The sequence below is a fragment of the Bradyrhizobium sp. LB14.3 genome (assembly GCF_040547985.1).
Classification (GTDB): domain Bacteria; phylum Pseudomonadota; class Alphaproteobacteria; order Rhizobiales; family Xanthobacteraceae; genus Bradyrhizobium.
Genome location: NZ_JBEPQT010000037.1, coordinates 1 through 47,370, shown reverse-complemented (window position 1 = coordinate 47,370; position 47,370 = coordinate 1). Strand labels below are relative to the sequence as shown.

The window sequence follows — 47,370 nt, the reverse complement described above, 5'->3', positions numbered from 1 at the left end:
ATGATCGAGCAACATCGTCGTCTCCAGGTTGGGTGGTATTGCAACCTCAGTCTGGCCTCAGACTTGGTCGCTATCCACTCCCCATGGAATCTTCGTCGCAAGGGCTCCTCGCAATGACCGAGCGTGATTAAGGGCATCGTTCATTCAGATTCCATTTTCATCGCAAGGCACACCTTCCTGCAGACACACCTTCGCCTCCTCGCGGCGCATTTCGCCCGAGCTTTGCCTGATCGCATCGCCCTCGTCGTGACAAGGGCGCAGGGAAGGCCGGGCGCCGGCTGGCACCCAGGTCCGTGCGCAGGAAGATGCACACGGGGTGGACCACAGGTCAGCCAATCGCCCGGCCTTCCCTGCGCAATGGTTTACGGCTTACTTCGTGCTCTCCTCGGGGAGCGATGCACTATTGCCCCCGTCGCCGAGCGGATCGCTGATGCGCACGCCCGGTCGGGCAGCAACATCACCGCTGGACTTGACGCACAGACCCCGGGCGTCAGGACCACACGACTTGACCGTCCGCGCACATTCTCGCTGGGACTTCGAGAGCTGGCGTGTGCTCACGCCCGAAGCCATGCGAAAACGCTGTCGGCATCGTGTCGTACGCGCGGTGGTGACTGCTCACGGCAAGGCCGCCCTGCAATTCCGATCGCGCCCGACGCCGTCGCGTCCATCGCTACCCTGCCCGCCGTTCGTGACGATCGCGATCCGTCCCTTGTCTCGGCCAGGGTGGTTCGTCTGTACGGTAAATCAGAATTTCGGTAAAGTGGAATATTTTTGGTGCGGAGGATTGACAGGCGAGGTGGGGGAATTGCGCGGAGTGTTTTGCCCGACGGGTGACAAGGCTGCGGCTACTCCGCCGACAGCCGCACCATCTGGCGGCCGCCGTTTATTTCCTTGAGGCTGTTGACGAAGTTTTCCGGCCGCTGCCAGCGGTAGGGGACCTTCAATCCCATGTACTCGGCGATGTCGCCGATGAAGCCGGTGCAATTGGTGGTCTCGGCGTTCCAGACCGGCGAGCTCGCCTGCAATTTCTTGATATAGGCAAACACGCGCTTGGCGTCGGCTTCGTTCAAATAGACGCGGTAGTTCGCGGTCAGATAGTCCGGGTCGAGATCGCCGTAACTCGCGCCGGTCTCCGCCGGCACCCAGGTGAGGTGACCAAGCACATAGGCCCAGGTGTCGCCGGCGGGCGTGAGCCCTGCCACCTCGACGGCGCGCTCGCTGGTCTTGCCGTACCAGACGAAGGCGTGGCCCCAGCTCGCGGCCGTGCGGGCGCGGAAATCGACGTAGTACGGACCTTTCTCCGCGCGCGCGACCGCGCGCCGCGTCGATGGCGGCGCCGGCCGCGATACGGTGTCGGTCGTGGCAAGCGCGTTTGCGTCAGCAACGCGCTTGTTCGCTTCGTGGGCCGAAGCCGAGGGTGTCGTACACGCGATCATGGCCGCGAGCGCAAATCCCGCAAGGATGCAGGGTCCCGATCGATCAGGTTTGTTCGTCACGCTGTGCCCCTCGACTGTCGGCCGCTTACGCCAAGTCTGCGCTTGCTTCTTCTGCGCGTACTTCGCTAACGCGTCAGTAGCGCGCCGCGACCGGGCCGGGCGCCTTGCCGATCGGGGCCTTTCCAACCGGGCTCTTGCCAATCGGCATCTTGCCGATCGGCGCCTGCTCCGAATAGACGGGAACGGGCTGGCGCCGCGGCAGATCCGCAGCATTCGCAACCGTCACCAGAGCAAGCGTAGCACCCACGACAAATACAATCTTCTTCACAGTCATACCCCTAGAAGGTTTGGTCCAAACACGGCACCGCCGTGCCCCCAGACACGCCTCACAGAAGGGCGGCCGAATGCGTCCACAGTGCGGCATCCGCGCGACATGTTGGCGGCATCTGCCGGGCGCGTGGAGATGTGATGTGTCTGAACGTTTCGGAGCACGCGGCTCGCAGGATGAGTTGAACGCAGCGAAACCATCCTACGCAGCTCGGCCTCACCCGATCCGGTTCAGGCTACTCCGAATCGCCGATGTCTTTCCGCAATCCGTCGAGCGCGTTGAAATTGTCGAAGATGCGGGCGAGGCGGTCTTCGACCTCGCGCTTGCTCTTGGTCAGCGCATCGACGCGCGAGGCGAGGGTGACGTCGCCGCTCGTCTCGATCTCGCCGACGGTTTTGGCGAGGTGGTCGCGGGTGGTGCCGACGTCCGTAATCAGAGCCTCGATGCCGAACACCGGGGCCTTCAGCGGGACGAGGTCGGCCTGCGGCTTCGACAGCTCCGTCTTGAAGGCGTTCAGCGTCGCCAGCGTCTCCTGCAACGCGCCGAGGCGCTGGCGCGAAAGGGTCGCGGGGCTTGCCCGGACGTTTCCGGTAGCGCGATCCACGGCTGGTTGCGTCAGCCGATCGGTGGAGGGGCGGTGGAGAGTACCGGATTTTCCCGAATTGGAACGGGCGACGTCAGGTCCCCTTGGCCGTCATTCCGGGGCGGCGCGTAGCCCGAGCCCGGAATCCATCGAACGACAGAGATTGCGCTACAGCCGAAACTCGTTGGTCAACTCGCCGATGCCGTCGATCGCGACGGTCACCGTGTTCACCGGCTCTTTCATCACGCCGACGCCGACGGAGGTGCCGACGGCAATGAGGTCGCCGGGGAGCAGGGTCATGTCGTGGGAGATCTTGCTGACCAGTTCCTGCGCGGTGAAGATCATGTCCGATATCGGATAGTTCTGCCGCTCCGCGCCGTTGAGGATGGTGCGGACCACCAGCTCGGCCGGATCGAGACCGGTGGCGATGACGGGGCCGAACGGGCCGTAATCGTCGATGCCCTTGGCGCGAGCCCATTGCGGGAACGTGGGATCGCTGGTCAGGATGTCGTTGGCGGTGATGTCGTTGACGCAGGTGTAGCCGAAGATGAAGCTGTCTGCTTCCGCCGGCGAGACGCGGGCGCAGGTCTTTCCGATGACGATGCCGAGCTCGCCCTCATATGTTGTCTTGCCGTCGTAATAAGAGGGACGGCGGATCACGGCGCCAGGTGTCGTGATGCTGGTGATGGCCTTCAGCAGATAGAGCGGCTCCGGTGGCTCAGGCTGGTTGAGCTTGGCCGCGAGCGCGTGAAAATTATTCCAGAGCGCGACGATCTTGCTGGGCGCGCAGGGCGCGAGCAGCTCGACCTCCGACAGTGCCAGCGTCTTGCCGGTGGCTGCATGGCGGCCGAACATCTCGCCCTCGTGCACGCTGATGCCTGACGAATTCAGCGTGCCGAAGCCGGTCGCACCGCTGTTGCGGAAGCGGAGCCATTGTTTCATCTCGCCAACCATCATGCCACCGCCAGTGCGCGTGGATCTGATGGCGTCGTGATGCCGTCATAGAGACCGGCGATGCGGGCGCGTTGGGTCACCATCGCCAGCACCGAGTCGAGCGCGGGGGTGGCGACGCCGGTGAGGCGGCCCATCTCCTGCACGACGGTGACGAGCGGGTCGATCTCCATCGGACGGCCGCGCTCGAGATCCTGGAGCATCGAGGTCTTGTGCGCGCCGACCTTGCGCGCGCCCTCGATGCGGCGCTCGACGTCGACGCGGAATTTGACGCCGAATGTCTCGGCGATGCCTTGCGTCTCCATCATGATCGCGCGGGACAGCGCGCGGGTGGCCGGATCGGTGCAGATCACGTCGAGCGTTGCGTGGGTCAACGCGCTGATCGGGTTGAAGCAGACATTGCCCCACAGCTTCAGCCAGATCTCGTCGCGGATGCGGTCGAGCACGGGCGCTTTCAGCCCGGCGGCGACGAAGAGATCGGCGAGGCGTTGCACGTCCGGGGTGATTTCACCGGAGGGCTCGCCGAGCGGGAAATTGTTGCCGTAGACGTGGCGGATCACGCCGGGCGCCTCGATTTCGGTGGCGGGATAGACGATGCAGCCGATGGCGCGCCCGGCGCCGATTTCGCGCCACTGCCGTCCGCCGGGGTCGATGCTCTCCAGCGTCGCGTTCTCGTATTGGCCGCCGTGCTTGTAGAAGTACCAATAGGGGATGCCGTTGACGGCGGTGACGATGCGGGTGTGGGGTCCGAGCAGCGGCTGCATCTTCTCGATCACGCCGGTGATCGAGTGCGCCTTCAGCGTGATGATGATGTAATCCTGCACGCCGAGCTCGGCGGGATCGTCGGTGCAGCGCGGATGCACGGTGTGCTTCTCCTCGCCCGCGAGCAGCGTCAAGCCGCGCTCGCGCATCGCGGCGAGGTGGGCGCCGCGTGCGATGAGACTGACGTCGGCGCCAGCGCGCGCGAGCTGAACCCCGAGATATCCGCCGATCGCGCCGGCGCCGTAGATGCAGATCTTCATGGAATCCTCGCGGGACCAAAATTGGTCGTTCGTTCGATCGTTCACGCCACAGGCTCTCTGCACCTCTCCCGCTTGCGGGAGAGGTCGACGCGCTCGAAGAGCACGGCGGGTGAGGGCTCTATCCTCTTGGGGAGTCTTCCTAGCGGAGAGACCCTCTCCCCAACCCTCTCCCGCAAGCGGGAGAGGGGGCGCCCTTTTTCCGTGGCTGCAGTTTCAGGAAGTGCGGCGACGCCTTCAGGCTGCTGCTTGCGGCGTGCGGTTGATCGCTTCGTCCATGGCAGCGGCGATGTCGCGCATGCTGACGACCGAGACCAGACTGTAATCGTCGATGACAGGCAGGTGGCGGATGTGATTCTGGTTCATCAGATGGCGGATGTGCTCGATCGTGTCGCTCGACGTGCAGGACACGAGCTGCTGCACCGAGACCAGTTGCGAGACCTTGACGTTGACGGCATTGGCGCCGTGCTCGGCGACGGCGCGCACGACGTCGCGCTCGGTGAACATGCCGACCGCGGTGTTACCCTCGGAGCGGACCACGTCCTTCACCACCAGTGCGCTGATATTGTTGGCGCGCATCAGCTTGGCGGCGATACCCACCGTTTCGTTCATTCGCACCGTGACAACGCGCGGTGTCTTCTTGCGCAGAATGTCTCCGACCAGCATTGCAACCTCCCTGGGTGAATGTTGGGGCAAGTGTGGTATACATAATGCCAATGGTCAAGCGTTGGATTTGGCTGATCCGAAAAATCTTGCGGCAGCACTGCTGACGTTTGCCGTTCCCCAAAAGCAAAAAAGAAAGGGGCGCATCGCTGCGCCCCTTTCTCAACCGGGCAAGGTGTGTGGCCGTTACGCCGTCTCGGTCTTGGCGTTAGCCGTCGCGGCGTTGACGCTCTCGGCTTCCTTGCCGAGGATGAAGGAGCGGCGCATCGGCTTGATCACGAACAGCGCCATCAGCGCCGCCGTCGCGTTCAGCGCCACCGCGACCACGAACACGGCTTTCCACCCGTACGTCGCCGAGATCACGCTGGCGAGCGGAACGAGCAGGGATGCCGTGCCCTTCGCGGTGTAGAGCATGCCGTTGTTTGTGGTTGCGAACTTCGAGCCGAAGGTGTCGCCGCAGGTGGCGGGGAACAACGAGTAGATCTCACCGAACACGCCGAAATAGACCGCGGTCGCGAGCACGAAGACGACCGGCACGTGGCCATAGGACGACAGCGTCAGCAACATCAGCGCGGCGGTGCCGAAGGCGATGAACATGGTGTTCTCGCGGCCGATCGTGTCGGAGACGAAGCCGAAGAAGGGGCGTCCGAAACCGTCGAAGATGCGGTCGAGCGAAATCGCGAACGTCAGTGCCGCCATCTGGAAGCCTGCAAGCGTCACCGGCGCGTCGGCGATCTTGAAGTCGTGCGCGATCGGGGCGATCTGCGCCGCGGTCATCAGGCCGCCGGAGGCGACCATGACGAAGACGAGATACATCACCCAGAAAATAGGGGCGCGCAGCACCTGCGGCGGGGTGAAGTCGATCTTGGTCTGCGGCAGATTGAGCTGCCTCTTCTTCGGCGGGATCGAAATCCGCGGCGGCTGGATGAAGAAGGCGAGCACGAAGACGATCACGCCCTGGCCGATGCCGAAGGTGAAGAACGCGTGCTGATAGCCGCTCGTTGCGATCATGGTCGCGATCGGCACGATGGTGAGCGCGGCGCCTGCGCCGAAGCCGGCGGCAGTTGCGCCGGCGGCAAGGCCGCGGCGGTCGGGAAACCACTTCAGCGCGTTGCCGACGCAGGTGCCGTACACCGCGCCCGCACCCATGCCGCCGACAATCGCGGCCGCATAGAGCAAAGTGAGGCTATCGGCGTAGGAGTTGAGAATCCACGACAGCGTGATCATGACGCCGCCGAACATGATGACGAGGCGCGGGCCGTATTTGTCGACGAACCAGGCCTCGATCGGCACCAGCCAGGTTTCGGTGACAACGAAGATGGTGAAAGCGAGCTGGATCGCGGCGCGGCCCCAGTGGTGCGTGTGATCGATCGGATCGACGAACAGCGTCCAGCCGTATTGCAGATTGGCGATCATCGCCATGCAGACGATGCCCATGACGAGCTGGAGCCAACGGAAACCTGTGCGAAGAGGCGCGGCCGTGACGGCGCCGTCGGTGCCGGAAATCATCAAGAACCTCCCAAGCGCCTGTCTGTTCGACACCGGTTGCAAGATGACCTGATGTCGCAATATTGTGGCTTATCGTCGCAAGCGCGGCGGGGACCTTGGTATACCATATTCCAGATTGCAAGCCCTAACTTGGCGCCCTGGTGACAAAAGGCGGGTTCCATTGGGAAAAATTGGGCTCGCGAAAGCTTCGCGCAAAACGAAAACGCCCGGCCTGAGGCCGGGCGTTTTGCGCAAGAAGCGCTTTTGGAGCGTGTGTCAGATAGTCGATTGCGCGACCACGACCTTGCGCCAGGGCTTGAGCACCGCGATCGCCAGCGCCGAGGCCAGGATGTTGGCGCCGGCCGCGATGATGAACACGTGGTCCCAACTGCCCGACGACTGCTGCATGTAGTTGCCGATCGGGACCAGCAGCGAGGCCGTACCCTTCGCCGTGTAGAGCAGGCCCGCATTGGTGGTCGCGAACTTGGCGCCGAACGTGTCGGTGCAGGTCGAGGGGAACAGCGAGTAGATCTCACCCCAGGCGAAGAACACGAAGCCCGAGAGCAGCACGAACCAGAGCGGATCGTGGCCCCAGAGGTAGAGCATCCAGATGCCGATGCCTTCCATACCGAAGGCGATGAACATCGTGTTCTCGCGTCCGATCATGTCGGAGATCCAGCCGAAGAACGGACGCGTCAGGCCGTTGAGCACGCGGTCGATCGTGGCCGCGAAAGTCACCGCGGTCATCGTCACCGCCATCAGCGTGACCGGCACGTTGTCGACCTTCCAGTCGAGCGCGATCGGCTTCAGGTTCGCCGTCACCATCAGGCCGCCGGCGCCGACGATCACGAACATGAAGTACATCAGCCAGAAGATCGGCTGACGCAGGACCTCGGTCGGCTGGTAGTTGCGGCGCGTCTGCACCAGCGCGGCGTTCGCGACCACGCTCGGCACCTGACCTGCTTTCGGCGCGAGCAGGAAGAAGGCGAGGATGCAAATGACGATGCCCTGGCCGAGACCGAAATAGAGGAAGGTGGTCTGGAACCCACTATCCTTGATCATGGCCTGGATCGGCGCGACCGTGAGCGCGGAGCCCGCGCCGAAGCCGGCAGCCGTGATGCCGGCGGCAAGGCCGCGCTTGTCAGGAAACCATTTCAGCGCGTTGCCGACGCAGGTGCCATAGACGCCGCCCGCGCCGATGCCCGCGATGATCATGCCGAGATAGAAGCCGTTGAGCGTGGTGGCCTGGGCATTGATCGCCCAGCCGATGGCGCACAGCACGCCGCAGATGAGTACGACGAGGCGCGGGCCGTATTTGTCGACGAACCAGCCTTCGACCGGCACGAGCCAGGTCTCGAACAGCACGAACAGTGTGAAGGCCCATTGGATCGACGCGCGATCCCAGCCGAATTTCTTCTGGATGTCGGGGACGAAGAACGTCCAGCCGTATTGATAGTTGGCGATCATCACCATCGCCCCGACCCCGACCGCCAGTTGCGTCCAGCGATACGTGTCGCTAACGCGCGCAGCTGTAGGGGCGGTTGCTTGCACCATGTCCGTCATAAAGCCTCCCGTGGCGCCTCTCATTTTTCTGCGAGCGCTGGAACGGCATTCTTGTATGCATTATGCCAAGCTTCAAGCGCTGGTCCGGTGACCGTGCGCAAATGCCGCAGTACCTTGACCGGTTGCGGCTGTGACTCAGGCCAGCACAAGTAGAAATGGCCCCGTCCTGCGGGGCCATTCATCAAAAGTAGTATGCGAACCGGTCTGAAACCGTCGCGCTCCTGGCAGCGCGGGCTTACAGGCCGAAACGGGGGAGGTCGCCGTTGTGATTCGAAATCTCGGCGCTCGCCATCAGGAGGCGGTCGATCGTCGCCATCAGGCGGGCGAACAGCGAGGAGGACGGTGCGAGAGCGACGGCAGCGGTCTTGGACATTGGAAATCCCTTCTTGAGACGGTCAGTATTGCTGTCTCATTTCAAAGGACAATCTATGTATACCAGATGCCACTGTCTACGCATGCCATTGCATGGCAGCATGCGATATCCCGCATTGCAACATAACGCGGGTTAATGGGGCCGTTTCGCGCTTAACGTCCTCCTGGACAGCCGAAACGCGGTGTTTGGCGGTCCGGCAGGGTCTTGGCAGGGCAAGGTCTTGGCAGGGCAAGGTCTTGGCAGGGCAAGGCAAAGCCGTTAGTGGTCTGCCCCCTTCCAATCATCTGTCAGAGTGGTTCATGTCGAGCGCCTCGCCCGCCGTCTCGATCGGCATCGATTTTGGGACCAGCAACACGGTCGTAGCCATTGCAGCGGACGACCGCCGGGTCGAGGCCATCCGTTTCGACCATGGCGGACAGCGCCACAGCGTCTTTGTCTCGGCGCTGTGCTTCTGGGAGGACCGGCCGGGAGCCGGGGCCCAGGCCGAAGGCGGCCCTTGGGCGATCGAGCAGTTCCTCGAAGGGCGCCACGTCTACCGCTTCCTCCAGTCGTTCAAGACCTTCGCGGCGAGCTCGAGCTTCAACACCACCCAGGTGTTCCGGCAGCGCTACAAGTTCGAGGATATTCTGGCGGCGTTCCTGCGGACGCTGGCGCGCCATGGCGGCGACAAATTCGGCTTCGAGACGTCGACCATCACGGTCGGCCGCCCGGTGCGCTTCGCCGGCGGCAATCCCGACGAAGCGCTGGCGATGCAGCGCTACCGGGCCGCGTTCGAGCGCCTTGGCGCCGGTCACGCACGCTATGTCTACGAGCCGGTCGGCGCCGCGTTCTCCTTCGCCCGCCGGCTGGAGCGCGACGCCACCGTGCTGGTCGCGGATTTTGGCGGCGGCACCAGCGATTTCTCCGTGATGCGTTTCTCGCGCAAAGGCGGCAGCTTGCGTGCCGAGCCGCTCGGCCATGCCGGCATCGGCATTGCGGGCGACACCTTCGATTACCGCATCGTCGACCATGTCGTTTCGCCGCGCCTCGGCAAAGGCTCCAGCTTCCGCTCGTTCGACAAGGTGCTGCCGATCCCCACCGGCCACTATACCAATCTCGCGCGCTGGCATCAGCTCGCAATGATGAAGAGCAACGGCGACCTGCGCGAGCTCCGGGAGCTTGCGCGCACGGCGGTGAAGCCGGCTCTGCTCGAGGACTTCATCACCATCGTCGATCTCGACCTCGGCTTTTCGCTGTATCGCGCGGTGTCCGACGCCAAGGTCGCGTTGTCGGCGCAGGATCAGGTCGAATTCCGCTTCAAGGGCGGCGGGGTCGACATTGGCTCGACCATTACACGGAAGAATTTTGAAGCCTGGATTGCCGACGATATCGCGAGGCTCGGGGCCACCGTCGACAAGGTGCTGGGCGAAGCCGGCATCACCGCGCGCGAAATTGAGAAGGTGTTTTTGACCGGCGGCACGTCCTTCGTGCCCGCTGTCCGAAAACTGTTCGCCGAGCGGTTCGGCAACGAACGGCTGATGTCGGGCGACCAGTTCGAGTCGATTGCCTACGGCCTGGCCTTGATCGGACACAGCCCCGACCCGGAGCGCTGGACCGCAAGCGGCGGTCTGGAGTCGAGGGTGGGCGCGTAAGCGCTGTGAGACTGGGCTCGATCGCTTGCTCCGCTTCCGGACAGGACTATCGCATTCAAGGCTGTTCTCTGCCGCCCATCCTTCGAGACGCCCGCCTTTGGCGCGCGCTCGGCTCCGCTTGGGACGCTACTGGTTGATCTCGGGCTCGACGAGCTTCGCCAGATTCCGCAGCGACTCCTGCCAGCCGAGATAACAGGCCTCCGGCGGGATGACGTCGGGAATGCCGGCCTGCGTGATATCCACCTCGGTGCCGACGGATACTTTCTTCAGCAACACCGTCACCTGGATCTCACCCGGCAGATTGGGGTCGTCGAACTTGTCGGTGTAGCGGAGACGTTCGCCGGGGATGAGCTCGAGATATTCGCCGCCGAAGGCGTGGCTGTTGCCCGTCGTGAAGTTACGGAACGACATCTTGAACGTGCCCCCGACCTTCGGCTCGAAATGATGCACGGTGCAGGCAAAGCCATTCGGCGGAAGCCATTTCGCCAGCGCATCCGCCTCCAGAAAAGCGCGATAGACTTTCTCGGGGCTGGTCGAGAGAACGCGGTGCAGGCGGACAGTGCTGGGCATGATCGTTCTTCCTCATGAATCGTTGGGCTCGACCTCAGCGTCTATTGCCCATTCATGTCTAGATGACGAACGAGATACTTCCGATCCGACAGTGCGTCTCGAATTTCTATTGGGGATGCCTGGCGAGAGCTGGCAGACTGCCGCCATCCTGCGGCATCGTGCCTACTCCGATCGTCCTGACGCGGGCGTATCTCGCCGTCGAGTTCCTGAGGCATGGGGTCCGGCCAATCCTTGAATCCGGCCAAGCCTTGAAGGCTGGCCGAGCCATGAAGGCTGGCCAAACGCCTTGGAATCCGCCCAAGCCTTGCAAATGAGGCAGATGTGGTATACGTTAGAGCTGTTCGTTCAGCCGCTGTGCCTTGTTGAATGTGCCCGCGGGCTCCTTTTCCATAGACATCGACGAATTGACTTGGTTCTGCGTGACTATCGCGCGGGGCGCGCGCGTATGCGCTTTGGAGAAGAAAATGACGACAGGTACTGTGAAGTGGTTTAATGGCCAGAAGGGCTTTGGATTCATTCAGCCGAACGACGGCGGTAATGATGTGTTCGTTCACATCAGCGCGGTCGAACGGGCTGGTCTTGCGGGTCTCGCAGAGGGCCAAAAGGTCAACTTCGAGCTCAAGACCGACAAGATGCGGGGCAAGGTCAGCGCAGAGAATCTCTCGCTGGCTTAAAGCCCTGGTGCCGTTTCACGGATGTACTGAAACGGCCACGCCACCCGCTCGATCCCAGGATTGAGCGGGTTTTGTCTGTTGCAGAGCAGGGTGAATAATGAGCGCCAGGAAATCGGCCGAACCATCACCTGAAGCCATCGCGCGCACCAATCGTCAGCGTTTGGCTGCCGAAGAAGGCGTGCGAGCCATGGCGGATGCCGAAAAGCAAGCCGTCGATGTTCGCAAGAACATGGCGCGGCTTCGAGAGCTGCGCCGGGCCAAGGAAGCGGCCGACGCGACCCTTCAAGCGTCGTTGCCGGCGCCTGTCCCCGCGAAGCGCAAGAAGAAGCTGCCGCCATAGCCGGCACTAAAAGCGCCGACGAAAATCTGGAGAGGGCCGGTCACATGCCAAAGAGTGCGGGTCGTGCCTAGAATCAAGTCGGACAGCGGTGGCACAATCACTTTCTTTCTCGCGCTTGGCGCGGGCCGGCAAATGTGTCGACTTGCCACCACGTTCCTGACGCAGAAGCAGGCCTTCAGCTATCTTCAAAAGAACCGAACGGAATTAGAGCGCGTCGCGCGGACTCGGCTGGCCCTAGGCGAGCTTGAAGACGGGATCGTCGTGCTCTCGATGCTTTAGATCGGGGTCGATTTCGATGCCAGGCTTCCAGCGCGTTTGCGATCGGAAGCTGGTTCAGAGCGGCTCCTAATCGGAATCTTTTCCCGGCTTGGCTTCGCGGGCCAATCGCTCGGCTTTCAGCCGCTCCCGGTTCTCGTTGAAGGAGTTCTGGTCCTTCGCATAATCATTCACCGGCTTTTGGGTTGTGGTTGGCTTGAACGCCTTGTTGGCTTCACGCTTGGCGCGATCAGGGGATTGATCTTTCAACATTTCGATCTCACTTTCATCAACGTTCGTGGTTCGACCGGGACGCGACGCCTTCGTCTCGCATCCTGCATGACTAGGCCTCGCCTTCCAGGGAGAAGGCGGCCAGTTCTTCAGCGGTATGCAGGTCTTTTGCGAGGCGTTCAGGCACTCGCTATGGCCGCGGCACGCCCGCATTTGAGAGCACACCGGTCGAGATAACAACGGCCGGCTGCCGCATCGGTTCCCCAAGATTAGTCCTTATTCGCTTTGGCGGGTCAACCCAGGAAACGTGCCGATTGCGCGACATGGTTCATCTCGGCGCCAGCAAAAAGGCCGCCGAAACCGGCGGCCTTCTGTTTTCTCGGGTAGCTCCGCTTACTCCGCGGCCTGCTTCTGCGGCGGATCGAGCGCGCCGGACTTGTGGATGTCGGCGACCTGGTGGTCCGAGAAGCCGAGTACGCTGCGCAGGATCTCGTCGGTGTGCTCGCCGAGCAGCGGGGAGCGCGCCACGTCGCTTGGGGAGTCCGACAGCTTGATCGGGTTGCCGACCGAGATGTACTTGCCGCGGGTAGGGTGGTCGACCTCGACCACGGTGCCGGTCGCGCGCAGCGACTGGTCCTCGGCGATCTCCTTCATCGACAGGATCGGGCCGCAGGGGATGTCGTCCTTGTTGAGGATTTCCATCGCCTCGAACTTCGTCTTGGTCATCGTCCACTGTTCGATGCGGCCGAAGATCTCGTTCAGGCGCGGCAGGCGGACGGCCGGCTTGGCGTAGTTCGGATCAGTCTTCCAGGTCGGCTCGCCGATCACGTCGCAGATCTTCTCCCAGACCGGGGCCTGGGTGATGAAGTAGATGTAGGCGTTGGGATCGGTCTCCCAGCCCTTGCACTTCAGGATGCGGCCGGGCTGGCCACCGCCGGAATCGTTGCCGGCGCGCGGCACGGCATCGCCGAACGGAATGCCTTCGCCGAACTGGCTGTATTCCTTCAGTGGGCCATGGGCGAGGCGCTGCTGGTCGCGCAGCTTGACGCGCGCGAGGTTGAGCACGCCGTCCTGCATCGCGGCAGTGACCTTCTGGCCCTTGCCGGAATGGGTGCGCTGATAGAGTGCGGTGACGATGCCGAGCGCCAGATGCAGACCGGTGCCGCTGTCGCCGATCTGTGCGCCGGTGACCAGCGGAAGACCGTCGCGGAAGCCGGTGGTGGAGGCGGCGCCGCCGGTGCACTGCGCGACGTTCTCGTAGACCTTGCAGTCTTCGTACGGTCCGGGACCAAAGCCCTTGATCGAAGCGACGATCATCTTCGGGTTGATCGCCTGGATCTTCTCCCACGGGAAGCCCATGCGGTCGAGCACGCCGGGGCCGAAGTTCTCGACCAGCACGTCGCACTTCTTGATCAGCTCGGTGAGGACTTCCTTGCCCTTGGGGTTCTTGGTGTCGAGCGTAATCGAGCGCTTGTTGTGGTTGAGCATGGTGAAATACAGGCTGTCCACGTTCGGGATGTCCTGCAGCTGGCCGCGGGTGATGTCACCCACGCCCGGACGTTCCACCTTGATCACGTCGGCGCCGAACCAGGCCAGCAGCTGCGTGCAGGTCGGTCCGGACTGGACGTGGGTGAAGTCGAGAATGCGAACGCCCTCAAGCGCCTTGGTCATCGTGTTGCTCCGTACTCTGTCTGCCCCTGCCAACCGCAGGGAATAAAGGGTTGAAGGGGAGGACTTACTTTTTCTTCTGCAGAACGCTCTGCGGATTGAGGTTGCCGATGCGGCCGCTCTCGGAACCTGCAGCCGGATCGATCACCGCGTTGATGAGCGTCGGCTTGCCCGAGGCCATCGCCTCGTTGACGGCGCGCTTGAGCTCGTCCGGCGAGGTCGCGTTCACGCCGACGCCGCCGAAGGCTTCCATCATCTTGTCGTAGCGCGCACCCTTGACGAACACCGTCGTCGCCGGATCGGCGTTGGCGCCGTTGACGTCGGTGCCGCGATAGATGCCGTCATTGTTGAAGATGACGATGCAGATCGGCAAATTGTAGCGGCAGATGGTCTCGACCTCCATGCCGGAGAAGCCGAACGCGCTGTCGCCTTCCACCGCGAGCACGGGGTGGCCGGTCTCAAGCGTTGCCGCGATCGCCTGGCCCATGCCGATGCCCATCACGCCCCAGGTGCCGACGTCGAGACGCTTGCGCGGCTTGTACATGTCGATGACGCCGCGGGCGAGATCGAGCGTGTTGGCGCCCTCGTTGACGAGGATCGCCTCGGGATGATCCTTGATCACGTTCTTCAGCACGCCGAGCGCGCCGTGATAGTCCATCGGCGATTTGTTGTTCATGAGCTTCGGCGCCATCTTGGCGACGTTCTCTTCACGCTTGGTCGAAATCGCCTTGGTCCATTCGGTCGGCGGGACGGTCCAGCCCGAAGCCATCGCCTGGTTGAAGGCGGAGACGACCGAGCCGATGTCGCCGACGACCGGTGCGACGATCTCGACGTTGGAGTCCATTTCCCTGGGCTCGATGTCGACCTGGATGAACTTCTTGGGCGCTTCGCCCCAGTTCTTGCCCTTGCCGTGCGAGAGCAGCCAGTTCAGCCGGGCGCCAATCAGCAGCACGACGTCGGATTCTTTCAGCACCGTCGAGCGAGCAGCACCTGCGCATAGCGGATGGGTGTCGGAGAGGAGGCCCTTGGCCATGCTCATCGGCAGGAAGGGGACGCCGCTCTTCTCGACGAAGGTTTTGATCTCCTCGTCGGCCTGCGCGTAGGCCGCGCCCTTGCCGAGGATGATGAGCGGACGTTTTGCGTTCTTCAAAACATCAAGCGCGCGCTTGATGGAAGCGGGCGAGGGGATCTGCGCGGGAGCCGCGTCGATCACCTTGACCAGCGACTTCCGGCCGGCATCGGCGTTCATCACCTGGCCGAATAGCTTTGCCGGCAAATCGAGATAGACGCCGCCGGGACGGCCGGAGACGGCGGCACGGATGGCGCGGGCCAGACCGATGCCGATGTCCTGGGCGTGCAGCACGCGATAGGCCGCCTTGCACAGCGGCTTGGCAATCGCGAGCTGGTCCATCTCTTCGTAGTCGCCCTGCTGGAGGTCGACGATCTCGCGCTCGGAGGAGCCCGAGATCAGGATCATCGGATAGCAGTTGGTGGTGGCGTGCGCGAGCGCGGTGAGACCGTTGAGGAAGCCGGGCGCGGAGACGGTGAGGCAGATACCGGGCTTCTTGGTGAGGTAGCCGGCGATACCCGCCGCATAACCGGCGTTCTGCTCGTGGCGGAACGAGATCATGCGAATACCGGCCGCCTGCGCCATGCGGCCCAAATCCGTAATCGGGATGCCCGGCACATTGTAGATCGTGTTGATGCCGTTCAGCTTGAGCGCGTCGATAACGAGATGAAAACCATCCGTCAATTCCTGCTCGGTGCCCGGTGCTTCGGACTTGGTCGCGGTATTCAGCATGGGCGTTGTCTCCCTGGTCTCAAGATGCCGTTTCGGCTTTGGGGGCGAATGCCTCGCCCTTCTGGTGAACGTTGCTAGTTGAATAATTCCTGGCCGTGCGCTTCGACATAAGCAGCAAGGCCGAGGGTGTGGTCGCGGGCGCGCTTCTCGGCGAGCTCGGTGTCGCGCGCTTCCAGTGCTTCGATCATGCCGAGATGCTCGGGCAGCGAAGTCGCTGTGCGGTCCTTGCGTCCGATAGTCAGCTGGCGATAGCCGCGCACGTGCAGCAGGAGGTCGTTGGTGAGATCGACCAGCACCGACGATTCCGACAGCGAGATCAGCGCCTGGTGGAAGGCGATGTTGGCGCGCGAATATTCCTCGACGTGATCCTCGGGCAGGCGGTCCTTGCCAAAGTCCTTGAAGTAGTCGCGCAGCGCCGTGATGTCTTTCTTGCGCGCGGTGGTGGTGATGAGGCGGGCCGCCATGCTTTCCAGCGCCGCCCAGGCGCGGATCATGTCCACGATCTCGGTCTTGGTCCTTCGCACCACCATGATGCCGCGGCGCGGAACCGTTTTCACGAGACCGTCCTGCTCGAGCATCGCGATGGCTTCGCGGATCGGCGTGCGGCTCACACCCAGGCGTTCTGACAGCGCGCGCTCGTCGAGCATCACCGGCTCGGGCGTCGAGTAGATGTCCATCTTGAGGATAGCTTGCTTCAAGGCGTCATACGCCTTGTTCTTGAAGCTGCTCTCCGGGGCAATACGAACGATTGCGATATCTGCCTCGGCCATGTTCGGCAACGCCTTGGTTGGTTTCCGCAGTGACACGACGAATCTCCTCCAGTGGGAGTCGTCTTTTACAGGATTATTAACCGGAAAGTTTTTGGCATACCAAATACCAGAATGTCAAGCTGCCTATTTTTTGCAGCATTCTAAGGTGCGCTGCAGCTTGACAAGTTGGCTTCTGGCATACCAAATGCCATCGCCAGCCATTTTTGATCCAAAGCTGCGGAGTAGTCTCAGGCTTGCGCCACTCCGTTCCGCGACATGGAACAGAGCGCGGCGATTGGCAAGCATCACGGGCAGCCGCAACACGCGCGCGCTTTGAGAAAGAACTAAGGTCCAGGGAGAAGCCACATGTCCAATTCCAAAGATGCCGTCCGCAAGGTGCTTGACCAGGTCAAGGCGGACAACCGCACCAGCCTGACCGCGCCGGAAGGCAAGCTGGTCTGCGACGCCTACGGCATTCCGGTGCCGAAGGAGGGCGTGGCGAAGTCGGCCGGCGAGGCTGGCAAGATGGCCTCGTCCATGGGCTTCCCGGTGGTGATGAAGATCGTCTCGCCGGACATTCTCCACAAGACCGAAGCCGGCGGCGTCATCGTCGGCCTCAAGACGGCCGAAGACGCCGAGAAGGCCTACGAGACCATTCTCGGCAACGCCAAGAAGTACAAATCCGATGCCAAGATCGAGGGCGTCCAGGTGCAGCAGATGCTGGCCGGCGGCACCGAAGTGATCGTCGGGTCGATCACCGACGCTTCGTTCGGCAAGCTGGTTGCCTTCGGCCTTGGCGGCGTGCTGGTCGAGGTCCTGAAGGACATCACCTTCCGCCTGGCGCCCGCGACCAAGCAAGACGCGCTGTCGATGCTCGACGGCATCCAGGCGCATGAGATTTTGAAGGGCGTTCGCGGCGGCGAGCCGGTGAACCGCACGGCGCTTGCGGATATCATCGTCAAGGTCTCGCAACTCGTCACTGATTTCCCCGAGATGGTCGAGCTCGATCTCAACCCGGTGTTCGCGACGGCAAAGGATGCGATCGCCGCCGACGTCCGCATCGTCGTCGACTTCGCTTACGTGCCCAAGCCGAAGCCGCGCCCGACCGAAGAGATCGTCGCGGCCATGAGCCGCATCATGCAGCCGAAGGCGGTTGCCGTGGTCGGTGCCTCGGCCGAAGACGGCAAGATCGGCAATTCCGTGATGAAGAACCTCATCAACGGCGGCTACAAGGGCGACATCTACCCGATCCATCCCAAGGCCGCCGAAATCCTCGGCTACAAGGCGTATAAGAGCGTCAAGGACGTGCCGGGCGTGATCGACACCGCGGTGTTCGCGATTCCCGCGAAGTTCGTGGCCGCGGCGCTGACCGAATGCGGCGAGAAGAAAATTCCCGGCGCGGTTCTGATCCCGTCGGGCTTCGCGGAAGCCGGCGCGCCGGAGCTCCAGGCCGAGATCGTCGAGGTCGGCAAGAAATACGACATCCGCCTGATGGGGCCGAATATCTACGGCTTCTACTACACGCCGGCCAATCTCTGCGCGACCTTCTGCACCGCCTACGACGTCAAGGGCCACGCGGCGCTGTCATCGCAGTCGGGTGGCATCGGCATGGCCATCATCGGTTTTTCGCGCTCGGCAAAAATGGGTGTGTCGGCCATCGTCGGTCTCGGCAACAAGTCCGATATCGACGAGGACGATCTGCTCGCCTTCTTCGAGCAGGATCCGAACACCAACCTGATTGCGCAGCACTGCGAGGATCTCAAGGACGGCCGCGCCTTTGCCGAAGCCGCAAAACGCGTCTCCAAGAAGAAGCCCGTCATCGTGCTCAAGGCCGGCCGCACCTCCGCCGGTGCGAAGGCAGCCTCGTCGCACACCGGCGCGCTCGCCGGCAACGACAAGATCTACGAGGACGTCCTGGCGCAGTCCGGCGTGATCCGCGCCCGCTCGCTGCGGCAGCTGCTCGAGTTCGCGCGCGGCGTGCCGGTGCTGCCGACGCCCAAGGGCGAGAACGTCCTGATCATCACCGGTGCAGGCGGCTCGGGCGTGCTGCTGTCGGACTCCTGCGTCGACAACGGCCTGTCGCTGATGTCGATGCCGCCGGATCTCGATGCGGCCTTCCGCAAGTTCATCCCGCCGTTCGGCGCGGCCGGAAATCCTGTGGACATCACCGGCGGCGAGCCGCCGATCACCTACGTCAACACGGTCAAGCTCGGCCTGACGGACGAGCGCATCCATTCGCTGATCCTCGGCTACTGGCACACTATCGTCACGCCGCCGATGGTGTTCGCCCGTAACATGGTCGAGGTGAAGAAGGAGATGGAGGCGAAGGGTTTTGTGAAGCCGATCGTCGCCTCGCTCGCCGGCGACGTCGAGGTCGAGGAAGCCGCCGAATATCTCTACCAGAACGGCATCCCGGCCTATGCCTATTCGACCGAACTGCCGGTCGAGGTCCTGGGCGCCAAGTACAAATGGGCGCGCGGGGCAGGGCTGCTCTGACACGAGGACTTTCACCTCTCTCCGCACGCGGAGAGAGGTGACAATTGTCAGGTCGCGATGGGCAAGAACGTGATCCGGCGCAAATCGCTCGAGCCTCGATCGTCATCGGAGGCTGACCACGATGCGCGCGACGGCGGTGTGCAGTCCGTCGGCCGCGCGCTGTCGATCCTCGAGACGCTGGCCGAGGACGACGAAGGCTATCGCCTCAGCGATCTCGCCGTCCGCACCGGCCTGTCGGCCTCAACCGTGCACCGTCTGCTGGCGACGCTGGAAAGCCGCCGCTTCGTGCAATTCGACCGCGCCGAATCCAAATGGCATGTCGGCGTGCGCAGCTTCACGGTCGGCGCGAGCTTTGCCCGACGGCGTAATTTCAGCGCCCAGGCCATTCCCTATTTGCGCAAGCTGCGCGATCTCACCCGCGAGACCGCCAATCTCGCCGTCGTCGACGACGAGTTCATCATCGTGCTGACCCGGATGGAAAGCCGCGAGATCATGCGCTCGCTGACCAAGGTCGGCGGTCGCGTCGCCATGGTGACATCGGGTGTCGGCAAGGCGGTGCTTGCGACCTACTCCGACGAGGACGTCGGTGCCGTCATCCGCCATCACGGCATGCCACGCCTGACCGAGAAATCCATCGTGCGACCGAGCGATCTGTTCAGGGAGCTCGCGACCATCCGCAAGCAGGGTTTTGCGGTGGATGATGAAGAGGCCGAGATGGGTCTGCGCTGCGTCGCAGCCGTGGTCTACAGCCCCAGCGCCGAGCCGCTCGCCGCGATCTCAGTGTCCGGCTTGACCAGCCGCGTCACCGACGCCCGGCTGCCCGAGATCGGCCGCGTGGTGCGGGACGTCGCGGCGGAACTGACGGCAGCGCTTGGCGGCGTGATGCCGGCGGCAAAGCCGGGTTGAGCCAGGCCTGCGCTCCATCGCCACCTTGCGGGAGAAATCAGCGCTGGCGGCAAGAGCCCCGACATCGGTATATCCGTCCACCGTTGTCGCGTCCTTTTGGGGAAAGTCATGCCGTCAGAGCTCCGTTCGCCCCGTCTCGCCGTCCTGATTGATGCCGACAATGCTTCGGCCAAGATCGCGGATGGACTGTTCGAGGAGATCGCCAAGATCGGCGAGGCCAGCGTCCGCCGTATCTACGGCGATTTCTCCAATGCCAGGTCCAGGGGCTGGGCCGACATCCTGTCGAAACACGCCATCATCCCGCAGCAGCAATTCGCCTATACGACGGGAAAGAATGCATCCGACATAACGCTGGTCATCGACGCGATGGACCTGCTTCACAGCGGCCGGTTCGATGGCTTCTGCCTGGTGTCGTCGGACAGCGACTTTACCCGTCTTGCCGCCCGTATCCGCGAGCAGGGCGTCGATGTCTTTGGGTTCGGCGAGCAGAAGACGCCGGAAAGCTTCCGGCAGGCCTGCCGAAGGTTCGTCTATACGGAGAACCTGCTTCCCGCCCCCGCGAACACGCAGGATGCGGCGGCGAGGTCAGCGCCACTTCAGCCGCCCGATGGGGCAACCCCCATCATCAAGAGGGTCATCACCCAGATGGAGAGCGAAGACGGCTGGGTCACGCTCGGGGAGGTCGGGCGGCAGCTTGCCAATCTGGCGTCCGATTTCGATCCGAGGACGTTCGGTTTCCGCAAGCTGAGTGACCTCGTGCGGAAGACAAACTCCTTCGAGATCGATGAGCCGAAGGGACGGTCGATGCGGATTCGGGTCAAGCCCGCTGCCGCACCACCGTCGAAAACGCGGAACCCGCGCAGAAGGTCAGGGACGGCAGGCGTTCCACCCAAGGCGTAAGCAGGCGTGCTGTTATATTTGAGCTTGCCCGGTCTGGCTCAGGGCGTAACCATCGCGGCGCCGTAACATCCCGCGAGAGCGCTCATGACAAAACTCACCCGCTTTGCCGTCGCACCGCTGCACGCGATGACGCGGCGTCTGGCCGATGTCGCCTCCGCGCGCGTCGCGCCCGATCTCGTCATATCAGGTGCGCGGGTGCTCTCGACCTATTCCGAGCGCATCCACGCGAACCGCGAGGTCTGGATTACCGGGGGGCGCATTGCGGCGGTGAAGCCGGCGGGTGCTGCGAAGCGGTTCCTCGGCAACGTGCCGCTGTACGACGCCGCCGGCGGCATCATCGCGCCGGGCCTGGTCGATCCGCACATCCACATCGAATCCTCGATGGTGACGGCCTGCGCCTATGCCGAGGCGGCACTGCTCAACGGCACCACCACGATCTTCTGCGACAGCCACGAGATCGGCAACGTCATGGACGTCGCCGGCGTTGAGGCCATGTTGGAGGACGCGCGCGAAGCCCCGCTTTCGATCTTCCTGACGGTGCCGAGCACGGTACCGGCCACTTCGGCCGCACTGGAGACTGCGGGCGGCGATCTCACGCCGGACAAGATCGCCGGCCTGTTCGACCGCTGGCCGGAAGCAGTCGGGCTCGGCGAGAAGATGGATTTTGTGCCTGTTACCATGGGCGATGAACGCAGCCACGCCATCCTCGCCGCCGCCCTGAAGCGCGGGCGACCGGTGTCGGGCCATGTCTATGGCCGCGAATTCGTTGCGGCCTATGCGGCATCCGGCGTCACCGACACCCATGAGGCGATCGACCGCGACATTGCCGACGATTTGCTCGATGCCGGCGTCTGGGTGTTTTTGCGCGGCGGCCCGCCGACCACGCCATGGCACTCGCTGCCGCAGGCGATCCGCACCATCACCGAGCTCGGCGCCTCGCACAAGCGCACCGCCGTGTGCACCGATGACCGCGACGCCGATGATCTGCTGCTGTTCGGCCTCGACTGGGTGGTGCGGGAGGCGGTGAAGGCGGGAATGTCGCCCGAGCAGGCCTGGTCGATGGGTTCGCTGCATGGTGCGACGCGTTTTGGCGTCGATGGCGATATCGGCGGGCTCGGCGGCGGCCGCCGCGCCGATCTGGTGCTGATGGACGACAATCTCAGGCCGCAATGCACCTGGTACGGCGGCGAACTCGTGGTCGAGCACCGTAAGATCACGCCGAAGCTCGATCAGGCGCTGTCGCAGCGTTATCAATATCCGAGGGCGGCATATGCGACCGTGAAGCTGCCCGAGAAGGTCAAGTTGACGCCGGAGTTGCCGGCGAAGGCCTGTACCGTCAACGCGATCAAGACCGCGCTGCCCGGCATCACGCTCATCCATGAGAAGATCGCGATCGAGCCCGCAAAAGACTGGCCGTCGCTGTTTGCGCGCTACGGCCTGTGCTTCGTTACGGTGGTCGAGCGCCACGGCAAATCGGCCGGCAACGTCGCCTATGGCTTGCTGAAGGATTTTGGCCTGAAGCGCGGGGCGGTCGCCTCCAGCGTCGGGCACGACAGCCACAACATCATCGTTGCCGGAACCAACGAGGCCGATATGCAGGCGGCGATATCGGCCATCAAGGCACAGCAGGGCGCCGTCTGTGTCGTCGCCGACGGCAAGGTGAGGGCGCTGGTGCCGCTGCCAATCGCCGGGCTCTTGTCCGACAAGCGCGTCACGGAGGTGGCCGAGGAGGTCAAAGCTCTGAAGAAGGAATGGGCGGAGGCCGGCTGCACCATCCCCTACATGGGCTTCAATTTGATTCCGCTATCGGTCATTCCGGAAATTCGCATCACCGACAAGGGTCTCGTGCTGGTGCCGCAGATGGAGCTGGCGCCGCTGTTCGAGTGAGCGCTTTCACGCGTTTCTCGACCCAACTGATTGAGACCGCCGCGTTTTTTCCGCGGCTGCCGCATCGTGGAAAATAAAATCGATCTCGTTGAGATCGTATCCTGCGCGCCCGATGATCTCGCTCAGCCAATGCAACCGAGCGAGGTCCGATATGGCGAAAATGCGAGCCATCGATGCTGCCGTGCGAATTCTGGAGAAGGAAGGCATCTCGACTGCCTTCGGCGTTCCCGGGGCCGCGATCAATCCGCTCTACTCGGCGCTGAAGAAGCGCGGTTCGATCCGCCATATCCTGGCGCGGCATGTCGAGGGTGCCTCGCACATGGCCGAGGGCTACACGCGGGCCAAGGCCGGCAACATCGGCGTCTGCATCGGAACCTCTGGGCCGGCGGGCACCGACATGATCACCGGGCTTTATTCGGCGATCGCCGATTCCATCCCGATCCTCTGCATCACCGGTCAGGCGCCACGGGCGCGGCTCTACAAGGAAGATTTCCAGGCCGTCGACATCGAGTCGATCGCAAAGCCCGTGACCAAATGGGCGGTGACCGTGCGCGAGCCCGGGCTGGTGCCACGCGTGTTCAGCCAGGCTTTTCACGTGATGCGCTCCGGCCGCCCGGGGCCGGTGCTGATCGACATGCCGCTCGACGTGCAACTCGCCGAGATCGAGTTCGACGACGAGACCTACGAGCCACTGCCGGTCTACAAGCCCACCGCGACGCGCAAGCAGGTCGAGAAGGCGCTGGAGATGCTCAACGCCGCCGAGCGGCCGCTGATCGTGGCGGGCGGTGGCGTCATCAATGCGGACGCCTCCGACCTGCTGGTCGAGTTTGCCGAGATCGCGAATGTTCCGGTGGTGCCGACGCTGATGGGGTGGGGCGCCATCCCCGACGACCACGTGCTGATGGCCGGTATGGTCGGTCTCCAGACCAGTCATCGTTACGGCAACGCCACGATGCTCGAATCCGATTTCGTGCTCGGTATCGGCAACCGCTGGGCCAATCGCCACACCGGCTCGGTCGAAACCTACACCAAGGGCCGCACCTTCGTGCATGTTGACATCGAGCCGACCCAGATCGGGCGCGTGTTCAATCCCGATCTCGGCATCGTCTCGGACGCGAAGGCCGCGCTCGAACTGTTCGTCACCGTCGCCAGGGAGTGGCGCCGGTCAGGCAGGTTGCGCGAGCGCCAGGCGTGGCCCGCGGCCTGCCGCGATCGCAAGAAGACGATGCTGCGCAAGAGCCATTTCGACAACGTCCCGATCAAGCCCCAGCGCGTCTACGAAGAGATGACCAAGTCGTTTGGCCGTGACACCTGCTACGTCTCGGTGATCGGCCTGTCGCAAATCGCCGGCGCGCAGTTCCTCGGCGTTTACAAGCCGCGTAACTGGATCAATGCCGGGCAGGCGGGGCCGCTCGGATGGACGCTGCCCGCCGCCCTCGGGGTGCGCGCGGCGTGTCCGGATCGGGACATCGTCGCGCTCTCCGGCGACTACGATTTCCAGTTCCTGATCGAGGAGCTCGCAGTCGGCGCGCAGTTCAATCTGCCCTACATCCACGTCGTCGTGAACAATTCCTATCTCGGGCTGATCCGCCAGGCCCAGCGTGGCTTCGACATGGACTATCACGTCCAGCTCTCCTTCGATAACATCAACGCGCCCGAGCTCGGTGGCTACGGCGTCGATCACGTCGGGGTCGCCGAAGGCCTCGGTTGCAAGGCGATCCGCGTCACCGATCCCAAGGACGCGCAGGCCGCGTTCGCCACAGCGCGCGAATGGATGGCGAAGTACCGCGTGCCGGTGATGGTCGAGTTCATCCTCGAACGCGTCACCAACATCGCGATGGGCACGGAGATCGACAACATCGTCGAGTTCGAGGAGGTGCTGGATCTGCCGCTCGACGAGGTCGCGAGCGCGCGGCCCGGCGTGCTGCAGCCGGCGGAATAGGGAACAGCATCATGCCGAAATTCGCCGCCAACCTCACCATGCTCTTCAACGAGATGCCGTTCGTGGACCGCTTCGCTGCGGCGAAAGCGGCGGGCTTCTCCGGGGTTGAATATCTTTTTCCCTATGATTTCGACAAGGCGCTTTTGCGCGAGCAGCTCGACAGCCAATGGGCTGACGCAGGTGCTGCACAATCTGCCGGCCGGCAACTGGGCCGCAGGCGAGCGCGGCATCGCGATCCTGCCCGATCGCGTCGCCGAATTCCGCGACGGCGTGTTTCGCGCCATCGACTATGCCAAGGCGCTCGATTGCGAGCAGCTCAACTGCCTCGTCGGCATCGCGCCAGTGGACGCCGATCCGCGCGAGCTGAACGAGACGCTGGTCGGGAATTTGCGCTTCGCGGCCTCGACGCTGGCGCGGGAGAACATCAAGCTGCTGGTCGAGCCGATCAACACGCTCGACATTCCCGGCTTCTTCCTCAACGGCACCGAGCAGGCCGTGCAGCTCATCTCGGAGGTGCGGTCGAACAACCTGTTCGTCCAGTACGACATCTATCACATGCAGATCATGGAGGGTGACCTCGCCCGTACCATGCAGGAATATCTCCCCCAGATCGCCCACATCCAGCTCGCCGACAATCCCGGCCGCCACGAACCGGGCACCGGCGAGATCAACTATCGCTTCCTGTTCCGCCATCTCGAAGCGATCGGTTATCGCGGCTGGGTCGGCTGTGAGTACAAGCCGCGCACCACGACGCTGGAAGGCCTGTCCTGGCATGCGGCGCAGACATTCGAGACCTGAGGATATTTGGACATGATCGACATTGGCTTCATCGGACTTGGCACCATGGGACGACCGATGGCCGGCCATCTTCTGGCCGCAGGACATCGCGTTCTCCTGCATGACGTCGGGCCTGTCGCGCCGGAGCTGATCGCGGCTGGCGGCGTTGCCTGCAAGTCGAGCAAGGAGGTCGCAGAGGAGGCGGATGCCGTCATCATCATGGTGCCCGATACGCCGCATGTGGAAGCCGTGCTGTTCGGCACGGACGGCGTCGCGAGCGGCATCTCCAAGGGCAAGATCGTGGTCGACATGAGCTCGATCTCGCCGCTGGCGACCAAGGAGTTCGCAAAGAAGATCGAGGCACTCGGCGCGGATTATCTCGACGCACCGGTTTCGGGCGGGGAGGTCGGTGCCAGGGCGGCAAGCCTCACCATCATGGTCGGCGGGCCCGAGCGCGCCTTCAATACCATGAAGCCGATCTTCGACCGGATGGGAAAGAACGTCACCCGGGTCGGCGCCAATGGCGACGGCCAGACAACGAAGGTCGCCAACCAGATCATCGTCGCGTTGACGATCGAGGCGGTGAGCGAAGCGCTGCTGTTCGCGTCGAAAGCCGGCGCCGATCCAGCACTGGTGCGGCAGGCCCTGATGGGCGGCTTTGCCTCGTCGCGGATACTCGAAGTGCATGGCGAGCGCATGGTGAAGCGCAATTTCGATCCCGGTTTCCGCATCGAGCTGCACCAGAAGGATCTCAACCTCGCGCTTGAAGGCGCTCGCGCGCTCGGCCTGTCGTTGCCGAGCACGGCGGTGGCGCAGCAATTGTTCTCGTCCTGCACCGCGCATGGCGGCAAGGGCTGGGATCATTCGGCGATGGTGCGGGCGCTGGAACTGATGGCTGGCCACGAGATCGCCGCGGCCCGAACTGTTACGCGGTAACCGTCTCCGGTTCTGGCGCGTCTTTCGCTACGGGGAACCGGAACAATGCTCCGGCCCCGCGGTTGAAGGCGCACAACAATCACTGGAGACATCAGGACATGAAAACCCGTCTTGCGATTTCGTTGGCTGCCGCGTCGCTGCTGGTGTCAAGCGCAGCCTTTGCTCAGTCGACGACCGCCGAGGGCGCCGCGAACGGTGCACGGGCGGGCGGCGACATCGGCGGTCCGGTTGGCGCGATGGTCGGCGGCACCGTCGGTGCAGCGGTCGGCGCCGGCCTGGAAATTCCGAATGCGATCCTGGGCGGAATCCCGCGTAGCGATTCCGTCGTCGTTGAGGATCGCGTCGTTGTCGGCGAGCCGCTGCCGCCGACCGTTGTGCTGCGCCCCGTTCCGAACTACACCGAGTATCGCTATGCAGTCGTCAACGATCGCCGTGTGATCGTCGAGCCGCGCACACGCCGCGTCGTCAAGATCATCGACTGATCGATCAGAGCCTAGGCTTGAACAGTTGGGCCCTGCGGAGCGTCACTCCGCGGGGCCTTCGCTTGTAAGGGCCGAATTGGCGCGGAAGCGCGTCATGACCCAATCGACGGCGGCCGCGAACGCAAACCCGATGCAGGCGGTGCCGGCATCGACCAAAAAATCCTCCAGCCGCGCATGCCGACCCGGCGCCCAGAATTGCATCAGTTCGAGCACGCCGATCAGAATTACCGCCGCGGCAGCCACAGCCCAGCGACGGTTCCGGTAAGCCAGGCCGAAGGCTAATCCGACCAGAACAAAGGCAAGAGCATGCTCGCCGTCCTGGCCGAGGTCGGAGCGGGGCCGCAGGCCGGGCGGGCCGAGTGTTGCGAAAGTGACGGCGGCTGCGAGCAGCCAGGCAAAAAAGCGGATGAAAATGGACATACGCACCGCTTAGCACGGATTTGCCGCGCCTGCAGTGAGGCGGGGATCAGATCGCCGTGTAGTTAATGACGAAAAGTTAAAGTGCCTCGCGCACGCCAAGGCCGTGCATGAAGCGTTCCCGGATCTGCACGGGATCGCGCCGGGTGGCGCCGACGCCCGGCTTGTCGTCGATGCGGACGGCGATCAGGCTCGGCCCGGAGGCCGACATGGCTTCGTCGACCAGGCGCTCGAAATCCTCTTCGTCCGCGGCCCAGGCGCTGTTGGCAAGCCCCGAGCCGGCGGCGATGGCGACGATGTCAGCCACGTTCGCGGCCGGTGTCGGCTGCGCGCCGGTGATCTGGTAGATGCCGTTGTCCATCACGATCAGGATGAGATTCTCGGGCTTCAACGCCGCAATCGTCGAGAGCGCGCCGAGCTGCATCAGGAGCGAGCCGTCGCCTTCGAGCGCAAAGACACGCCGGTCCGGCTGCGCCAGCGCCACGCCCAGCGCGATTGGAAAGGCGAGCCCCATGCTGCCGAGCATGTAGAAATTCTGCGGACGGTGGCCGGCGGCCCAGAGATCGAAATTGGTGTTGCCGATGCCGCCGATCACGGCTTCCTCGTGCTCGAGTTTCGCGATCAGGCGCGAGGTGACGTCGAAGCGGTTCATCACCTTGGTGTTGCGCGCGTCTGTATTCATTTGGACCGGCCTCACTTGTCGAAAGTCTTGCCGCCCGTGAGCAGCGGGTTGAGGATCAGCGCCACCGGCGCCTGTGTCATGACGGCCTGCTTGATCGAACGGTCGGCGATGAATTCGAGCTCGTCGAGCCGGGTGATGGTGTGATGCTCGAGCGCCAGCGAATCCAGCACTGGACGCATGGTGCGGCAGACCAGCGACTGGCCGTAGTTGAACTCGCCGAGCGTGCCGCGCTCGGACACGAACATGATCAGCGGGATCTGGTAGGGCACCGCGAGCGAGGCCAGCACGTTGGCGAGCGTGGCAAAGCCGGAGGTCTGCATCAGCACCGCAGCCCGCCGTCCGCCCATCCATGCGCCCGAAACGATGCCGACGGCTTCCTCCTCACGCGCGGTGGCAAAGGTGGTGAAGAAGGGATCGGCGTGCAGGTTCTTGATCAGCGGCGTCAGCACGCGGTCGGGCACGTAAGGGATGAGGCTGATCTCGTTCCGCTTCAGGGTTTGCAGGACGATGCCGTGCCAGCTCTTGTCACTGGAGGTCTGCACCGCCTCGGATGAGGTATGTTGCTCCGCAATCGCCATTGCGTTCTCCCTTCAGCCGCGCATGCTTCTTGGTCTTGGCCGTTGCCTTAGGCGTCGTCTTGGCCGTCGCGGCGGTCTTCCGAACTTGACGCGGCGGGCGGGATTGTCAACATGTCCGGGCTGCACCGTGATCTGCGCCAGACGGCCTGCCGCGACCGGTACCGACGTGTCATAAGCGACAATAACAAGAGAACGGAGGAACGCATGACAGGAGCGCGCGCTGCGCTGGCCCTGCGGATCTCCTGGAGAGAGCCGGAAGGGTCCTGATGTCCGTCAACAGCAAGCGTGTCTTCTACGTCAAATATCTGGCCAATCCGATTTATATCGACATCCTGAAGGCGCGGCCCGACGTCCGGCTCGATCGCATCGAGAACGAAAGCCCCGCGGATTTCTACGCGCCGATCCTGAGCGCGGCCCATGTCTACCAGATCGGGGCTGCTCGCGATGAACTCGCGCCGCATTTCCATGTTGACGCCGCCTTCCTGAAGCGTACGCCCAACCTCCTGCTCGTTTCCAGCAACGGCGCGGGCTTCGATCCTGTCGACGCCGAAGCGTGCACCGATGCGGGCGTGCTCGTCGTCAACCAGTCCGGCGGCAACGCGCATTCGGTCGCCGAGCATGCGCTGGCGATGATGCTGACGCTGTCCAAGCGTATCATCCAGTCCGACCGCAAGCTTCGCAGGGAGGCCAACGTCAATCGCAACGAACTCGTCGGCAACGAGGTCGAGCACAAGACCGTCGGCATCGTCGGGCTCGGCAATGTCGGCCGCCGCATCGCCGCGCTGTGCAAGGGCCTGCTCGGCATGAAGGTGCTGGCCTATGATCCGTATCTCACGGCCGAGGTGATGTCCGAGCGAGGCGGGGAGAAGGTCGAACTCGACGAGCTGCTGCGCCGCGCCGATTTCGTCTCGATCTCCTGTCCCCTCAACAAGGGCAGCCGCAACTTGATCAGCGTGCGCGAGTTCGCGCTGATGCAGCCGCATGCGTATTTTGTCACCACGGCCCGGGGCTTCATTCACGACGAGGACGCGCTGCTCCAGGCGTTGCGCGACAAGCGCATCGCGGGTGCCGGCCTCGACGTCTGGTCCAAGGAGCCGCCGCCGCCGGAGCATCCGCTGCTGCAGTTCGACAACGTGCTGGCGAGCCCGCATACCGCAGGCGTCACGATCGAGGCGCGCCAGAACATGGGCCGCATCGCCGCCGAGCAGGTGCTGGACACGCTCGACGGCAAACGCCCGCCGCGCATCATCAATCCCGAGGTTTGGCCGCGCTATGCCGAGCGCTTCAAGCAGGCGTTCGGGGTAACGCCGGGGTAGGGTTAGGAGCTTGCCATTCCGGGGCAGCGTGGAACCGCCTACCGGCCTTGATGCGCGTCAAATTCTCCCTCCCTCATTCAGGCTAAATGGTATTAGAGTGTCGCCGGGGCTGGCCGTGGCAGCAGGAGGTCCCATGTCAACTTATGTCGTCAGATTCATGAAGGACGTGCTCGGCCAGTACGGCCGGCAGATCGAGGTGTGCCAGGGCTCGCTCGAGATCGACGCCACCGACGAGAACGAGGCCAGGGAGCGGGCGAAGGCGAGGTTTTGCAAGGACCAGGCCTTGCACCACTGGTCGCTGCATGCCGACCGCATCCAGGTCAGGCCGGCTGACTTTCCGTCGTGAGGTCTAGCGGCCGGCTCCGAGCGACCGCTGCAACGTCTCAGTCGAGCACTTTGTCCAATGTAATCGGGAAGCGGCGGATGCGTTTGCCGGTGGCGTGATAGACGGCGTTCGCGATCGCGGCGGGGACGCCGACGATGCCGATCTCGCCCAGTCCCTTGATGCCGAGCGCGTTGATGTGCGCGTCCGGCTCGTCGACGAAGATCACGTCGATGTCGTGAACATCCGCATTCACCGGGATGTGGTACTCGGCGATGTTCGCGTTCATGATCCGGCCGAAGCGGTGGTCCATCACCGTCTCCTCGTGCAGGGCCATCCCGATCCCCCAGACCACGCCGCCCATGATCTGGCTGCGGCCGGTCTTGGTGTTGAGAATCCGCCCGGCCGCGATTGCGCTCACGACCCGCGTGACGCGGATGACGCCAAGCAATTCGTCCACCTTGACCTCGGCAAAGACGGCCGAATGGGTATTGCGTGCGTGCTTCTTGTCCTCACCGAACTGGTTGAGCTTTTCCTTCTCGATACGTTCGACGCCGCCATGGCGCATCGCGTCGGCGATCGAGACCGCACGGCGGTTGTCGCTGGCCCTGGCAATGCTGCCGTCGGTCAGCACCGTATCGGCCAACTCGGCGCCGGCGAGCGGCGAGCCATGAATTTTCCCGGCCAAGCGCAACAGCTCCTTGCGCACCTCTTCAGCGGCTGCGAGCACCGCATGCGCGCTCGATGCGGCCATCCAGGAGCCGCCCTCGACCGGCGCCTGCGGCAGAGTGGAATCGGCAAGCCGGACGCTGATGTTCTCGATCGGCAGGCCGAGCGCATCGGCCGCGACCTGCGCCACGATGGTGTAGGTACCGGTGCCGATGTCGGATGCGGCGCAGGACACTTCGGCATGTCCGTTCGACGTCAGCACGATGCGCACCGCGACCGGCATCTGCAACGCTTCCCACACGCCCGTCGCCATGCCCCAGCCGACCAGCTCTTTGCCATCGCGCATCGAGCGCGGCGCAGGATTGCGTCTGCTCCAGCCGAAGGCGTCCGCGCCGCGCGCATAGCATTCGCGCAACTGCTTGCTCGTGTAGGGGAGGTTTTCGCTCTGGTCGCGATCCGAATAGCACTTCAGCCGCAGTTCGATCGGGTCGAGCTTGAGCGCGACGGAGAGCTCGTCCATGGCGCATTCGAGGGCGCAGACGCCCGACGCCGCGCCCGGTGCGCGCATGTCGCAGGGGGTCGAGACGTCGAGGTGGACGAGCTTGTGGGAGAAACGGCTGTTCGGGCTGCTGTAGAGCTGTTCTGCCCAGCCGGTGTCATTGCGTGCGAAATCCTCGTAGCGGGAGGTGACGGCAATCGCCTCGTGCGTGACCGCATCGAGCGTACCGTCGGATTTTGCGCCGAGGCCGACGCGCTCGATCGTCATCGGCCGGTAGCCGAGCCCGTACATCTGCTGCCGCGTCAGCACGACGCGAACAGACCGCTTCAGTGCGAGCGCGCCAAGCGTTGCCAGCACCACCTGGTATTGCGGCCGCAAGCCGGAGCCGAAGGCGCCGCCGACATAAGGCGAGGCCACGCGAATGTCATCCGGCTTCTTGTCGAACACGCCGCAGAGAAATTTGTGGACGTTTTGAACGCCCTGCGTCTTGTCGTAGATCGTGAGCTTGCCATTGCTGTCCCAGATTGCCGTGGTCGCATAGAGCTCCATCGGGTTGTGATGCTCTGTTGGAATCACGTACTCCGCCTCGTGGCGCACGCGGGCTTGGGCAAGAGTTGCTGCGGCGTCGCCGCGCGGCTTATGCGGCTTGTCCATCTCGGCAGCCTTGCCGCGCTCGCCCTCGAGGTCGGTCGCAAAGCCGCGCTGCTCATACTCGACCCGCACCAGTGTGGCCGCGAATTTCGCGGTTTCCCAGTCCTCCGCCACGACCAACGCAATCGGCTGGCCGTTGAACTTGACCGTGTCGTCGTAGAGTGGACGGAAAGGCGAACCCTCCGGTGCAACCTCGTCCCTCCACGCCTCGTCCTTGTCGGCGAGCGGCGGACGGTTCGCATGCGTAAGCACGTCGAGCACGCCCTTGACCTGCAGCGCCGCACTGGTGTCGAGGCGGGCAATGCGCCCGCATGGAATGGTGGCCTCGACGACGAAGCCATGGAGGAGTCCGTCGGCCGGGAATTCGCCGGCGTATTTGGCGGCGCCGGTGACTTTGGCCCGGCCGTCGACACGCGACGTTGGCGTTCCGATATAGGCGTTCATCGGTCCCTCACGCGATCTTTTTGTGGGCCTGGGATTGCGGCGTGGCATTCGCCGCCTGTGTCAGCGTCCGCACGATGGCGCGGCGTGCGAGCTCGACCTTGAAGCCGTTATGTGAGCGGGTCGTAGCTCCCTGGAGCAAGAGATCCGCGGCGCGCGAGAAATGATCGGGCGTCGCGGCCTGGCCGCGCAACGCCGCTTCGGCTTCGAGGCTGCGCCAGGGCTTGTGAGCCACGCCGCCGAGCGCCATCCGTGCCCCGCTGATCGCGTTGCCTTCCAGTTCGAGCGCGGCAGCGACCGAGACCAGAGCAAAAGCATAGGACATCCGGTCGCGAATTTTCAGATAGCTGTAGTTTTGAGCGAAGCCGCGGGCCGGGAGCTCGATTCCCGTGATGATCTCGCTGGTACCGAGATTGGTGTCGACATGAGGCGTGTCGCCGGGAAGCCGGTGGAAATCGGTCAGCGCGATGGTGCGCTCGCCGGAGCGGCCTGCGATGTGCACCAGCGCCCCAAGTGCAGCCAGCGCCACGCTCATGTCGGACGGGTTGGTCGCGATGCAGGCGGCGCTCGTACCGAGGATCGCATGGTTGCGATTGAGGCCGTCCATTGCCGAGCAGCCGCTGCTGGGACGTCGCTTGTTGCAGGGCGTGGCCGTGTCATAGAAATAGACGCAGCGCGTTCGCTGCATCAGATTGCCTCCGACCGACGCCATGTTGCGCAGTTGCGCCGAGGCACCGGCCAGGATGGCGCTGGCGAGCAGAGGATAGCGCTGCTCGATCAACGGGTGGTAGGCGAGGTCCGAGTTCGGCACCAGGGCGCCAATGCGCAAGGACCCGTCCGCCGTCTCCTCGACCTTGCGGAGCGGCAGGCGGGAAATGTCAATCAGCCGGGAGGGGCGCTCGACATTCTCTTTCATCAGGTCGATCAGATTGGTGCCGCCGGCAATCAGTTTGGCGCCGGGATCGGCGGCGAGCAGGCGGATCGCGTCGGCAACGTCCGTGGCTCGGGCATACTGGAAGTTGTTCATGGCTGGCCCATTGCCTGTTGGATGGCGGCGAGGATGTTCGGATAGGCGCCGCAGCGGCAGAGATTCCCGCTCATCAGCTCCCGGATCTCGTCGGCATCCCGGGCACGGCCTTCGACGAGCAGTCCGGCCGCCGAACAGATCTGTCCCGGCGTGCAATAGCCGCACTGGAAGGCGTCATGGTCGATGAAAGCCTGTTGCAGGGGATGCAGCGTACCGTCCTTGGCAAGACCTTCGACGGTCGTGATCTCCGCGCCGTCATTCATGACGGCGAGCGTGAGGCAGGAATTGACGCGCCGGCCGTCCACCAGCACCGTGCAGGCGCCGCACTGACCATGGTCGCACCCCTTCTTGGTGCCGCTCAACGCAAGATGGTCCCGCAAGGCGTCGAGCAACGTGGTCCAGGGCACGAGATCAAGCGTGTGACTGACGCCGTTGACGACAAGATGGATCGGAATGCGTTCGGGAATCTGATGCGTGAGATCGCCCATGTCCTGCTCCCTGCGACGGCGACGATGCCGGACGTCAGTCGTGTTGACGCGGGGGACGCCTCCGCCGGCCAATAGCGCCCAACGGACCACCGGCCGGTTGGTTCCTTGGCGGCAGTTCGCCTTTCCGAGAGGCCGCAGTCAGCGCTTTGCTTCCCCGAACACCACATTCGGCACCGCGCGGTTGACGACCTCGCGCAGTGCGAAGCTCGATTGTACCCGTGCTACGCGCGGCAGGCGCGACAACTCGGTGCGGTGGATACGTTCGAAATCCTGGATGTCGCGGGCGAGCACGATCAGGATGTAGTCGTCGGTCCCCGACATCAGGAAGCAGCGCACCACGGAGGGGCATTTCACCACCTCCGCCTCGAACGCCTTCAACGCCTCGTCGCTCTGGCTTTCCAGCGCGATACGAACCAGCACCGTGGTGGTGAGGCCGAATTGGGCGAGGTCGAGCGCGGCCTGATAGGCCTGGATGTAGCCGTCGTCCTCCAGCGCCTTCTGCCGCCGTGCCAGCGCGGTGCTGGACATGCCGACCTTGTTGGCGAGCTCGGTGTGGCTGGCCCGCGCATTGGTGGTGAGTTCCGCGAGGATGGCGAGATCTTTCCGGTCGAGGGCCAAGGTTTCGTTTCCAGCGTGAAAGGGCGTTTGCGCGCCGGAAACCGGCGCGGGGAAGCCAAAGCTAGCGGATATTTGCACGAAACCAAACCGGCCCCGTCGCTACGATCAGGAGGTGAATCAAAAGGAGCCCAGGATGCGTGTCGGTGTGCCCAAGGAGATCAAGGTGCAGGAATATCGCGTCGGGCTCACCCCGGGCGTGGTCCGCGAATATATCGCCGCCGGGCACCAGGTGACGGTCGAGACCGGCGCGGGCGGCGGCATCGGCGCGCCTGACGAGGTTTATCGGCGGGCAGGGGCCATCATTGCCGAGAGCGCTCGCGACATCTTCGCGAAGTCCGACATGATCGTGAAGGTGAAGGAGCCGCAGAAGAGCGAATGGGCCCAGCTTCGCGAAAGCCAGATCCTGTTTGCTTACCTCCATCTCGCGCCGGATCCCGAACAAGCCAAAGGTTTGCTCGCCTCCGGCTGTACTGCGATCGCCTATGAAACCGTCACCGACGCGGCCGGTCACCTCCCCCTGCTTGCGCCGATGAGCGAAGTCGCCGGCCGCCTTGCCATAGAGGCTGCCGGCGCCGCGCTCAAAAGCTCGGCCGGCGGCCGCGGGCTGCTGCTGGGCGGTGTTCCCGGCGTGCAGCCGGCAAGGGTCGTCGTGCTCGGCGGCGGGGTGGTGGGAACGCAGGCTGCGCGCATGGCCGCAGGGCTCGGTGCCGAGGTCACGGTGATCGACCGCTCGATTCCACGGTTGCGCGAACTTGACGATCTCTTTGCCGGCCGCGTGCGCACCCGGTTCTCGACCATCGAGTCGGTCGAGGAGGAGGTGTTCGCCGCGGACGTCGTGATCGGCGCGGTGCTGCTGCCGGGCGCCAGCGCACCAAAGCTCGTCACGCGTGCGATGCTGACATCGATGCGGCCGGGCGCCGTGCTGGTCGACGTCGCGATCGATCAGGGTGGCTGCTTCGAGACCTCGCACCCGACGACACATGCAGAACCAACTTATGTGGTCGACGGCATCGTGCATTATTGCGTCGCCAACATGCCCGGCGCGGTGCCGGTGACGTCAAGCCACGCGCTGAACAACGCGACGCTACCGTTCGGCTTGATGCTCGCGAACAAGGGCTTTGCCGCCGTGCTGGAAAATCCACATCTGCGCAACGGACTGAATGTGCATCGCGGCCGCATCACCAACAAGGCCGTGGCGGAAAGCCTCGGGCTGGAGTTTGCTCCGGTGGAGAGCGGACTGGCGGCGTAGCGTTGCTGCTCATACCGGCTTGCGATGGCGGCTGCCGAGCGCGGCTTCGATCGTCTCGGGCTTCTCGATGCGTTCGATCAGCATGTCGATGCGGTCGCCGCCCCAAAACAGCTCGCCGTTGAACGCCATGGTTGGAACGCCAAACACGCCGAGCGCCTCGGCCTCGTCGATGATGCGGTCATGCTCGGCGCGCGCGGAGCCGTGGGCGTAGGCTTCGAATTCGCTCGCCGAGCCGCCGCACGATCTGATGACGTCAGTGATTGCGGCGAGGTCGTCCATTTCGAGTTCATGGCTCCAGAAACGGCGAAACACCGTGTCGTGATACGGACGGAAGAAGCCGTGCGCCTGTGCGAACAGCATGCCGACGCTAGAATGGAAAGCGTCGTAAATCCGTCGGGGCCCTTTCATGACAAGCCCTTGCGCATTGGCATAGCGCCGCGCGTCCATATAGGCGTAGCGCACCTTGCGCCAGAAATGCGGCGTGCGCTCTTCGACCGTTCCCATGAATTCGGCGACGCGCAGCGTGTAGGGCCGCCATTCGAGCTCGACGCCGTGCGTCTCCTCAAGCTCGAACAGACGCTTGTTGGCCACGAACGCGTAGGGGCTCTTGTAATCGGTGTAGACGCGCACGCGTGGCTTCGGCATGGCCAACTCCCTCCCTTAAGCTCACGCCTTCGTCAGTCTGTACTGCCGCAGATCAGGATCATGCGTCATGCGCCAGTAGTCGACGAAGCGCCAGGGCATTGCGGAAAACACGCGGCCGCTCGAATTGCGATAGTAGGTGCTCATGCCGGGATGAGTCCAGATCATCGTCTCGTGCTCGGCATCGACCTTCCGGACGTAGTCGTCCAGCACGTCCTTGCGGACGTCGATCGCTGCGACGTCGTGCTCGATCATGTCGGCGAGGCAGGCGGAGATGTAGCGGCTCTGACATTCCGACTGGAAGATGACGCTGCCGCCATGCGCGGGACCGGAATTCGGGCCCAGCATGCAGAAGAAGTTTGGGAAATCGGGCACCGTGAGGCCGAGAAACGCGGTCGGATTGTCGTTGCCCCAGGCCTCGCGCAAATCCTTGCCGTTGCGGCCGCTGATGTTGAGGCGCGCGGCCATTTCCGTGACCTTGAAGCCGGTCGCGACCACGATGACGTCGGCGGGGCGATGCTTGCCGTCCGCGGTGACGATGCCGCCCTGGTCGAAATGATCGATCGCGTCGGTGACGAGCTGGACATTATCCAGCATCAGCGTCTTGAACCAGTTGTTGTCGAGCAGGATGCGCTTGCCATAGGGCGGATAGGTCGGCACGCACTTCTCGATCAGATCGGGGCGGCCCTTCAGCTCGGTGAGGATGAAGTCGGTCAGCTCCTGGCGGTGCCGGTCGTTGCCCTTGTTGACGGCGCGCTCAGGATGCGGCCAGGCCGGGTCCTTGCGCAGGAACGGCAGCAGACCGTCGCCGTAACGCCAGAACATGTTGAAGCGGTACCATTGCACATAGAACGGCAGATGCGCGAGCAGCCAGCGCGCGCCTTCGCTGATCGGATCGGCATAGCCCTTCACAGGCCGTGCCCATTGCGCGCTGCGCTGGTAGACGGTGACCGAGGCAACGCGGCCGGCAATCGCCGGCACCAGTTGCATCGATGTCGCGCCGGTGCCGATCACGGCGACATGCTTGCCGTCGACGTTGGTATCGCTGGACCACAGCGCCGAATGCAGGACCGTTCCCTTGAAGTCTTCCTCGCCCTCGAAACGGGCGCGCGAGGGATCGTTGAGCTGGCCGATCGCGCTCACCAGCGCAGTGGATTCGAAGGTTTCGACGCCATTCTCAGTCCTGAGGGTCGAGATCCAGCGCCGCTTGCCTTCGTCCCAGCGCGACGACGTCAGCTCGGTGTTGACGCGCAGATGCTTGCGGATGCCGTATTCGTCCGCGACCTTGAGCAGATATCCGTGCAGCTCCTCGCGCTGGCAGAAGTAACGGGTCCATGCATTGCCCGAGCCGAAGGAGTAGGAATAGGAGTGGTTCGGCGTGTCGACTCCGCAGCCGGGATAGCGATTGATCCACCAGGTGCCGCCGAGCTCCTCGTTCTTCTCGACGATGGTGTAGGGGATGCCGAGATGGCCGAGCGCGACGCCGAGTGCGATGGCGCAGACGCCGGCACCGACGATCAGCACATGCTGCTCGGCGAGTTTTTCGTCTGAAGGGCGCTTGGTCGTCCATCGCGCCTCGCGCGGCACAAAACCCATCTCCTCGCGCATCAGGGGTGCATATTCCGGCGAGACATTCTCGCCGAGACAGGCGCGCATCATCTTGAGCAGCAGTTCATCGCCGGGATCGGTGATGACAGGCTTGGGTGGGCCATCGGCAAAGAGCTTGACGACCGCGGCGCGGATTTCGCCCTGGACTTCTCTGGGCACGCCGGCCTCGGGATCGGGGATGAGGCGGATGTCGCGCTTGGGCAGATAGGGTGGCTCCAGCCAGCGCTCGTCGCCGGTCATGTGCACGAGCACCATCAGCAGGCAGCGGATGTCGCCTTCTTCAATCGTCGAGGTGAGGTCGAGCGCCTTGTGCGGAGATTCGATGTTCATGGCGTGTCCTGATCTCCGGATGCAATGAAGAGGCCGCGTGTCATAAGCTTGCGATAGGCAGAGATGACGTGCTCGGGTACGGCGGTGACGCCATCGGCGGAATAGGAGTAGCGCCGGCTGAGATAGCCACGCGAGCCCATCAGCATGTGGACGATGGCCTCGAACTCCTCGTCGCTGTAATTCTCGATGGCGCCTGAGCGTCGCGCGCGACGCAAAATGCGGACATAGGCGACCGAGATGTTGTCGAGATGCTTCTGGTAACCGGGAGGTGCGAAGAACTCGGCCTCGTTGAGGATGCGCAAAAATTCCGGCACTTCGCGGATGAAGTCGAAGAATGCTGAGAAGCGCTCGATCTCCTGCCGTGCCGCATCCGCCGTGCCGGTGCGGGCGCGGATGAACTCGACCATGTCGAGGCCGATCTTGGGCAGCAGCTGGTCGAGCAGCTCCTGACGGTTCTCGAAATGATTGTAGAAGGTGCCTTGCGCGACGCCGGCCTGCTCGGTGATGCGGGCCACGGAGGCCTCGGCATAGCCATGCTTGCCGACGACTTTTGTGGCGGCCTCGAAGATCTTCTGCTTGGTCCAGGCGTTGCGCTCGACGCGGTTGAGTTTTGTGGCTTTCTCGCTGGCGGGGCCTTGCGTCATGCCACGGTCTCCAGTTCGGCGCGCAGCACGCGCTTGAGAATCTTTCCGGACGGGTTGCGCGGCAGGCTGCCGCGGATGATGAGCTGTTTCGGTACCTTGAAGCTCGCCAGCCGCGTGCGGCAGTGCTCGGTGAGGGCGGGGAGTTCGAGGCTCGCGCCGTCAGCCAGCACGACGATGGCGACCGGCTGCTCGCCCCAGCGCGCATCGCGCAGGCCGATCACCGCGACCTCGCGCACCTCAGGCAAATCGTAGATGACGCGCTCGACCTCGGAGGAGGCGATGTTCTCGCCGCCGGAGATGATCATGTCCTTCTTGCGGTCGGTCAGATACAGAAAGCCATCGTCGTCGAGATAACCGACGTCGCCGCTGCGGAACCAGTCGCCGAAGAAGGCGGAGGCCGTCTTCTCCGGATCCTTCCAATAGCCGCGCGTGATTTTTGGCCCGCGCAGGCAGATCTCGCCGTTCACGTTCGGCGGCAGCGTCCTGCCATCCTCATCGCGGACCTCGATCTCGACATGAGCAATGGCGCGCCCGGTGGAGCCGATTTTTTCGATCTCGCGGCCGGCTTCCATGAAGGTATCGCCGCCCACGGTTTCGGTCAGGCCATAGGCATCGATGTAGCGCGCATGGCGGAAGAACTCCGCGAAAGCGCGGATGCGCAGCTCCGGCGTCTTCTCGCCGCCGCCGATCGCCCATTTCAGGCTCGACACATCGTAGCGCTCACGCGTGGGGCAGGTGAGCATCGCAGTGGTCATCACAGGCGCGAACCAGGCGGCGTTGAGCTTGTCCTCCGCGATCGCGGCAAGCGCGCTTTCCGGCTCGAAGTTGCGTTCAATCATGATGAAGCCGCCATGCCAGAGCACGGCGATGCCGGGCAAATCGAGCGCGCCGACGTGATAGAGCGGGCCGACGATCAGAAGTCGCGTCTCCGCGCTCAAGGACAGCGCGATCGTCTGGTCGGCGGACTTCCAGTAGAAATTGTCGTAACTGATCATCACGCCCTTGGGACGGTCGGTGGTGCCCGAGGTGTACATCAGCCGCATCAGATCTGACGGCTGGCGGACGTGCATCGGGGCGGGCGGCGCTTCGCTCGCGAGGCGCATCACGCTCTGCTGCGCGGCCTCGTCGAGTACGACGACGGTTGCACCAGCTGCGTTCGCAGCCAGCTCTTCGTCGGCAATCAGCAGCCGCGCGCCTGCATTGCCGGCGATGTAGCCGACCTCGTCGCGCGAGAGGCGGAAGTTGATCGGCAAAAACACTGCGCCGAGATGGCTGGTGGCGAAGACCAATTCCAGGAATGCCGCGCTGTTCTTCATCAGCACGGCCACGATATCGCCGGCGCCGATGCCTTGTGCGGCGAGCCAGCCAGCGGCCTTCCGGACGCGCGCGTCGAAGATCGCGTAGGAAATCTCCTCGCCGCGATATTTCAGCGCAGGCCGGTCCGGCGTGCGCCGGGCATGAAAGGCGATGAAGCTCGACAGGTTGATCATTGCGCGGATTTTGGGCCGATTTCCGGCGCCGTTTCCTCTTTGATGAATTCTGACTCATAATTCATCTTTGGCTTGACGTCACCCCCTCCCTCTGAAATCCTTCGACACACGGAGACGAGACGATCTCCGGCAGGGATCAGGACACGCCGACCCGACAGAGGGAGGGAAAAGATGACGAGAACCCGCACGCCGGGCATCAGCCGCCGTTCAACATTGGCGCTGATGGGCGCCGGTGCGATCAGTGTTGCCGCGCCGTGGGTGGCGCGTGCGCAAGCCAAGACCATCAAGATCGGCATGCCGACGATCCTGTCGGGCCGGGTCGCGCAGCTCGGCACGTCGTCGCGCAACGCGGTGATGCTCGAGGTCGACAAGGTGAACGCAGCCGGCGGGCTCGCCGGCCGGCAGATCGAGATGGTGATCCGCGACTCCAAGGGCCAGCCGCAGGAAGCTGCACGCGTCGCGCGCGAACTCGTCAACACCGACGGCTGCGAGTGGCTGATCGACGGCGAGGCCTCGTCCGGATCGTTCGCGGTTCACGAAGTGGCGCGCGATCTCGGTGTGCTCTGCGTCCACACCTGCTCGGAAGCGTCGTCGCTGACGGCCGATCCGAAGCAGCACATCCCGAACGCGTTCCGCTGCGTGCGCCAGGGTATCCACGATTCCATCGTCGGGGGCAGCTACGCCGCGTCGATTTCCAAGGCCAAGGGCCTGAAGAAATGGGCGACCTGCTCGCCCGACTATGCCTATGGCCGCGACACCACCGGCGAGTTCACTCTGTACCTGAAGCGCTTCGCGCCCGACGTCGAAATCATCAGCGAGTCCTGGCCAAAGCTGTTCCAGCCCGACTACACCGAAGTGGTGACCAAGATTTTGCAGGCCAAGCCGCAGGCGCTGTACTCTTGTCTATGGGGCGGCGATCTCACCTCCTATATCGACCAGGCCAATATCTACGCGATGTTCGGCCAGATGGAGGTGTTCGCGGTCAACATGGCCGACTACACCGCGCTCACCGTGGTGAAGAACCTGCCGAAGGGCATCCACTCCGGCAACCGCTACATCAAGTCGTTCCCGAGCACGCCGGAAAACGCCGCCTGGGGCGATGCCTACAAGGCCAAGTACAACGAATATCCGACCAACTGGTCCTGGCAGAACGCGACCGCGGTGATGTTCCTTAGCGAAGCCGCGAAGAAGGCCAACTCGACCGACGGCAAGAAGATCGCGGAAGTCTTGAAGGGTCTCACCATCAAGTGCCCGTTCGGCGCCGACGGCACCGTGACCATGCGCGGCGACGACCACACGCTGGTCGGCTACGCCATCGGCTGGGGCACCACGATCCCGCAGGAGCCCTATGTCCCCGAGGTCAAGGCCGGCGACTGGAAGACCATCTTCGAGCTCGAAGCCGAGTGGAAGAAGAGCAAGGGCTACACCTGACCTGAGACGCGGCGGAGATGGGTGACCGTCTCCGCCTGTTTCGTTTGGTTCTCCGCGCCGTATCAGGCGCGCCGCAATGAAAGTGCTCCCGTGGATCTCGACGCGCTCGCCGGCTGCCTCTCCAGCTCCGCCTGCCTGGTGACGCAAACCACCAGCGGCCTCATCATCGGCATGCTGCTGTTCCTGGTCGCGGTTGGGCTGACACTGATTTTTGGCGTGCTCAAGATCGTCAATTTCAGCCACGGCGCCTTCTACATGTTCGGCGCCTATTTCGCGATGACCGCCTATCAGTTCACCGGCAGCTTCGCGCTGGCGATGATTGCCGGTGCAGCCGGCACCGCGGTCCTTGGCTTGATCTTCGAGCGAGTCTTCATGAGCCGCGTCTACGGCGCCGACGTGCTGATGCAGCTGCTGGTCTGCTACGCCTTCGTCCTGATCTTCGACGATGTGGTGCGGTTGATCTGGGGTCCGGAATTCAAATCGATGGGCATGCCCGCGGCGTTCCAGGTGATGCCGCTGTTCATCGCAGGTGGCGTGGTGCCGCCTTATTATCTGCTGCTGATCGGCGTGGCACTGGTCGCGGCGATCGTGCTCGGGATTGGGCTCTCGCGCAGCCGCATCGGCAAGGTGATCCGTGCCGCCGCGCATAATCCCGGCATGGTCTCCGCGCTCGGCATCAATACCGGTCTGATCTATGGCGGCGTGTTCGCGCTCGGCGGCGGGCTTGCCGGCCTTGCCGGCGCGCTCGCCGCGCCGGTGCGATCGCTCACGCCCGGCATGGGATTCTCGGTGCTGATCGAATCCTTCATCGTCACGGTGATCGGCGGCATGGGCTCGATTCTGGGCGCGCTGGTCGGTGCGCTGCTGCTCGGCCTGATCCGCTCGTTCGGTTCGCTCGGCTTTCCCCTGTTCACGGAAGGCCTGATGTATCTGTTCATGGTGATCGTGCTGGTTTCCAAGCCCACTGGCCTGTTCGGCAAGGAGGCGGCATGACCGAGCTGGAGGCCGGGCGCGCGCGGACGCTAGTGCCGGCGCGCAACGGCGCGGTGCTGCAACGCTATCGCGATGTCCTGATCGCGCTGATCGCCTTCGCGGTGCTGGCGAGCCTGCCGCTGTTCACTGGCAGCAAGGCGCTGCTCGACTTCGTCATTCGCTGCTCCGCCTACGGCCTGTTCGCGACCTCGCTCAACCTGCTGGTCGGCTATACCGGCCTGACCTCATTCGGCCACGGCATGTTCTTCGGCTTAGGGGCCTACAGTTTCGGCCTCATCATGCAGAAGCTCGGCATGCCCATTCCGGTCGCCTTCGTCGCGACGCTCGCGATCACCGCGGTGATCGCCGCCGTCATCGGTGCGATCTGCGTGCGGCTGAAGGATATCTATTTCGCCTTCGTCACGCTCGCCTTCCAGATGCTGATCCATTCCACCATTTTGTCATGGGCCTCCTTCACCGGCGGCGACCAGGGCCTGCGAGGTGGCATTCCGCGGCCCGCATTCCTCGGCATCAATCTCGCCAATCACGTCCATCTCTACGTCGCGAGCTGTGCGCTTCTCATCCTTGGCCTGCTGGCAATGCGCCAGATCGCGCAATCGCCGTTCGGCTACACGCTGCGCATGATCCGCGACAACGCTGCGCGCGCGAGCTTCCTCGGCATCGACGTCTGGCGCGCAAAACTCACCGTGTTCGTGCTCGCGGCGCTGTTCGCGGCGATGGGCGGCATGGTGATGGCGCTGTTCGTCTCCGGCGCCTATCCCGAATTCGCCTATTGGACGATCTCCGGCGAGGGCATCTTCATCAACATGCTCGGCGGCGTCTCGACCTTCCTCGGACCGATGGTCGGCACCGTGCTATTGCTGCTGCTCAACGACACCGTGACGCGCTTCACCGAGTACCACGGCATTGTGCTCGGTGTGGTCATCCTGTTCTTCGCGCTGGGCTTGCGCAAAGGCTTGCTCGATTTCGTCGCCGAATGGTTTTCGCACCGGCGCAATACGGGCGAAGGGCGCTAGCCATGCTCGAGATCCGCAATCTCGCAAAGTCCTTTGGCGGCGTGAAGGCGACCAACGACGTCTCGCTCGACTTCCCCGACGGCTCGCTCACAGCCGTGATCGGGCCGAACGGTGCGGGCAAGAGCACCTTCTTCAATTTGATCACCGGCGCGCTGAGGCCGGATTCCGGCCAGGTGCTCCTCGACGGCGTCGATCTCGCCGGCCGCTCGCCGCCGGCGATCGTCCGCCACGGCATCGGCCGCGCGTTTCAGGTCGCAAACATCTTCAAATCGCTGACCGTGCAGGAAACCATGCTCGCCGCCGTCAGCGCCGACCAGCGATCGTCAGCGGTGCTGCACAAGCGTTTTCCGTTGCCCGAGACCCGCGACCGTGCCGAGCATGTGATGGAGCTGCTGGGCCTCGCCGGCAAACGCAATCGCACGGCGGCGACGCTGTCGCATGGCGACCAGAAGCTGCTCGACATCGCACTCGCCCTGGTGCTCGAACCGAAGGTGCTGCTGCTGGACGAGCCGACCGCCGGCATGGGCCCGGAGGAGCGCTGGCGCATGATCGACAAGGTGCGCGAGCTCTGGGAAACGCAAAAGATCACCGTCGTCTTCATCGAGCACGACATGGACATCGTATTCAAGATTGCACCGAAGATCGTAGTGCTCTGCTACGGCCGCATCCTCGCGACCGGCACGCCCGACGAGATCCGCAACAACAGCGCGGTGATCGAGGCCTATCTCGGTACCGAGCATGCGGGAGCCGCCGCATGAGTGCTGCCGTCATCGAAGTCGCCGATCTCGACGTCTACTACGGCACCAGCCAGATCCTGTTCGGCGTCGGACTGTCGGTGCGGCAGGGCGAGACCATGGCGCTGCTCGGGCGCAACGGCGCGGGCAAATCCACGACCATGAAGGCGATCATGGGTTTGGCGCCGCCGCGACGGGGCCAAATTAGCCTGCGCGGCGCGGTGATCTCCGGCCGCAAGCCGCACCATATCGCGCGCGCCGGCCTTGGTTTCGTGCCGGAGGACCGCCAGATTTTCCCGGAGCACACGGTCGAGGACAATCTCGTCATCGGCAGGAAGCGCGGACCGGAGGGCCAGGACGAATGGCCGATCAAGCGCATCTACGACGTGTTCCCGCTGCTGGAGCCGTTGCGCCACCGTATCGCCGGACGCCTGTCAGGCGGCGAGCAGCAGATGCTCGCCATCGCGCGCACGCTGATGGGGAATCCAGCGCTGTTGCTGCTCGACGAGCCGAGCGAGGGTCTCGCGCCGATCATCGTGCAGCGGATCGGCGAGTTGTTGCGGCAACTCCGTAAGATCGGTTCGACCGTGCTGATCGCCGAGCAGAACATGCATTTCTGCCTGGGGCTGGCGAGCCATGCCACCGTCATCGACAAGGGCCAGATCGTCTATGCCGCCGGGATCGACGAACTGAAGGCCAACGAGTCGATCCGCCGCCGCTATCTGGCGTTGTAGCCGGTGCGCCGGTGCCCAGATAGGCCGGAAGAAGAAAACCATTGCCCCGCGTCGCTCCGGCGGAAGGAGTTTCCCCTCCGAGGCACGAAAAAGCCAATCCCTTCCATTGCTGTTTCGGGCCGAAACGACGACATTTCCTTCAGAAATCGATGGATCGACGGCTATGGAACGCACTGGATTTGAGCCTTTCGGCGAGCAGTTGGTGTCCGCAACGGACACCCAGCCGCGCTCGCGCGGGTCAAAGCTGCTGCTGCGGGTCGGCACCGGCCTGTTCTGGTCGCTGGTCGCCGGCATCGTGCTCGCGCGTGCGGCCTTCTTCGAGCCCGGCGTCTATGACGGCTTCAGCCGTGTTGCCTCGCTGGCCAAGAACCTGTTCTTCTAAGGCTGGCCTGATCTTCTGAGCCGTCTATTTCAGGCTGAGGACAGAACTTTCCCTCGGCCCTGATATGTCGAAAACTTATTCCCCAACGAAGCGGCGCTGCGTATAAATCCTTCTCCTCGGGGAGAGATTTGTGTCGCAGAATCAAGCATCCAGCCCAGCCGACGCCAAGCCGTCTACGGCCATTGGCCGTATCGTCGCGCTGCTTCCGGGTATCCTTCTCTGCATCGTCGTGGCCGGTGTCTCGGCGCTGCTGGAGCGAGCCGAGCTGGGTGTGTTCGAGCATCCCTATGTCGAGGCGCTGGTGATGGCGATTCTGCTTGGGATGGCGCTGCGCAGTTTCTGGAAGCCCGCGCCGCGCTGGCAGGCGGGCATCGCATTCAGCGCCAAGCAGCTGCTCGAAGTCGCTGTGATGCTGCTGGGGGCCTCGATCAGCTTTGCAGCCATCGCAGCGTCCGGCGTCGCGCTGTTGGCATCGATCGCAGCGGTCGTCGTGGTCGCGCTCAGCGTCTCCTTCGGCATCAGCCGCCTGCTCGGTCTCTCGACGCGGCTCTCGATCCTGATCGCCTGCGGCAACTCGATTTGCGGCAATTCGGCGATTGCTGCTGTGGCGCCGATCATCGGCGCCAACAATGATGAGATCGCATCCTCGATCTCCTTCACCGCGATCCTCGGCGTGATGATGGTGCTCGGCCTGCCACTGCTGATTCCGCTGCTGCAGCTGTCGGCCACGCAATACGGCATCCTCGCAGGCCTGACCGTCTATGCCGTGCCGCAGGTGCTGGCCGCGACGGTGCCGGCGGGACTTGTCTCGACGCAGATCGGCACGCTCGTGAAACTGATGCGCGTCCTGATGCTCGGACCGGTCGTCGTCGGCCTCTCGCTGACGGCCTCGCGCTGGCAGAGCGACGCCAAGAAGACCAATGTCGGCTTCTTCCGCCTGGTCCCGTGGTTCATCCTCGGCTTCCTCGTGCTCGCGACCCTGCGCTCGCTCGAGATCGTGCCGTCCACGGTGGTTGCCCCGATCACGCGGATCACGGGTTTTCTCACGGTGGTGTCGATGGCCGCGCTTGGCCTCGGCGTCGATGTGAAGGTGCTTGCCAATGTCGGGGGACGGGTGACGGCGGCCGTGACGCTGTCGCTGATGCTGCTGCTCGGCATCAGCATCGCGCTGGTGCACTGGTTCAAGTGAGATTGAGCCGCGATCGCGAATTCCGCTTCCTTCTCGCCTTGCGGGAGAAGGTGCCTTGCCGAAGGCAAGGCGGAGAGGGATCTGTATCTGCAAACGCCTCTCTCTCGTTTCGAACGCGCCGATAGAACCCCTCATCCGGCGCTTCGCTGTCCAGCGGATGGATGGGTAACAGAACAGCCCGGGTGGATGGGTGACACTGGTTCATGATTTGGTCGGCTGCGGCGCTGCGCTAGCGCAGCGCCGCAGCTTTCGTGTTTTCTGGTCGATGATGCCGATGGGCACGTCGAAGAAGCGCACTTGCCAGCATCCGTCCTCGGTTTCCTCGACGGCGACTTTTTCACCGTCGAGGGCACTGCAGATGTGGATGAGTTCGCCGTGCCATTTGATCTCGCCGTTGGAGCGGACCTGGCGTACCGCGGCTTCGGCTGGATAATCCGGCTCGGGAAGCCGCCTTGGCATCGCACGAGGCGAAGTCCGATAGACGCTGGCAGGTGGGTGCTGGCCAAGCGATTCGTGCGGCCGTTCTTCGTTGTAGTCGCGCACAAATGCCGCGAAGCGACGAGCTTGCGCG

Annotated in this window: 47 protein-coding genes and 1 pseudogene; 22 read left to right on the top strand and 26 right to left on the bottom strand. The window is 63.7% G+C overall.

The window, feature by feature from the left end; all coding sequences use genetic code 11:
* Positions 1 to 845 precede the first annotated feature (845 nt).
* The 9 genes from ABIB00_RS35305 to ABIB00_RS35265 all read right to left on the bottom strand — a co-directional run bounded on the left by ABIB00_RS35305 (position 846) and on the right by ABIB00_RS35265 (position 8,404).
* Positions 846 to 1,496: a hypothetical protein gene (locus tag ABIB00_RS35305; protein ID WP_354107534.1), complete on the bottom strand. Its 651-nt coding sequence runs from the start codon at positions 1,494 to 1,496 to the stop codon at positions 846 to 848.
* 73 nt (positions 1,497 to 1,569) lie between these two features.
* Entirely contained in the window at positions 1,570 to 1,770 is a 201-nt protein-coding gene (locus ABIB00_RS35300; protein WP_007608336.1) for a hypothetical protein, read from the bottom strand.
* Between the two features lie 229 nt (positions 1,771 to 1,999).
* Positions 2,000 to 2,368, bottom strand: a complete 369-nt coding sequence (locus ABIB00_RS35295) for a hypothetical protein (RefSeq protein ID WP_354107533.1) — start codon at positions 2,366 to 2,368, stop codon at positions 2,000 to 2,002.
* Between the two features lie 147 nt (positions 2,369 to 2,515).
* On the bottom strand, positions 2,516 to 3,304 hold the full coding sequence (locus tag ABIB00_RS35290; protein ID WP_354107532.1) for a fumarylacetoacetate hydrolase family protein: 789 nt from the start codon (positions 3,302 to 3,304) through the stop codon (positions 2,516 to 2,518).
* Positions 3,301 to 4,320 carry a 2-dehydropantoate 2-reductase gene (locus ABIB00_RS35285; protein WP_354107531.1) on the bottom strand — a complete coding sequence of 340 codons (1,020 nt, stop codon included), beginning with the start codon at positions 4,318 to 4,320 and terminating at the stop codon, positions 3,301 to 3,303. Before ABIB00_RS35285 ends, ABIB00_RS35290 begins: the two co-directional genes overlap by 4 nt.
* Before the next feature lie 234 nt (positions 4,321 to 4,554).
* Positions 4,555 to 4,983, bottom strand: coding sequence for a CBS domain-containing protein (locus ABIB00_RS35280; RefSeq protein ID WP_354107530.1), 429 nt, complete (start codon positions 4,981 to 4,983; stop codon positions 4,555 to 4,557).
* 183 nt (positions 4,984 to 5,166) lie between these two features.
* A complete protein-coding gene (gene oxlT / locus ABIB00_RS35275; protein WP_247444996.1) occupies positions 5,167 to 6,489 on the bottom strand; it encodes an oxalate/formate MFS antiporter in 1,323 nt (440 codons plus the stop codon).
* Between the two features lie 255 nt (positions 6,490 to 6,744).
* The gene (oxlT, locus tag ABIB00_RS35270; protein WP_247350002.1) at positions 6,745 to 8,031 is read right to left on the bottom strand and encodes an oxalate/formate MFS antiporter; all 1,287 of its coding nucleotides are present in this window, start codon (positions 8,029 to 8,031) and stop codon (positions 6,745 to 6,747) included.
* Positions 8,032 to 8,266: 235 nt separating this feature from the next.
* Positions 8,267 to 8,404: a hypothetical protein gene (locus ABIB00_RS35265; RefSeq protein WP_247350003.1), complete on the bottom strand. Its 138-nt coding sequence runs from the start codon at positions 8,402 to 8,404 to the stop codon at positions 8,267 to 8,269.
* A 299-nt stretch (positions 8,405 to 8,703) separates the two neighbouring features.
* On the opposite strand from ABIB00_RS35265, the gene ABIB00_RS35260 reads away from it, so the two are divergent.
* Complete coding sequence (locus ABIB00_RS35260) at positions 8,704 to 10,035, top strand: Hsp70 family protein (RefSeq protein ID WP_354107529.1); 1,332 nt, start codon at positions 8,704 to 8,706, stop codon at positions 10,033 to 10,035.
* Between the two features lie 126 nt (positions 10,036 to 10,161).
* Here ABIB00_RS35260 and ABIB00_RS35255 read toward each other — a convergent pair whose 3' ends face one another.
* A complete protein-coding gene (locus tag ABIB00_RS35255) occupies positions 10,162 to 10,605 on the bottom strand; it encodes an SRPBCC family protein (RefSeq protein ID WP_354107528.1) in 444 nt (147 codons plus the stop codon).
* A 464-nt stretch (positions 10,606 to 11,069) separates the two neighbouring features.
* Between ABIB00_RS35255 and ABIB00_RS35250 the strand changes: the two genes are divergently transcribed.
* The 3 genes from ABIB00_RS35250 (at position 11,070) to ABIB00_RS35240 (ending at position 11,898) form a co-directional block, all read left to right on the top strand.
* The gene (locus ABIB00_RS35250) at positions 11,070 to 11,279 is read left to right on the top strand and encodes a cold-shock protein (protein WP_007593324.1); all 210 of its coding nucleotides are present in this window, start codon (positions 11,070 to 11,072) and stop codon (positions 11,277 to 11,279) included.
* Positions 11,280 to 11,376: 97 nt separating this feature from the next.
* Positions 11,377 to 11,619: a transcriptional regulator gene (locus tag ABIB00_RS35245; protein WP_354107527.1), complete on the top strand. Its 243-nt coding sequence runs from the start codon at positions 11,377 to 11,379 to the stop codon at positions 11,617 to 11,619.
* 54 nt (positions 11,620 to 11,673) lie between these two features.
* The gene (locus tag ABIB00_RS35240; protein ID WP_354044482.1) at positions 11,674 to 11,898 is read left to right on the top strand and encodes a hypothetical protein; all 225 of its coding nucleotides are present in this window, start codon (positions 11,674 to 11,676) and stop codon (positions 11,896 to 11,898) included.
* A 66-nt stretch (positions 11,899 to 11,964) separates the two neighbouring features.
* Here the strand turns inward: ABIB00_RS35240 and ABIB00_RS35235 are convergent, their stop codons facing one another.
* The 4 genes from ABIB00_RS35235 to ABIB00_RS35220 form a co-directional block, all read right to left on the bottom strand.
* Positions 11,965 to 12,147 carry a hypothetical protein gene (locus ABIB00_RS35235; protein WP_247444991.1) on the bottom strand — a complete coding sequence of 61 codons (183 nt, stop codon included), beginning with the start codon at positions 12,145 to 12,147 and terminating at the stop codon, positions 11,965 to 11,967.
* Between the two features lie 351 nt (positions 12,148 to 12,498).
* Positions 12,499 to 13,776, bottom strand: coding sequence for a formyl-CoA transferase (gene frc / locus ABIB00_RS35230; RefSeq protein WP_354107526.1), 1,278 nt, complete (start codon positions 13,774 to 13,776; stop codon positions 12,499 to 12,501).
* 64 nt (positions 13,777 to 13,840) lie between these two features.
* On the bottom strand, positions 13,841 to 15,574 hold the full coding sequence (gene oxc, locus ABIB00_RS35225) for an oxalyl-CoA decarboxylase (RefSeq protein ID WP_354107525.1): 1,734 nt from the start codon (positions 15,572 to 15,574) through the stop codon (positions 13,841 to 13,843).
* 74 nt (positions 15,575 to 15,648) lie between these two features.
* A complete protein-coding gene (locus ABIB00_RS35220; protein ID WP_247350268.1) occupies positions 15,649 to 16,344 on the bottom strand; it encodes a GntR family transcriptional regulator in 696 nt (231 codons plus the stop codon).
* Positions 16,345 to 16,689: 345 nt separating this feature from the next.
* Here ABIB00_RS35220 and ABIB00_RS35215 point away from each other — a divergent pair, with 345 nt between their 5' ends.
* From ABIB00_RS35215 to ABIB00_RS35180, 8 genes and pseudogenes are all read left to right on the top strand, one after another.
* Positions 16,690 to 18,819 carry an acetate--CoA ligase family protein gene (locus tag ABIB00_RS35215; protein ID WP_247444989.1) on the top strand — a complete coding sequence of 710 codons (2,130 nt, stop codon included), beginning with the start codon at positions 16,690 to 16,692 and terminating at the stop codon, positions 18,817 to 18,819.
* A gap of 57 nt (positions 18,820 to 18,876) precedes the next feature.
* Positions 18,877 to 19,725 (top strand): IclR family transcriptional regulator, encoded by an 849-nt coding sequence (locus ABIB00_RS35210; RefSeq protein ID WP_354044470.1) that lies wholly within the window; start codon positions 18,877 to 18,879, stop codon positions 19,723 to 19,725.
* Between the two features lie 108 nt (positions 19,726 to 19,833).
* The gene (locus tag ABIB00_RS35205; RefSeq protein WP_247350018.1) at positions 19,834 to 20,625 is read left to right on the top strand and encodes an NYN domain-containing protein; all 792 of its coding nucleotides are present in this window, start codon (positions 19,834 to 19,836) and stop codon (positions 20,623 to 20,625) included.
* A gap of 84 nt (positions 20,626 to 20,709) precedes the next feature.
* Positions 20,710 to 22,512, top strand: coding sequence for an adenine deaminase C-terminal domain-containing protein (locus tag ABIB00_RS35200; protein ID WP_354107524.1), 1,803 nt, complete (start codon positions 20,710 to 20,712; stop codon positions 22,510 to 22,512).
* A 151-nt stretch (positions 22,513 to 22,663) separates the two neighbouring features.
* A complete protein-coding gene (gene gcl, locus ABIB00_RS35195; RefSeq protein ID WP_354107523.1) occupies positions 22,664 to 24,454 on the top strand; it encodes a glyoxylate carboligase in 1,791 nt (596 codons plus the stop codon).
* Positions 24,455 to 24,465: 11 nt separating this feature from the next.
* Positions 24,466 to 25,252: pseudogene (gene hyi, locus ABIB00_RS35190) on the top strand (hydroxypyruvate isomerase).
* A gap of 12 nt (positions 25,253 to 25,264) precedes the next feature.
* Positions 25,265 to 26,167 (top strand): 2-hydroxy-3-oxopropionate reductase, encoded by a 903-nt coding sequence (locus ABIB00_RS35185; protein ID WP_354107522.1) that lies wholly within the window; start codon positions 25,265 to 25,267, stop codon positions 26,165 to 26,167.
* Between the two features lie 98 nt (positions 26,168 to 26,265).
* The gene (locus ABIB00_RS35180; protein ID WP_354044452.1) at positions 26,266 to 26,649 is read left to right on the top strand and encodes a DUF1236 domain-containing protein; all 384 of its coding nucleotides are present in this window, start codon (positions 26,266 to 26,268) and stop codon (positions 26,647 to 26,649) included.
* A gap of 42 nt (positions 26,650 to 26,691) precedes the next feature.
* Here the strand turns inward: ABIB00_RS35180 and ABIB00_RS35175 are convergent, their stop codons facing one another.
* The 3 genes from ABIB00_RS35175 to ABIB00_RS35165 form a co-directional block, all read right to left on the bottom strand.
* On the bottom strand, positions 26,692 to 27,069 hold the full coding sequence (locus ABIB00_RS35175) for a VanZ family protein (protein WP_354107521.1): 378 nt from the start codon (positions 27,067 to 27,069) through the stop codon (positions 26,692 to 26,694).
* A gap of 76 nt (positions 27,070 to 27,145) precedes the next feature.
* Entirely contained in the window at positions 27,146 to 27,748 is a 603-nt protein-coding gene (locus tag ABIB00_RS35170) for a thiamine pyrophosphate-dependent enzyme (RefSeq protein WP_354107520.1), read from the bottom strand.
* A gap of 11 nt (positions 27,749 to 27,759) precedes the next feature.
* Positions 27,760 to 28,326, bottom strand: coding sequence for a decarboxylase (locus ABIB00_RS35165; RefSeq protein WP_354107519.1), 567 nt, complete (start codon positions 28,324 to 28,326; stop codon positions 27,760 to 27,762).
* A 266-nt stretch (positions 28,327 to 28,592) separates the two neighbouring features.
* On the opposite strand from ABIB00_RS35165, the gene ABIB00_RS35160 reads away from it, so the two are divergent.
* Positions 28,593 to 29,642, top strand: a complete 1,050-nt coding sequence (locus tag ABIB00_RS35160) for a hydroxyacid dehydrogenase (RefSeq protein WP_354107518.1) — start codon at positions 28,593 to 28,595, stop codon at positions 29,640 to 29,642.
* A 133-nt stretch (positions 29,643 to 29,775) separates the two neighbouring features.
* On the top strand, positions 29,776 to 29,988 hold the full coding sequence (locus tag ABIB00_RS35155) for a hypothetical protein (RefSeq protein ID WP_247350040.1): 213 nt from the start codon (positions 29,776 to 29,778) through the stop codon (positions 29,986 to 29,988).
* A gap of 37 nt (positions 29,989 to 30,025) precedes the next feature.
* Here the strand turns inward: ABIB00_RS35155 and ABIB00_RS35150 are convergent, their stop codons facing one another.
* The 4 genes from ABIB00_RS35150 to ABIB00_RS35135 all read right to left on the bottom strand — a co-directional run bounded on the left by ABIB00_RS35150 (position 30,026) and on the right by ABIB00_RS35135 (position 34,357).
* Positions 30,026 to 32,227: a xanthine dehydrogenase family protein molybdopterin-binding subunit gene (locus ABIB00_RS35150; protein ID WP_247350042.1), complete on the bottom strand. Its 2,202-nt coding sequence runs from the start codon at positions 32,225 to 32,227 to the stop codon at positions 30,026 to 30,028.
* A gap of 7 nt (positions 32,228 to 32,234) precedes the next feature.
* Positions 32,235 to 33,251, bottom strand: coding sequence for an FAD binding domain-containing protein (locus ABIB00_RS35145; protein WP_247350044.1), 1,017 nt, complete (start codon positions 33,249 to 33,251; stop codon positions 32,235 to 32,237).
* The gene (locus tag ABIB00_RS35140; RefSeq protein ID WP_247350046.1) at positions 33,248 to 33,739 is read right to left on the bottom strand and encodes a (2Fe-2S)-binding protein; all 492 of its coding nucleotides are present in this window, start codon (positions 33,737 to 33,739) and stop codon (positions 33,248 to 33,250) included. The genes ABIB00_RS35145 and ABIB00_RS35140 overlap by 4 nt, the downstream gene beginning before the upstream one ends.
* A 138-nt stretch (positions 33,740 to 33,877) precedes the next feature.
* Positions 33,878 to 34,357 carry an Lrp/AsnC family transcriptional regulator gene (locus tag ABIB00_RS35135; protein ID WP_247350047.1) on the bottom strand — a complete coding sequence of 160 codons (480 nt, stop codon included), beginning with the start codon at positions 34,355 to 34,357 and terminating at the stop codon, positions 33,878 to 33,880.
* A gap of 133 nt (positions 34,358 to 34,490) precedes the next feature.
* Here ABIB00_RS35135 and ald point away from each other — a divergent pair, with 133 nt between their 5' ends.
* A complete protein-coding gene (gene ald, locus ABIB00_RS35130; RefSeq protein ID WP_247350048.1) occupies positions 34,491 to 35,606 on the top strand; it encodes an alanine dehydrogenase in 1,116 nt (371 codons plus the stop codon).
* A 9-nt stretch (positions 35,607 to 35,615) separates the two neighbouring features.
* Here ald and ABIB00_RS35125 read toward each other — a convergent pair whose 3' ends face one another.
* The 4 genes from ABIB00_RS35125 to ABIB00_RS35110 are packed head-to-tail and all read right to left on the bottom strand — an operon-like array spanning position 35,616 to position 40,320.
* Positions 35,616 to 36,251, bottom strand: a complete 636-nt coding sequence (locus ABIB00_RS35125) for a 2-hydroxychromene-2-carboxylate isomerase (RefSeq protein WP_354107517.1) — start codon at positions 36,249 to 36,251, stop codon at positions 35,616 to 35,618.
* Positions 36,252 to 36,272: 21 nt separating this feature from the next.
* Complete coding sequence (locus ABIB00_RS35120) at positions 36,273 to 38,186, bottom strand: flavin-containing monooxygenase (RefSeq protein WP_354107516.1); 1,914 nt, start codon at positions 38,184 to 38,186, stop codon at positions 36,273 to 36,275.
* Complete coding sequence (locus ABIB00_RS35115) at positions 38,183 to 38,830, bottom strand: TetR/AcrR family transcriptional regulator (protein ID WP_354107515.1); 648 nt, start codon at positions 38,828 to 38,830, stop codon at positions 38,183 to 38,185. Before ABIB00_RS35115 ends, ABIB00_RS35120 begins: the two co-directional genes overlap by 4 nt.
* Positions 38,827 to 40,320, bottom strand: a complete 1,494-nt coding sequence (locus tag ABIB00_RS35110; protein WP_354107514.1) for an AMP-binding protein — start codon at positions 40,318 to 40,320, stop codon at positions 38,827 to 38,829. The genes ABIB00_RS35115 and ABIB00_RS35110 overlap by 4 nt, the downstream gene beginning before the upstream one ends.
* Before the next feature lie 171 nt (positions 40,321 to 40,491).
* Between ABIB00_RS35110 and ABIB00_RS35105 the strand changes: the two genes are divergently transcribed.
* The 7 genes from ABIB00_RS35105 (at position 40,492) to ABIB00_RS35075 (ending at position 46,799) form a co-directional block, all read left to right on the top strand.
* Entirely contained in the window at positions 40,492 to 41,751 is a 1,260-nt protein-coding gene (locus ABIB00_RS35105; protein WP_354107513.1) for an ABC transporter substrate-binding protein, read from the top strand.
* A gap of 90 nt (positions 41,752 to 41,841) precedes the next feature.
* Positions 41,842 to 42,744, top strand: a complete 903-nt coding sequence (locus ABIB00_RS35100; protein ID WP_354107512.1) for a branched-chain amino acid ABC transporter permease — start codon at positions 41,842 to 41,844, stop codon at positions 42,742 to 42,744.
* Positions 42,741 to 43,760 (top strand): branched-chain amino acid ABC transporter permease, encoded by a 1,020-nt coding sequence (locus tag ABIB00_RS35095; RefSeq protein WP_354107511.1) that lies wholly within the window; start codon positions 42,741 to 42,743, stop codon positions 43,758 to 43,760. Before ABIB00_RS35100 ends, ABIB00_RS35095 begins: the two co-directional genes overlap by 4 nt.
* A 2-nt stretch (positions 43,761 to 43,762) precedes the next feature.
* Positions 43,763 to 44,518: an ABC transporter ATP-binding protein gene (locus ABIB00_RS35090; protein ID WP_247350063.1), complete on the top strand. Its 756-nt coding sequence runs from the start codon at positions 43,763 to 43,765 to the stop codon at positions 44,516 to 44,518.
* Positions 44,515 to 45,228: an ABC transporter ATP-binding protein gene (locus tag ABIB00_RS35085; RefSeq protein WP_247350065.1), complete on the top strand. Its 714-nt coding sequence runs from the start codon at positions 44,515 to 44,517 to the stop codon at positions 45,226 to 45,228. The genes ABIB00_RS35090 and ABIB00_RS35085 overlap by 4 nt, the downstream gene beginning before the upstream one ends.
* Before the next feature lie 202 nt (positions 45,229 to 45,430).
* On the top strand, positions 45,431 to 45,610 hold the full coding sequence (locus ABIB00_RS35080; RefSeq protein ID WP_354107510.1) for a hypothetical protein: 180 nt from the start codon (positions 45,431 to 45,433) through the stop codon (positions 45,608 to 45,610).
* 130 nt (positions 45,611 to 45,740) lie between these two features.
* Positions 45,741 to 46,799, top strand: a complete 1,059-nt coding sequence (locus ABIB00_RS35075) for a YeiH family protein (protein WP_247444960.1) — start codon at positions 45,741 to 45,743, stop codon at positions 46,797 to 46,799.
* A gap of 201 nt (positions 46,800 to 47,000) precedes the next feature.
* Here ABIB00_RS35075 and ABIB00_RS35070 read toward each other — a convergent pair.
* On the bottom strand, positions 47,001 to 47,370 hold a 370-nt coding region (locus ABIB00_RS35070), incomplete at its 5' end, for an integrase core domain-containing protein (protein ID WP_354107509.1).

Excerpts from the sequence above, each read along its gene's own strand:
- ABIB00_RS35120 (WP_354107516.1), bottom strand. The coding sequence starts at position 38,186 with ATGAACATCGAATCTCCGCACAAGGCGCTCGACCTCACCTCGACGATT.
- ABIB00_RS35260 (WP_354107529.1), top strand. The coding sequence starts at position 8,704 with ATGTCGAGCGCCTCGCCCGCCGTCTCGATCGGCATCGATTTTGGGACC.
- ABIB00_RS35185 (WP_354107522.1), top strand. The coding sequence starts at position 25,265 with ATGATCGACATTGGCTTCATCGGACTTGGCACCATGGGACGACCGATG.
- ABIB00_RS35155 (WP_247350040.1), top strand. The coding sequence starts at position 29,776 with ATGTCAACTTATGTCGTCAGATTCATGAAGGACGTGCTCGGCCAGTAC.
- oxlT (WP_247350002.1), bottom strand. The coding sequence starts at position 8,031 with ATGACGGACATGGTGCAAGCAACCGCCCCTACAGCTGCGCGCGTTAGC.
- ABIB00_RS35220 (WP_247350268.1), bottom strand. The coding sequence starts at position 16,344 with ATGGCCGAGGCAGATATCGCAATCGTTCGTATTGCCCCGGAGAGCAGC.
- ABIB00_RS35145 (WP_247350044.1), bottom strand. The coding sequence starts at position 33,251 with ATGAACAACTTCCAGTATGCCCGAGCCACGGACGTTGCCGACGCGATC.
- ald (WP_247350048.1), top strand. The coding sequence starts at position 34,491 with ATGCGTGTCGGTGTGCCCAAGGAGATCAAGGTGCAGGAATATCGCGTC.
- ABIB00_RS35085 (WP_247350065.1), top strand. The coding sequence starts at position 44,515 with ATGAGTGCTGCCGTCATCGAAGTCGCCGATCTCGACGTCTACTACGGC.
- ABIB00_RS35160 (WP_354107518.1), top strand. The coding sequence starts at position 28,593 with ATGTCCGTCAACAGCAAGCGTGTCTTCTACGTCAAATATCTGGCCAAT.
- ABIB00_RS35210 (WP_354044470.1), top strand. The coding sequence starts at position 18,877 with ATGGGCAAGAACGTGATCCGGCGCAAATCGCTCGAGCCTCGATCGTCA.
- ABIB00_RS35110 (WP_354107514.1), bottom strand. The coding sequence starts at position 40,320 with ATGATCAACCTGTCGAGCTTCATCGCCTTTCATGCCCGGCGCACGCCG.
- ABIB00_RS35255 (WP_354107528.1), bottom strand. The coding sequence starts at position 10,605 with ATGCCCAGCACTGTCCGCCTGCACCGCGTTCTCTCGACCAGCCCCGAG.
- ABIB00_RS35125 (WP_354107517.1), bottom strand. The coding sequence starts at position 36,251 with ATGCCGAAGCCACGCGTGCGCGTCTACACCGATTACAAGAGCCCCTAC.
- ABIB00_RS35290 (WP_354107532.1), bottom strand. The coding sequence starts at position 3,304 with ATGATGGTTGGCGAGATGAAACAATGGCTCCGCTTCCGCAACAGCGGT.
- gcl (WP_354107523.1), top strand. The coding sequence starts at position 22,664 with ATGGCGAAAATGCGAGCCATCGATGCTGCCGTGCGAATTCTGGAGAAG.
- ABIB00_RS35235 (WP_247444991.1), bottom strand. The coding sequence starts at position 12,147 with ATGTTGAAAGATCAATCCCCTGATCGCGCCAAGCGTGAAGCCAACAAG.
- ABIB00_RS35180 (WP_354044452.1), top strand. The coding sequence starts at position 26,266 with ATGAAAACCCGTCTTGCGATTTCGTTGGCTGCCGCGTCGCTGCTGGTG.
- oxc (WP_354107525.1), bottom strand. The coding sequence starts at position 15,574 with ATGCTGAATACCGCGACCAAGTCCGAAGCACCGGGCACCGAGCAGGAA.
- ABIB00_RS35265 (WP_247350003.1), bottom strand. The coding sequence starts at position 8,404 with ATGTCCAAGACCGCTGCCGTCGCTCTCGCACCGTCCTCCTCGCTGTTC.
- ABIB00_RS35150 (WP_247350042.1), bottom strand. The coding sequence starts at position 32,227 with ATGAACGCCTATATCGGAACGCCAACGTCGCGTGTCGACGGCCGGGCC.
- oxlT (WP_247444996.1), bottom strand. The coding sequence starts at position 6,489 with ATGATTTCCGGCACCGACGGCGCCGTCACGGCCGCGCCTCTTCGCACA.
- ABIB00_RS35105 (WP_354107513.1), top strand. The coding sequence starts at position 40,492 with ATGACGAGAACCCGCACGCCGGGCATCAGCCGCCGTTCAACATTGGCG.
- ABIB00_RS35115 (WP_354107515.1), bottom strand. The coding sequence starts at position 38,830 with ATGACGCAAGGCCCCGCCAGCGAGAAAGCCACAAAACTCAACCGCGTC.
- ABIB00_RS35170 (WP_354107520.1), bottom strand. The coding sequence starts at position 27,748 with ATGAATACAGACGCGCGCAACACCAAGGTGATGAACCGCTTCGACGTC.
- ABIB00_RS35095 (WP_354107511.1), top strand. The coding sequence starts at position 42,741 with ATGACCGAGCTGGAGGCCGGGCGCGCGCGGACGCTAGTGCCGGCGCGC.
- ABIB00_RS35215 (WP_247444989.1), top strand. The coding sequence starts at position 16,690 with ATGTCCAATTCCAAAGATGCCGTCCGCAAGGTGCTTGACCAGGTCAAG.
- ABIB00_RS35300 (WP_007608336.1), bottom strand. The coding sequence starts at position 1,770 with ATGACTGTGAAGAAGATTGTATTTGTCGTGGGTGCTACGCTTGCTCTG.
- ABIB00_RS35205 (WP_247350018.1), top strand. The coding sequence starts at position 19,834 with ATGCCGTCAGAGCTCCGTTCGCCCCGTCTCGCCGTCCTGATTGATGCC.
- ABIB00_RS35200 (WP_354107524.1), top strand. The coding sequence starts at position 20,710 with ATGACAAAACTCACCCGCTTTGCCGTCGCACCGCTGCACGCGATGACG.
- ABIB00_RS35175 (WP_354107521.1), bottom strand. The coding sequence starts at position 27,069 with ATGTCCATTTTCATCCGCTTTTTTGCCTGGCTGCTCGCAGCCGCCGTC.
- frc (WP_354107526.1), bottom strand. The coding sequence starts at position 13,776 with ATGACCAAGGCGCTTGAGGGCGTTCGCATTCTCGACTTCACCCACGTC.
- ABIB00_RS35250 (WP_007593324.1), top strand. The coding sequence starts at position 11,070 with ATGACGACAGGTACTGTGAAGTGGTTTAATGGCCAGAAGGGCTTTGGA.
- ABIB00_RS35140 (WP_247350046.1), bottom strand. The coding sequence starts at position 33,739 with ATGGGCGATCTCACGCATCAGATTCCCGAACGCATTCCGATCCATCTT.
- ABIB00_RS35245 (WP_354107527.1), top strand. The coding sequence starts at position 11,377 with ATGAGCGCCAGGAAATCGGCCGAACCATCACCTGAAGCCATCGCGCGC.
- ABIB00_RS35280 (WP_354107530.1), bottom strand. The coding sequence starts at position 4,983 with ATGCTGGTCGGAGACATTCTGCGCAAGAAGACACCGCGCGTTGTCACG.
- ABIB00_RS35165 (WP_354107519.1), bottom strand. The coding sequence starts at position 28,326 with ATGGCGATTGCGGAGCAACATACCTCATCCGAGGCGGTGCAGACCTCC.
- ABIB00_RS35090 (WP_247350063.1), top strand. The coding sequence starts at position 43,763 with ATGCTCGAGATCCGCAATCTCGCAAAGTCCTTTGGCGGCGTGAAGGCG.
- ABIB00_RS35285 (WP_354107531.1), bottom strand. The coding sequence starts at position 4,320 with ATGAAGATCTGCATCTACGGCGCCGGCGCGATCGGCGGATATCTCGGG.